This window comes from Amycolatopsis sp. NPDC034160 (genome assembly GCF_055575355.1).
Genome location: NZ_JBVISU010000012.1, coordinates 1 through 56,678, shown reverse-complemented (window position 1 = coordinate 56,678; position 56,678 = coordinate 1). Strand labels below are relative to the sequence as shown.

Here is a 56,678-nt window from a genome sequence, read left to right as displayed (position 1 = left end):
ACGTCGCGGCGAACGACGCGGTCGCCGGCATCACCACCCGCTGGCAGCTGCGGCGCGGGCTGCTCGCGACACCCGCGTTCGCCAGCGCCGCCCAGCCGGACGTGCCCGCCGCCGTCACGCGGTTGCGGCTCAACGGCGCCCGGCGGCTCGCGGTCGCGGGCTGGTTCCTCGCGCCGGGATTGCTGCCGGACCGGATCGCGCGCTTAGCCCGTGAGACCGACCCGTCGGTGATCGTCGCCGGGCCGCTGGGGCCGGATCCGCGGATCGCGGGGCTCGTCCTGGAACGCTACGGCGTCGCGGCGGCCCGGCTCGCTGCCTGATTTATCGGCACAGTAGCGCGACTTCGTCCCGTTCGGACGCTTGAGTTACTTAACTTGCCGGTAACTCTCTAAAGGCTGCGCGGCTTCCCTTTCTCCCCATCGAACCTCCAGGTAGGTGGACCATGAAGGCTGCCATTCGTGCCCTCATCTGTACCTCGGCCGTCCTCGTCCCGCTCATCGGCGCGGCCGCCCCAGCCTCGGCGGCGACCACCGTCGTCTTCGACTGCGAAGCGAAACCGCCGCTCGTCGGCAACAAGTACCTCAAGCTGAACCAGGACGCCGACGTCACCGCGCCGGCCACGGTCGCTCCCGGCTCCGGCATCGGCTCGACCCCGCCGAAGATCACCGTCTCCGGCAGTGTCGCGACGCTGAGCTTCCCCGGTCCGATCGCGGGCGGCTCGACGTTCGAACTGCCGACCGTGACCGCACACCTCACCGCGGGCACGTCCGGCACCATCGAGACGAAGCCGGCAGGCAGCAGCTACGCCGACCCGGGGTTGACCTTCACCGCGGTGGTCAGCGCGGGCTTCGACGTCTCGGCGCCGACGTCCTGTTTCCCGAACCCTAGCCCGACCTTCACCACGACGACGATCGGCTGAGTGCCGCCCGCGCCCCCACTCCCCGTGGTGGCGCAGGCCACTGCCCGGCCCGACTTCGCTCGTGCGAAGGTGAGGCCATGGCTGACGAATTGGTGCACTACGACGTGGTGGGCGGCACCGCCACGATCACCTTGGACTCCCCGCACAACCGCAACGCGCTCTCTGCCCAGCTGCGGCGCGAACTGAGCGAGTCGCTGGACAAGGCGCGGGCGGACGACGCGGTACGGGTCATCGTGCTCACCCACACCGGCCCGGTGTTCTGCGCCGGGATGGACCTCAAGGAGGCCCGCGGGGCCGGTGCCGGCGACCAGGGCGTCAACGAGTTTCCGAAGATCCTCGAGCAGCTGTGGACCAGCCCCAAGCCGGTGGTGGCGAAGCTGGCGGGCCCGGCTCGGGCGGGCGGCATCGGCATGGTGGCCGCGACCGACATCGCCGTCGCCGTGCACGAGGCGACCTTCGCCTTCTCCGAGGTGCGGATCGGCGTCGTCCCCGCCGTCATCTCGCTCACCGTGCTGCCCCGGCTCACCGCCCGTGCCGCGCACGAGCTGTTCCTGACCGGCGACACCTTCGACGCGAAGCGGGCCGTCGAGATCGGTCTGCTGAACTCGGCGGTCCCGGCCGACGAACTCGACAGCGAGGTCGCCCGCTATGTCAAGGCGCTCGCCCTCGGCGGCCCGAAGGCGCTCGCCGCGACGAAGGAGCTTCTCAGCAAGCCTCGTCCGGCCACGCCGAGCGAAGGCTTCGAGGCCATGAATAAGCTGTCCGCCGGGTTCTTCGCGAGCGAAGAAGGCCAAGAGGGCATCACGGCCTTCGCCCAGAAGCGCAAGCCGAACTGGGTTCCCGAAAGCTAGTCCGGCAGGACGACGGTGAGGCGCCGGGAGTCCGTCCGGTCTCCGGACGGCCCCAGCGCCCGCTGCGCGTCGGAAAGCACGCTGCGGACGGCCAGGTACGCCTTGGGATCGCGTTCCCTGAGTACCGAGGAACCGGACCAGATCAGCACGTGCTCACCCGGCGGGAGCCAGGACAGGTCGGTGAGGCAGTCGTAGAGCGCGTCGAGGTTCTTCCCGAAGTAGTCGGGGAATAGCAGCGCCTCCGCGATCGCGTCGAGCGTGGACTCCTTGTCGAGCGTGCGCCCGCGATCGATCAGATGCGGCCGCGCACCGCGGGCGAAAGCCTTGTCCGCCGCTTCCTGCGCCGCGCTCATCGGCTGGGGTCCACGACGACGAAGGACTTGTAGTGGTCCTCGGTGTAGTAGAGCTCCTTGCCGGAGCCGGTCACCATCCGTCGCGCTCCTCGATCCGGGCTGCCCGGCGTCTTGACCGTGTACTCCCGGTAGTAGTCGGAGGCCTTGGCAGGAAGAACCTTTTCCCGGTTCTGGAAGGTCACGTCGTCGTTGCGCGGATACGGGTACGGCCCGCCCGCCTGAATGAGCTTCCAGGTGTCGGACGCCTGCGGGGGAAGTCCCGTGAGCGGTTTGACCGGAAGACCGGAATCCGCGCCCGCGACCTTTCCCTTCGCCTGGCTGTCGGCGTCTCCCGACGGCGCGGCCGAAGCGGACGAACTCGCCGGAGCGCTCTTCGTGTCGTCACCGCTGATGCCGTCCTTGACGAACCAGCCGGCGAGTACCAGCACGATCAGCCCGATCAGGGCGGCGGTGATCCGCCTACGGTTGAACATGGTGCGCCAGCTTAGGAGGACCGGTCGGAGTCGTTCGCATCGCGGGCCGTGCCGAAGAGCCGGGCGACCCTGCCGAAGACCGTGTCGAGCAGCCAGGCCGCGACCAGGCACAGCGGCACCACGACCGCCATGACCAGCACGAATTGCACGGGGAACGGGGCCTGCGCGAGCCACAGCTCGACGCCGTCCCACCAGTCAGCAAGCCCGTTGAACACGGTGTGAGCCTACGCTCGCGCCCGGTGCCACCGACGGTCAGGCCAGGTAGGTTGCTGACATGTTCGCCGTTTACGCTTCCGAACCCAACGCCGAAAAGCCGCTGGACTCGCTCGTGATCGGCGAGCGACCCGAGCCCGAAGTGCCCGAAGGCTGGGTGCGGGTCAACGTCAAGGCCGCCAGTCTCAACATGCACGACCTGTGGACCTTGCGCGGCGTCGGCATCAAACCCGAGCAGTTCCCGATGATCCTGGGCTGCGACGGCGCCGGCACCCTCGACGACGGCACCGAGGTCGTCCTCCACTCGGTGATCAACGCCCCGGGCTGGCAGGGCGACGACACCCTCGACCCGAAGCGCACCCTGCTGACCGAGAAGTACCAGGGCACCTTCGCCGAGCAGGTCGTCGTCCCGGCGCGCAACGTCGTGCCGAAGCCGACGGGCCTCAGCTTCGCGGAAGCCGCGACCATGGGCACGGCCTGGCTGACCGCCTACCGGATGCTGTTCGTGAAGTCCGGACTGCGACCGGGACAGACGATGCTCGTCCAGGGCGCCTCCGGCGGCGTCTCGACGGCTCTAATCCAGCTCGGACGGGCGGCCGGCTTCCGGGTGTGGGTGACAGGGCGTAGCGAAGAAAAGCGTGCGCTGGCGGAGAATCTGGGCGCACATCAGACCTTTGAGTCCGGTGCGCGGTTGCCGGAGCGGGTCGACGCCGTCTTCGAAACCGTCGGCAAGGCGACCTGGTCGCACTCGGTGAAGTCGCTCAAACCGGGCGGGATCATCGTCGTCTCCGGCTCGACCAGCGGCCCGGACGCTCACGCGGAGTTGCAGCGCGTGTTCTTTCTGCAACTGCGTATCGCCGGTTCGACGATGGGGACCAGGGGCGAACTGACCGATCTCCTCGCCTACCTGGAGCTCACGGGCGTCCGTCCGCAGATCGGCGCCGAATTGCCGTTCGCGGAAGCCGAAACCGGGTTTAAGAACATGCTCGACGGGGAAACTTCAGGCAAGGTGGTTTTCACATATTGATCGGAGGGGTGAGTTCTCCCCCTCGCTGCGATCCAGCGCGCACATGAGCGCACATCCCCGCGGTCCAAGCAGGTCAAAGCGTCATTTCGCAGTCTTGTCAAGTGTCAAGAACGTTATGACTCAGCGAGCTTTTCACGACCAAAGTTCGACCAAAATCCGACCTCTCGCGGTTAGCCTTGAAGTATGACCGCATCGCAGCGGCCCGAACCGGCGGACCCCGGGGGCCGGAACACCACCGACGCCGACCCGATCCGCGTCTCCTTCCGGCGCTACGCCGGTGTCCGCACCCGGGTGCTCGAAGTCGGGCCGCAGCCGGTGGAATCCGCCGACCGCGCCCCACGGCGAGTACTCGGCAAGCGGACGCCCGCGCGCGGGCACGCCAAGCCGACGGCACCGAGACTGGTGCTGCTGCACGGTTATTGCGACAGCGCCGACACCTGGCGCCCGGTTCTGGAGCTGCTCGCGGCCGCCGGTGTTCCGGCGGTCGCGGTCGATCTGCCCGGATTCGGTGACGCTCAGCCTCTGCGGCCGGGCCCGATGCTCCCGCAGCTTGACGCCTTCGCCGCGGCCGTCGTCAAGGAGCAGGCCGTACTCGGCACGGTCGTGCTCGCCGGGAACTCGCTCGGCGGCACGATGAGCCTGCGCGCCGCGGAGAACCACCGGCTGCCGGTCGCGGGCGTGGTGTCGATCGCCGCACCCGGTTTCGTCGACAGCTGGCTGATCCGGACCGTGGCCCGCTATCCACTGCCGCTGCGGATGTACTCGGCTCTGCCTCTGCCGATCCCCGGTTTCGTCGTCCGCGCCGTCGCCGAGCAGGTCGTGCCCCGGCTGCTCTACGCCAACGCCACCGCCGCGGACGCCGAACAGGTCCGCCGGTTCACGTCGCTGTTCCCGGACTACCGCTCCACCACCACCCGGCTCGAGCAGGCGAGACAGCTCGTCGAAGAGCTGACGGACGCCTACCGGCTCGAAGAAATCCGCATCCCGCTCCTGGTGGTCGTCTGCGGCAAGGACAAGCTGGTCAGCGCCGCGTCCGGACGGCAGCTGCACGCGTTGGTCCCGCACAGCAGGCTGATGGTGCGCGAGGACTGGGGCCACTGCCCGCAGCTCGACGACCCCATCGAGATCTCGGAGTTGCTGAACTACTTCGCGACCAGCGCCGCCAGGCCCGAGAAGGTCGCCGCTCGCGCGGCCATCGAAGTGAGCGAGGACACCGTCGCCGGATAGGTGTGATCTCCCGTCTCCCAGTACCGTGCCCTTCGGACTGTGACCCAGTCCGAAGGGCACAACCTGTTGGGAGACGACGATGTCCGCACCGCGCAGCCTAGGCTCGGGAACCGGGATATTCCGACGCAAACCGATCGATCAGATCCAAGAACTCAGTGACGACGGCGGCGGGCTGCAACGCACGCTGGGGCTCCGCCAGCTGACCGCGATCGGCATCGGCGGCATCATCGGCGCGGGGATCTTCTCCCTGGCCGGTGCGGTCGCGAACGAGAAGGCCGGCCCCGCCGTGCTCATCTCGTTCCTCATCGCGGGTATCGCCAGTGCGGCGGCAGCGTTCTCCTACGCGGAGTTCGCCGGGCTGATCCCGCGCGCCGGATCCGCCTACACCTATGGCTACACCGTGCTGGGCGAGATCGTCGGCTGGTTCATCGGCTGGGACCTTCTGCTGGAGTACACCGCGATCGTGGCGGTGGTCGCGATCGGCATCTCCGGCTACTTCAACGAGCTACTGGGCTATCTCGACATCAAGCTGCCGGTCTGGATGCTGGGCGCCCCGGGCACCGAGAAGGGCGACGTCGCGTCCGGCTCGTACAAGATCAACCTGTTCGCCGTGCTGCTGTGCCTGCTGATCGCCTTCATCCTCAACCAGGGTATGAAGAACGCGGCCCGGTTCGAGACGCTGCTGGTCTACCTGAAGGTCGCGCTGGTCCTGCTGGTGATCGTCGTCGGTGTCTTCCACATCAACACCGACAACTACTCGAACTTCTTCCCGTTCGGCCTCAGCGGCGCCTTCGCAGGCGCGGCGACGGTGTTCTTCGCGGTCTTCGGCTACGACGCCATGTCCACCGCGGCCGAGGAATCGACCGACTCCCAGAAGCACATGCCGAAGGCGATCATCTACTCGCTCGCCATCTCGATGGTGCTCTACGTGCTGGCCTGTCTGGTCCTGACCGGCATGGTCAACTACAAGGACATCGACAGCGAAGCCGCCTTCTCCAGCGCCTTCGCGGGGATCGGGATGAAGTGGCTCGGCCTGATCATCGCGGTCGGCGCCATCATCGGCATCACCACGGTGTTGTTCACCTTCCTCATGGGTGCGAGCCGCGTCGGCTACTCGATGAGCCGCGACGGCCTGCTGCCGAAGTGGTTCGGCAAGACCCATCCGGTGCGCAAGGTGCCGAGCCGGATGACCTGGGTGCTCGGCATCGCGTCGGCGATCATCGCCGGGCTACTGCCCATCGGTGAGGCCGCGGAACTGACGAACATCGGCATCCTGCTCGCGTTCGTGGTCGTCTGTGTCGCGGTGATCGTGCTGCGCTACAAGCAGCCCGACCTGCCGCGGTCCTTCAAGACCCCGGGCATGCCGGTCGTGCCGATCATCGGCATCGTCTTCTCGATCTGGCTGATCACGTTCTTGAACTACCACACCTGGCTGCGGTTCGCGGCCTGGTTCGGCCTCGGCCTGATCATCTATTTCGCCTACAGCCGCCGTCACTCCGCGATGAACGCGAACAACGGCGAAGCGAAACAGATCAGCGGAGACGACTCAAACGCGTAGCGGCTTCGCGGGCTTCGGCCTGGAGGCGTTCGACGATCGACGCCGCCGGGCCGGAGCCCGCGAGTTCGTACGTCTGTCCCGCGTAGAGCGACATCACTTCCGGATCCCCCGCCTTCCCCGCCGCCGCGCGGACCGGTTTGGTCAGGTTGTTGATCTCCGGATAGGCCGATGGCGCGGTGGCCGAAAAGTCCGTGACCGCGCGGTTGACCAGCGCACGGGCGGGGCGTCCACTGAACGCCCTGGTGAACGAGGTCGGCCTGCCGCCGTCCGCCAGTGCCTGCCGATGCGCGGGCTGTGTACCGGCTTCGTCCGCGCGCAAGAACGCGGTACCCAGCTGAGCCGCGACCGCGCCCGCCGCCAACACCGCCGCGATGTCGGCGCCGTGCACGAGCCCACCGGTCGCGAGGAGCGGCAGGTCCGTCCGCGCCGAAACCAGGCGAAGCAGGCTGAGTACCCCGTACTGCGCTCCCCCGCCTTCGGCACCGGGCTCGTCGGCGAAGAGCCCTCGATGTGCTCCGGCTTCGAATCCCTGGACGACGAGCGCGTCCGCGCCGACCGCCACGGCCCGATCGGCCTCGACCGGGCTGGTCACGGTGACGGCCACCTTGCTCCCGTTGCCATGCAGGCGTGCGACGTCGTCGGGTGAGGGCGTGCCGAAGGTGAAGGAAACCACCGGCACCTTCCGCTCCAAGACGACCTCCAGCTTCGCGCTGTACGCGTCGTCGTCCCACCGAGGCTCGCCGAGCTCGACGCCGTAGCGCTCCGCCTCCGCCCGCCAGCGCTGGACGTGGCCGCCGAGATCCACTGAAGCGGCGTCACCCGGGACGAAGAGATTCACGCCGAAGGGTTCACCGGTCAACTCGGCTGTCTTCGCGATTCTGTCCGCGAGGGCTTCGGCGCTCAGGTAACCGCCTGAAAGGAAGCCGAAGCCTCCCGCCGCGGTCACCGCGGCCACCAGCTCGGGAGTGGTCGGGCCACCGGCCATCGGCGCCGCTATCACGGGAAAACGCAGCTCTTCGAACACGATTCCGACGATAGTCCCACCCTGGCGATACGGAATGTGACGTTCGGCTATCCCCATCGTTTCTTCGTGGTGGTCTAGACCTTTAAGGCCGAACATGCGACGATCGAGGCGTTCGTGACGCAGGTCACCTTCCCCTGTCGCCTGGAGGCCCCGGTGAAGAGCTTGAGAGCGCGGCTGGGCCGCGCCGTCGTCGGGGTGGCGCTGCTCGCCGGCGCCGCCACCGCAGCCGCCCCTGTCGCCGACGCGGCCACTCCGCCGTTGCAGGCGATCCTCCCCGCGCCGGTCTCGGCCGCAGCCGTCGCCGGGTCCGACCACACCCTGACCACGAACACGAAGATCTACACCCAAGCCGGTTCAGCACCCGCCAGGGCGGTCGGCGACTACCTGGCCGGTGTCCTGCGCAAGTCCACCGGTTTCGCCCTACCCGTCTCGGACGCGCCTTCGGGCACACCCGCCGACGGCATCTCGTTGCTGCTGTCCGGCGCCGATCCCCGTGTCGGTGACCAGGGCTATCAGCTGAGCTCAAGGTCCGCTTCGGTCATCCTGCGCGCGACGACGGCGCAGGGCCTCTTCGGCGGCGTCCAAACACTGCGGCAACTGCTGCCCGGCAAGGTCGAGAGCTCTACCGTGCAGGACGGTCCCTGGACGGTCCCTGGCGCCGACATCCTGGACCACCCGCGCTTCGGCTACCGCGGCGCCATGCTCGACGTCGCCCGGCACTTCCACCCGGTCGCGACCGTCAAGCGGTACATCGACCAGCTGGCGCAATACAAGATCAACAACCTGCACCTGCACCTGGCCGACGACCAGGGCTGGCGGATCCAGATCGACAGCTGGCCACGCCTGGCCACCTACGGAGGCAGCACCCAAGTCGGAGGCGGCGCCGGTGGCTACTACACGAAGGCGCAGTACACCGAGATCGTGAACTACGCGGCTTCCCGGTTCATCACGGTCATCCCGGAGATCGACATGCCTGGTCACACCAACGCCGCCCAGGCGTCCTACGCCGAGCTGAACTGCAACAACACCGCTCCCCCGCTGCGTACCGACACCGCGGTCGGCTACAGCTCGCTCTGCATCTCGAAGGAGATCACCTACACCTTCGTCAACGACGTCATCCGGGAGATCGCCGCGTTGACACCGGGGCCGTACTTCCATCTCGGTGGTGACGAGGCCCAGGCCACCAGCGACGCGGACTACCGCACCTTCATGAACCGCGTGCTGCCGATGGTGGCCGCCGCCGGCAAACAGGTCGTCGGCTGGCACGAGATCGGCAAGGCCACCCTGCCCGCCACGGCGACCCCGCAGTTCTGGGGCACGACGACGTCGAACACCGAGGTCTCGAACGCCGTCGCCCGCGGGAGCAAGGTGATCCTGTCACCGGCGAACAAGGCCTATCTGGACATGAAGTACAACTCCAACACGCCGATCGGACTCTCGTGGGCGGGTTACATCGAGGTCCAGGACGCCTACAACTGGAACCCCGGCACGTATCTCTCCGGAGTGCCCGAATCGGCCGTCCGCGGTGTCGAATCCCCGCTGTGGACCGAAACCGTGGTGACACCGGCGAACATCGACTATCTCGCCTTCCCAAGGCTCCCGGCGCACGCCGAACTCGGCTGGTCTCCGTGGTCTACGCACGACTGGAACGCCTTCCGCGTACGCCTCGGCGCGCAGGCGCCTCGCTGGCAGGCGCAGGGCATCGGCTACTACGCGTCGAGTCAGGTGCCTTGGGAGACGGGTTCCACCGACCCCGGCACCTGCGCTCTCCCGGCTTGGGACCGCGCTTCGGCCTACACCGGCGGCACGAGCGTCTCCCACAACGGGCACAAGTGGTACGCGAAATGGTGGACGCAAGGCGAGGAACCCGGCACCACCGGGCAGTGGGGTGTCTGGCGCGACGACGGCACCTGCTGACCTTCTCCGTTCGCCCGCTCGGCCCCTTCACCGCGCCGGGCGGGCTACGGTGGAACCATGGCTGCCGAGCTCGAACTCGTCCGCGCACTTTCCTTGCGTGAAAACGGACTCGCGACCGTTTCGACCGTCCGCGCGGACGGCACCGTGCACTCGTCGGTGGTGAACGCCGGGGTGGTCGAAGACCCGGTCACGCAAGCACCGGGGGTCGGTTTCGTCGCGGTGGGCGGGGCGAAGAAGCTCGATCTGTTCCGCCGGGCGGGCCACGCCACGATCACCTTCCGCCGAGGCTGGGAATGGGCGGCGGTCCAGGGCGACGTCCATCTCATCGGCCCGGACGACCCGGATCCGGAGTTCGACCCGGCCGGGCTCCCCCAGCTGCTGCGTGACGTCTTCATCGCGGCGACGGGGACACACGACGACTGGGACGAGTACGACCGCGTGATGGCCGCCGAACGCCGCGTCGCCGTCTTCGTCACAGCGAACCGCGTCAGTGGCAATCGCTGACACGAAAAAGGCCGCCCGGATCGTGACCCGGGCGGCCTTTCAGTCAGCTGTCACTGCTTCTTCTTGCCGGAGTCCTCAGTGGACAGTGCGGCGACGAAGGCCTCCTGCGGGACCTCGACGCGGCCGACGGTCTTCATCCGCTTCTTGCCTTCCTTCTGCTTTTCCAGCAGCTTGCGCTTACGCGAGATGTCACCGCCGTAGCACTTCGCGAGCACATCCTTGCGGATGGCGCGAATGGTCTCGCGAGCGATGATGCGGGCCCCGATGGCGGCCTGGATCGGCACCTCGAAGTTCTGCCGCGGAATCAGTTCGCGAAGCCGGTTCACCATGCGGTTGCCATAGTTGTAGGCATCGTCCTTGTGCACGATCGCGGAGAACGCGTCGACACCCTCACCCTGGAGCAGGATGTCCACCTTGACCAGGTCCGCCGCCTGGGCGCCTGCCTCTTCGTAGTCCAACGACGCGTAACCGCGCGTCCGCGACTTCAGTGTGTCGAAGAAGTCGAAGATGATCTCGCCCAGCGGCAGGTTGTACCGCAGTTCGACCCGGTCTTCGGACAGATAGTCCATACCGAGCAGCACGCCGCGCTTGTTCTGGCACAGCTCCATGATCGTGCCGATGAACTCCGACGGCGCCAGGATGCTCACCTTGCTGACCGGTTCGAGCACCTTGTCGATCTTGTTCCCGGTCGGCCAGTCCGAAGGGTTGGTGACGTGGATTTCCTTGCCGTCGTCGAGCACGACGTCGTAGACCACGTTCGGCGCGGTGGAGATCAGGTCGAGGCCGAACTCGCGTTCCAGGCGGTCGCGGGTGATCTCCAGGTGCAGCAGGCCGAGAAAACCGCAGCGGAAGCCGAAGCCGAGCGCCACCGACGTCTCGGGCTCGTAGTCGAGCGCGGCGTCGTTGAGCTGGAGCTTGTCCAAGGCCTCGCGCAGGTCCGGGTAGTCCGAACCGTCCACCGGGTACAGGCCGGAGTAGACCATCGGCTTCGGCTCCCGGTAGCCGGCGAGCGGTTCCTTCGCGCCGTTGCGCTCGGAGGTGACGGTGTCACCGACCTTCGACTGCCGGACGTCCTTCACCCCGGTGATGAGGTAGCCCACCTCACCGACGCCGAGGCCCTTGCTGGCCTTGGGCTCCGGCGAGATGATTCCGACCTCGAGGAGTTCGTGAGTGGCGCCGGTCGACATCATCTTGATCCGCTCACGCGGTGTGATCTTGCCGTCGACGACCCTGATGTAGGTGACGACGCCCCGGTAGGTGTCGTACACCGAGTCGAAGATCATCGCCCGTGCCGGAGCGTCGGCGTCGCCCGTCGGTGCGGGCACCTGCTTCACCACCGCGTCGAGCAGTTCGCCGACTCCGACACCGGTCTTGGCCGACACACGCAGCACGTCCGAGGGCTCGCAGCCGATGATGTGCGCGAGCTCGGCGGCGTACTTGTCCGGATCCGCCGACGGCAGGTCGATCTTGTTGAGCACCGGGATGATCTGGAGGTTGTTCTCCAGCGCGAGGTACAGGTTGGCGAGCGTCTGCGCCTCGATCCCTTGCGCGGCGTCGACCAGCAGGACGGCCCCTTCGCACGCCTCGAGCGCGCGGGAGACTTCATAGGTGAAGTCGACGTGTCCCGGCGTGTCGATCATGTGCAGGACGTGGTCCTGCCCGTCGACCTGCCAGGGCAGCCGCACGTTCTGCGCCTTGATCGTGATCCCGCGTTCGCGCTCGATGTCCATCCGGTCGAGGTACTGCGCGCGCATCGCCCGCTCCTCGACCACGCCGGTGAGCTGCAGCATCCGGTCGGCCAGGGTCGACTTGCCGTGGTCGATGTGCGCGATGATGCAGAAGTTCCGGATGAGCTCCGGTGGCGTGAAGGTGGTGTCGGCGAACGTCGTCAACGGGTTTCCTCGCGAAGGTCGGGGTGTGCCACCTCTATGCTCCCATGCCGCTCCGGGTGCGAGTGGGGGTCATCCCCGATGCGAGCCGTGGTGAGCTGTGGTGCCCTCGAAGTATGAGTACTTCACTGGCCCAAATGCTCGACCGCACCTTCGGCCGTCCCAGGGGACTGCTCGGCCGGTTCGGCGGCCTGGCGATGGAGCGCGGCAACGCCGCCACCGAACTTCGTGTCGTCGACCTGGCGTCGATCCAGGCCGGCGAAACCGTCCTGGTCGTGGGCCCCGGCCCGGGCGTCGGCCTGCAGGCCGCGGCTGAACGCGCCGCCCGCGCCATCGGCGTCGACCCGTCGTCGGAGATGATCGCCCACTCCCGCCGCCGGTGCGGTGACAAGGTGGAACTGCGCAGCGGTACCGCGGACTGCACGGGTGAGCCGGACGAGAACGTCGACGTGGTCCTGAGCGTCAACAACGTGCAACTGTGGGAGGACAGGTCGGCCGGGTTCACCGAACTGTTCCGCGTGCTCCGGCCCGGCGGCAGGCTGCTGCTGTCGTCGCACGAGAAGTGGCTGCCGGTGTCACGGCACGAACTGGCCGACGAAGCGGCCGCTGCCGGCTTCACCGACCTGCAGACCTGGACCTGGGACCCGCCGGGGCTCGGCGCGTCCCTGGCCGCTCAACTCCGCGCGGTGAAACCCTCGACCTGACGCGGATCGGTGCGCAAGGGGTGCTCACGCGGCACCTCGACCAGCACGATCCTGGTGCCGTCCGGATCGGCGATCCACGCCTCGTCCAGGCCCCACGGTTCACGCCGTGCTTCGCGGACCGGCTCCAGCCCCTTCGAGGCGAGCTCCTCCAGCGCCGCCGTCAGGTCCCGGACCTGAAGCCACAAGGCGACGTCCGGGGTCGGACCGGTCTTCCCGGTCCCCACGATCTCGATCGACCCGTTCCCGGCGAAGAACACCGTTCCGCCGGGGAACTCCTTGTCGATGGCCAGGCCCAGGGTGTCCCGATAGAACGCCGTCGACACATCGAGGTCCTTCGGGTGGATCAGCACCCTGCTGCTCAGCACGTCCATGGCTCAATCCCTACCGGATGCGTTCAGGCCATCGCAATCGCGGTGATACCCGCCAGCACCACCACCGACCCGGCCAGCCTGCGTACGGCGTTCGCCTCCCGCAGCACCAGCCAGGCAGCCAAGCCGCCAAGGACGATGCTCAGTTCCCTCGCCGGTGCGACGAGGCTCACGGGAGCGATCTGAAGGGCGTAGAGGACCAGCAGATAGGCGACGGGCGAGAGCGCGCCGACGAGAAGGACCTCACGCTTGTGCTCGCGCCAGAGCCACGAGACCTCTTCACGGTCCTTCAGTGCGTACGGCGTCATCAGCAGGCTCTGCACGATCGCGCCGGTTCCGAAGTAGACGATCGGCGGGACACCGAGACCGGCGACCGAATGCGCGTCCCACAGCGTGTATGCGGCGATCGTGAGCCCGGTCAACAGCCCGTACACCACTCCCTTGCGGCGAGCGGCGCGATCCGTGGCATCGGCCTGCGCCGGGGACCGCCCGGTCCCGATGACCAGCACCCCGGCGACCACCAGGAACGCCCCCACCAGACCGAGTGGACCCGGCCGCTCGCCGAGCAGCACGACGGCCGCGAGTACGGAGATCAGCGGCCCGGTACCGCGGGCGAGTGGATACACGACGGACAGGTCGCCGACGGCGTAACCCCGTTGGAGGACGACTCCGTAGGTGACGTGCAACACGGCGGTGACCGCCGAGGCGAGCAACCACGTCCACTGTGGACGCTGCGGCTCCACGACCAGTGAGATCAGCATGACAGGGACGAGCAGAACCGCGGAAAGGCTGTAGTAGGCCCACACGAACCGGGCTCCACCACTGCGGATCCTCTTGGCGGCCAGGTTCCAGCCGGCGTGGATGACGGCGGCGGCGAGGACAAGGGACAGGGCGGTGGCGTTCACTGGGGACCTTCCACGTTTTCCGCGCATGCGGAAAACCCGGTCCTCCAGGCTTTTGTCCCGTCAGATGAACGGCGGCGCTTCCGGCCCCGCCGATGGTGCCGCTCGGACCAGCCCCACCCGCCCTGATTGTGTGCCTCACGGAACGGGCAGGCGGCGGAACCCTAGGCACTACGATCTTCACCGTACCGCAAGCACACGTCCGGAGGCGGCGGCGATCCGCCCCGGGACGGCTGTTAAACTTGCCCTTCATCGCCGTGTGGCATTCCGTCATGGAGGAAACCCGCGCCGCTTTCGCGAGCGCGCAGGGCCGGTCACAGCGCGGCGGTGAAACCACCGAGAGATCAAGAGGAGCGCCCCCGTGGCCAACATCAAGTCGCAGATCAAGCGCATCACCACCAACGAGAAGGCGCGTCAGCGCAACCAGGCGATCCGGTCCTCGGTGAAGACCGCGATCCGCAAGTTCCGCGAGGCCGCCGACTCCGGTGACAAGGCCAAGGCCCTGGAGCTGCAGAAGGACGCGGCCAAGAAGCTGGACAAGGCCGTCACCAAGGGCGTTCTCCACGCCAACCAGGCCGCCAACAAGAAGTCCGCGCTCGCGAAGCGCGCGAACTCTCTCTGATCGGCTTTTCGAAGGGCCCCGGCGACGCGAGTCACCGGGGCCCTTCTTCATGTTCAGCGGCTGGTGCCGTGAGCGTCGACGACCTCCAGCACAGCGCGTTCCAGCGCGTACTCCGGGTCGGCAGCGACCCCTTTGACCTCGGCGTTGAGCCGGGCGACGATCCGCATCGCGGTGGCGAGACCGTCCTGTCCCCAGCCGCGAGCCTGTCCTTGGGCCTTGCGCACCTTCCACGGCGGCATCCCCAGCTCGCCAGCCATCTGGTTCGGGTTCCCACGTCCCGCGCCGGACACCCGGGCGATCGTCCGGACCGCGTCGGCGAGGGCGTCCGCGACCAGTACGTGCGGGACGCCGAGCTGCATCGCCCAGCGCAGTGACTCCAGCGCCGCCGCCTTGTCGCCGGCGACGGCCTTCTCGGCGACGGCGAACCCGTTCACATCCGCGCGACCTCGGTGGTAGCGGCGGACCGCCTGCTCGTCGACCACTCCCCCGGAGTCCGCGACGAGCTGTGTCGCGGCCGACGACAACTCGCGCAGATCCGAGCCGACCGCGTCGATCAGCGCGAGCACGGCCGCGCCGTCGATCTTTCCGCCCACCCGCCGGACTTCGTTGCGGACAAAGGACTCTCGCTCAGCGGGCTTGGTCAGTTTCGAGCACTCGACGACCTCCGCGCCTGCCTTCTTCAAGGCCGTCGGAAGCGCCTTGGCGGCCTTGCTCCGGCCGCCTCCGCTGTGCACGACGACGAGCACGATGCCGTCGGCGGGCGCCTTGAGGTAGGCCATCACCCCGTCGGCGAGCTCTTGGGAAATGTCGTGCGCGGATTCGAGGACGATGACCCGGGCCTCGGCGAACAGTGAGGGGCTGACCATCTCCGCGAGTGCCGGGACTGTGAGGTCCGACACCCGGATCCGGCTGAGGTCCGCCGTCGGGTCGACCGCTTTGGCCGCGTCGGAAGCGCCACGGATCGCGCGTTCGATCAGCAGCTCTTCCTCACCGAGGACCAGGACCAGCGGCGATGGGGCGGAAGCTTGCGTCGTCACGGTGACGATCCTGCCACTGCTCCTCTCGTGTGCTTTGTCCGGTGATGTGTTCCGGGCACGGTGGCCCCACGCGAGCCCCATGTCGTACGGTGTTAGCGAGGCGACGCGATCATGCGCGTGCCGACAAGTGAATACCGCTCATCCAGAGGGGCAGAGGGAACGGCCCGATGAAGCCCCGGCAACCGGCGTCAGCCTGTCATCCCGCGATCGTGGGATAGCTGACGAACACGGTGCCAATTCCGGCCCGCCTCGGCGGGGCAGATGAGGAAAGGACCTCGCGATGACCGCAACCCTCGGCACGACCTCCACCACCAAGACCCCGGATCTCGGACCGGCCGTCGAACTGGTGTCGAAGGAAGAGGGACACCGGCAGCCGCTCGCCCCCGAATTCGTTTCCGCCGAGGACTTCTCGCCGCTCGAGGTCGCCTACGACTTCGGCCGCGTGCGCCGCGAGGACATCGAAGCCGGGCCGAAGAACATCTGGCGCTACAAGAAGCTCCTTCCCGTTCCCTCGAACGTCGAAGAAATCCCCAACACCGAACCCGGCGCCACCCGGCTCGTCCAGGCCGACAGGCTCGCGAAAGCGCTGGGTGTCAAGAAGATCTGGGTCAAGGACGACACCGGCAACCCCACCCACTCGTTCAAGGACCGCGTGGTCGCCGTCGCGCTCGCGGCCGCGCGCGAGTTCGGTTTCGAGGTGCTCGCCTGTCCGTCGACCGGCAACCTGGCCAACGCGGTCGCCGCGGCGGCGGCCCGCGCCGGTTGGCGGTCGGTCGTGCTGATCCCGAAGACCCTCGAACGCGCCAAGATCCTCACCACCGCCGTGTACGACGGCGACCTGATCGCGGTCGACGGCAACTACGACGACGTGAACCGGCTCGCCACCCAGCTCGCCGCGGAGCAGGAGAGCTGGGCGTTCGTGAACGTGAACGTCCGGCCCTACTACTCGGAGGGCTCCAAGACACTGGCCTTCGAGGTCGCCGAGCAGCTCGGCTGGCGCGTTCCCCCGCAAATCGTGGTGCCGATCGCCTCCGGTTCCCAGCTCACCAAGGTGGACAAGGGTTTCCGCGAGTTCGGACAGCTCGGCCTCGTCGAAGAAACGCCGTACAAGGTGTTCGGCGCGCAGGCCACCGGCTGCTCGCCCGTCTCGGCCGCGTTCCGCGCGGGCCACGACGTCGTCCAGCCGGTCAAGCCGGACACGATCGCCCGGTCGCTGGCGATCGGCAACCCGGCCGACGGCCCGTACGTCCTCGATGTGGTCAACCGCACCGGTGGAGCGATCGAAGACGTCACCGACGAAGAGGTCGTCGAAGGCATCCGGCTGCTCGCCCGTACCGAGGGCATCTTCACCGAGACCGCCGGCGGGGTCACCGTGGCGACGGCCAAGAAGCTCATCGAGACCGGCAAGCTCGACCCGGACACCGAAATCGTGCTGCTGATCACCGGTGACGGCCTCAAAACCCTCGACGCCATCGAGGACAAGGTCGGCCCGAAGGCCACCGTCAGCGCCTCGGCCGACGCGGTCCGCGAGGCACTCGGCATCTGAGTTTCCCGCGGCCCGCCTCAGGAACGAGGCGGGCCGCGGGGCTCACCCCGGCGTAGCAGGGCGAGGCCTCGCGCGTCGGTGACGACCGCGGTGTCGCCATCCGTGTCCGTCCTGGCGATCAAGGCGCCGACGGCGGCCAGATTGTCCAAAGTGGACTTGTTAGGATGACCGTAGGTGTTTCCGGCACCGACACTCACCAAGGCGACCCTCGGCGCGACGGCGTTGAGGAAATCCGGTGCCGTGTAACGGCTTCCGTGGTGGGGCACCTTCAAGATCTCGGCACGCAGATCGGTCCCCTCCGCCATCAGGTCGGTCTGTGCGGCGAGTTCGACGTCGCCGGTCAGCAGCAATCGGCCTGCCGGGGTCCCGGCGCGCAGGACGACCGAACCGTTGTTGATCACCGTTCCGTCCTGTTCGAGGACCGATCGCCGGGTGACATAACGTGGCCCCAATACCTCCAGTGACAGTCCCGGCCAGTCCATTCGTTGTCCGATTCCCAGTTCCAGCAGGGGAATCCCGCGGCGCGCGGTCTCGTCGGCGACCTGCTGCCACGCCCAAGCGGGCGCCCGTCCCGGACCCACGGCGACCGCGCCGACCGACCGGCCCTCGAAGAGGGATTCCAGACCGCCGATGTGGTCGGCGTGCAGATGGCTCAACACGATCAGCGGGAGACGGTCCACACCGAGCCTGCTCAGGCACTCGTCGACCGGTCCCGGTTCCGGGCCGGTGTCCACCAGGATCGCCCTCCCCGGCTCGGCCGTGGCGAGGACCACGGCGTCGCCCTGCCCGACGTCGCAGGCGACGGCACTCCATGACGCCGGTGGCCACGCCGGGGCGAGCACCCGCACCGGCACGAACACGAGGAGTCCGCCTGCCAAGGCGATCGCCACCAGGATCCGGGCATACCGCAGCCGGATGGCGACGAGCAGAACGACGAGCAGGCCTGCCGCCAAGAGCCCGCCCCACCAGCCACCCGGCCACTCCACGACCGCTCCCGGCGCACGGGCGCCGTGGCGGGCCACGGTGATGAGCCAACTCGCCTCGGGTTCGGTCAGGCGGACCAGCAGCCTTCCCGCCGAAGGCCACCAAGGCCCGATGACGGTGGCGAGCACACCGCACACGGTGGCCGGGGCCACCACCGGAGCGGCGAGCACGTTGGTCACCACCGAGACGAGACTGACCGATCCCGCCATCCCCGCGATGACCGGCGCCGTCATCACGAACGCGGCCAGCGGGACGGCCAGTCCCTCGGCGTACCCGGACGGCACGCCACGTCCGACCAGCCACTCGGCCCACCGCGGAGCCAGCAATACCAGCCCGGCCGTGGCCAGCACCGAAAGAGCAAACCCGAAATCGGCGGCCATGGCGGGATCGGCCACGACGAGCCCCGCCACGGCGAACCCCAGCGCGGGCAGCGCCGAACCCCGGCGGCCCAGGGCCAGCGCCAGCAATCCCACCGCGCCCATCACTCCGGCACGGAGCACGCTGGGCGCGGGTCCGGCGAGGACCACGAACCCGGCGAGCCCCGCGGCGGCCGCGGCGGCGGACGTCCGCGGCCCGACCCGGAGCACCCTCAGCAGGAGAAGGATCGAGCCACAGACGATCGCCACGTTCCCACCGCTCACGGCCATCAGGTGGGACATGCCGGAGTCCGTGAACTCACGCTCGACCCGCGGGGACAGCGCGCTCGTGTCCCCCACGACCAGCCCGGGCACCAGACCGGCCTGCTCCTCCGGGAGAACGGCGCACAGCTCCCGGAGCCCGGAGCGCAGCGATTCCGCGGCTCGCTGCCACCAGGGCGCCGGTCCGAGGGCCGACGGCGGACCTCGGACCGAGAGGACCGCGACCGTCAGTTCGGCCCCCTTGGCCGGGGCCAGCCGCCCGGATGCGGTGACCTGCTGCCCGGGCAGCAGGTCCACCCACCCCTCGGCGGGAGCGAGCAGGAGGACCCGGGCCGCGGAATCCACCCCTCGCTCGTCCACCACCACGGCGTCCACCTTCGCGGCGATGACCACCAGGCGGGTGCCCGCCCGGCGATCGGCGTATCCGGCACCGCGGACCGGACGTGGCCGCTCGGTGACCACCACCCTCATGGTGGCGTCGCTCCCCCGCGCGGCGGCGGCACGGAGGTCGTCCTGCTCGGCGGCCCGGATCCGGAGCGCCACCGGACCGGCCGTGAGGGCGCCGATGACCGCGAGCGCACCCAAGCCCGCCACCCACCGGGACGCCGTCCGGCGGGCACGGACGGCGGCGAAGATCCCGAGCACCGCGGCGACGGCACCGCAGAGCATCGTGATCCACCAGCCGCCGAGCAGCCCGGAAAGAGTGCCGAGCCAGGCCGTCGCCGCGGCCGGTATCAGCCGCAGGTCCTGCCCTCGCCACGACGCGGTGTCCACTTCGGACGGATCGGCGGACGGGTTCATCCGACGGACACCAGTTCCCGGACTTTTTTGAATTTACTTTCGCCGATCCCTTCTACTTCACGGAGTTGCTCGACCGTGGTGAACCCACCGTGCCCGGACCGCCAGTCGACGATGCGTTTCGCCATCACCTCGCCGACCCCGGGCAGGGTGTCGAGTTGCTCGGCCGTAGCCGTGTTCAGGTCGAGCTTCCCCGGTGGTGTCCCCGGTCCGGCCGCGGCCGGTCCGGGGACACCGACGGCCACCTGCTCGCCGTCGGTGAGCCGTCTGGCCAGATTCAGCCCGGTCAGATCCGTTCCGGGCCGTGGCCCACCGGCCGCCGTGAGGGCATCGGCGACCCGTGCGCCCGGAGGAATCGTGACCAGGCCGGGGCTGAGCACCCGGCCGACGACGCTGACCACCAAAGGCGCCTTGGCCGCCGCGGCGGGGGCGTCTCCGGCGGCTTTGGCCGACGGCAGGGGCGGTGGGATCTCCGCCCCTGGCCGGTGTCCGAACAGAGTGACCGCGCCGGTCACGATCACGGCAACCGCGATCAGCACGGCCGCCACGGCGAACCACCGCCGTTTCACCGGAACCCCGTCCGCCGTGAACCGGGCGGGTACCCAGCGGCGCACGAGCCTGCCCGCGGGCGGGCCCTGGGTGGGTGGCGACAGCTGCGCGGCCAGCCACGCCAGCCTGGCGTTGGCGGAGGAGCCCGGTGGACGGGCGGTTCGGTCGAACACGTGAACGACGCTACGGAGCGGGGGTGGCCGGCGGCAGTGGCGAATCCGGGAGCTGTGGATAAGTGGGGTGTTGTGGACAACCCGGACCCGGGCAAGACGGACCGCCGATTTCCGTCGGGGCGGTATGAGACGCTGGCGGGTTCCCTAACCCGCCCGTTGGATCACGACACCGAGCACACCGGGGCCGGTGTGGGCGCCGATGACGGCGCCGACCTCCGATACCACGCACCCTTCCGGGCAGTCGATGGACTCTTCCAGCCGGTTGGCCAGTTCGACGGCGCGCTCCGGTGAGGCCAGATGGTGGACGGCGATGTCGGCGAGCCCGCCGTCGGCCGCCTTCACGGCCAGCTCGACCAGCCGCGCCACGGCGCGATTCATCGTCCGCACCTTCTCCAGCGGCTCGATCCTGCCTTCGGACATGTGGAGCACGGGCTTCATCGCGAGCGCCGTGCCGAGCAGGGCGGCCGCCGGTCCGATTCGCCCGCCGCGGCGCAGATATTCGAGGGTCTCGACGGCGAACAGGGTCTCCGAGCGGCTCACCGCGTCGACCGCGGCCGCTTCCACCTCGGCCGGATCGCCCCCGTCCGCCGCGGCGCTCGCCGCACGAAGGGCCGCGAAGCCGAGCCCCATCGCGGTGCTGCGTGAATCGACCACACGCACCCTGTCCGGCCCGACCTCCTGAGCCGCGAGCACCGCAGCCTCCCAGGTCCCGGACAGTTCCCGGGACAGATGGACCGACACGACGGCGTCCGCGCCTTCGGCCAATGCCGCGCGGAATTCCTTGACGAATTCCGTCGGCGTCGGCCGGGACGTCGTCACGATGCTGCGTTTGCCGAGCGTTTCGGCCAGAGCCGCAGGGCCCATTTCGACACCGTCGAGAAAGACGACGCCGTCCACGAGGACGTGCAGCGGGACCACCCGGATCCCGTTCCGTTCGGCGAAGCCTTCCGGCAGGTGGGCGGTGGAATCCGTGACTACGGCGACCGACACGGCAGTCAGCCTACGTTGCCGCGGGGCGTAGCACCGGGGCCATCAGGCGGGCCATTTCCGCGCCGACGGCGGCATGCCCTTCCCAGCCCCAGTGCATTCCGTCCGGATTACCCCTGCCGCTCAGCACGTGGTCGCCGACGACGGCTTCGAGATCCAGCAGCGGGACCTCCGCGCGCCGCCCCCAAGCGGCGATGGCGGCGGCGGCACCGGCGCGGGCGGTGTGCACCCGGCCGTAGGCGTCGGATCGGTGGACGGAGGGCAGGATGCCGAATATCGGCAGTTCCGGTCGCAGCACCCGTAAGGCTCCGACAGCGGTGTCGAGGTACTGGACGGTCAGCTTCGACGGCAAGACCACCGGACGTCCTCGAAGGGCGACGGCGAGCCGGGGCTGAGCGGCCAGATATGTCTTGCGCACCACCCGTCGCAACGGATCGGGCCGCAGGTAGCGCAGACCGGTACGCAGGTAGGTGGGCAACGGCGAGGGCAGCGTGTCCATGCTGCCGACGGCGAGCACGACGGCGTCGACGTGGTGGAGATCGGCCCAGACCCGCGGATCCCCGATCAAGGACCACCAGGCGTCACGGGCCGTCCAGCCGAACCCGGCGACGAGGTCCGCGCCGCCACCGAGCGCTTCGGCGGCTATGTTGGGCCACAGGCGCGCGTCGTCGGCGGCGAGCGGGCCATCCGGACCGTGGAAGCTGAGGGAATCGCCGAACACCAGCAGGCGCGGAGCCATGGATCAGCCGGTGATTCCCGCGTTGTAAGCGGCCAGTCGCCAATTCCCGTCACGCCGGGTCAGCTCGACCCAGTGACAGTTCGCGATCCCGCCCAGCGCCGGCCAGGACGGCACCGGCAGGCCGAGCAGCTTCGCGGTCAGCGCGATGATCAGGCCGCCGTGCGTGGCCAGCAGCACGGTGTCGCCGGCGTCGGAGTTGGGCAGGTCCAGATCGGCGACGACCTCCTGCGCGCGTTCGGCGACGTCCACTCGCGACTCGCCGCCGGGCGGTGCCCAGGTCGCGTCGACCCGCCAATGGGCGCGTTCACCGGGGTAGGCCTCGTCGACCTGCTGGCCGGTGAAACCCTGCCATTCACCCAGATGAGTTTCCCGAAGCCGCTTGTCGATCCGCAGCGGGACTCCGATGGCCTCCGTGAGCACGGTGGCGGTATCCGTCGCGCGCCGCAGATCCGAGGCGATCACCAGATCCGGGGAGAACCTGGCGAGCGCGGGGACGGCGAACCGGGCCTGGTTCCAGCCGACCGGCGTCAACGCGGAGTCCAGATGCCCCTGCATCCGGCCCGCCGCGTTGTAATCGGTCTCGCCGTGGCGCCAGAGCACCAGCCGCCGCGGACTCACGAGGCCCCTTGCGCGCCGGCGGGGTCCTCCTCGGCTGGGTCTCCGTCGGCCGGCACAGCCAGACCGGCGACCTCGATCCGCGGGCAGTCCTTCCAGAGCCGCTCGAGACCGTAGAAGGAGCGTTCCTCCTGGTGCTGGACGTGGATGACGACGTCGACGTAGTCCAGCAGGACCCAGCGGCCTTCGCGGGCGCCTTCCCGGCGGACCGGCTTGTGCCCGTTGAGGCGCAGCTGCTCCTCGACGTTGTCGACGATCGCGCCGACCTGGCGCTCGTTGGGCGCGGACGCGATGACGAAGGCGTCGGTGATCACCAGCTGGTCGGACACGTCCAGCACGACCACGTCGCTCGCCTTCTTGTCCGCCGCCGCATGGGCGGCCGCTACGGCCAGCTCTCGTGCCTCGGACGTGGCTGTCACAGTTCTCCTCAAACAGATGGCTTTACTCGCGGGTGCGCCCGACGAGGGTACCCGGTCAGGCTCCCCGGTCTTTGCGATAGAGGTCCTTTTTGGCGATGTAGCGCACAACACCGTCGGGGACGAGGTACCAGACGGGCTCCCCGTCCTCGACCCGTTCGCGGCAGGCTGTGGACGAGATCGCCATCGCGGTCACCTCGACCAGGCTCACTTTCCCGCTCGGCAGATGTTGCGAATTGAGCCGGTAGCCGGGCCTGGTGACGCCGATGAAATGCGCGAGGTCGAACAGCTCGTCGGCGTTGCGCCAGGTGAGGATCTGCTCGAGCGCGTCCGCGCCGGTGATGAAGAACAGCTGGTCGTCGGGATATTCGGCGCGCAGGTCGCGCAGGGTGTCGACGGTGTAGGTCTGCCCGACGCGGTCGATGTCGACGCGGCTCACCGAGAAGACCGGATTGGACGCCGTTGCGATCACGGTCATCAGGTATCGGTCCTCGGCGCGGGTGACCACCCGGTCGGATTTCTGCCACGGCTGACCTGTGGGCACGAAGATGACCTCGTCGAGCGCGAACCGGGACTGGACTTCGCTGGCCGCGACGAGGTGCCCGTGGTGAATGGGGTCGAAGGTGCCGCCCATGACCCCGATCCGGCGTGGTGACATGGGTCGTGAGCCTATACACCGCATGACGCTGTCCGCTCGGGTCGCCGAACCCACCAACCAGTGGTGACCTAGGTCACATTACAGTCGGTTCCATGGATGAACGGTCCGTTCACGACATGCCGACCGCGACTTCGTCGGTGGCATGGGGTAGAGGTGGGGACGTGGACACATCGACTCTCCGGAACCGCGCCGAGACCCTTCTCCGGGCACTGGCCGGCGAAGGCGCCCGGCTGCGCGACGATCAGTGGACGGCCATCGAGGCCCTGGTCGCGCACCGCCGTCGCGCCCTCGTCGTGCAGCGCACCGGATGGGGAAAGTCGGCGGTGTACTTCCTGGCCACCGCCCTGCTGCGGGAGCGCGGCGCCGGACCGACGGTGATCATCTCGCCGCTGCTCGCGTTGATGCGCAACCAGATCTCCGCGGCGGCGCGGGCGGGCATCCACGCCGCGACCATGAACTCCGCGAACCAGCAGGAGTGGGACCAGGTGCAGGCCGCGATCGCGGCAGGCGAGGTCGATGTCCTCCTGGTCAGCCCGGAACGGCTCAACAACCCCGACTTCCGTGACACCGTCCTGCCGAAACTGACCGCGAGCGCCGGCCTGCTCGTGGTCGACGAGGCGCACTGCATCTCGGACTGGGGCCACGACTTCCGGCCGGACTACCGGCGGCTGCGGACGCTGTTGAAAGATCTGCCCGAAGGGGTACCGGTACTCGCCACCACCGCCACCGCCAACGACCGGGTGGCCACCGACGTCGCCGAACAACTGGGCATCGGGAACGGCGGCGGCACTCTCGTCCTGCGCGGGAGTCTGGACCGCGAAAGCCTCCATCTGTCGGTGGCCAAGTTGCCGACATCGCAGGCCCGGCTCGCGTGGCTGGCCGAGCGTCTGGAGGAACTGCCGGGGTCCGGGATCATCTACACACTCACCGTCGCGGCCGCGCACGACGTCGCGGGACTGCTGACCGAACGCGGCTACCCGGTCGCCGCCTACACCGGCAAGACCGACCCGGCGGATCGGCAGGCCGCCGAAGACGATCTGCTCAGCAACAAGGTCAAGGCCTTGGTGGCCACTTCGGCGCTGGGCATGGGATTCGACAAGCCGGACCTGGGCTTCGTCGTCCACCTCGGCGCTCCGTCCTCACCGATCGCGTACTACCAGCAGGTCGGCCGTGCCGGGCGTGGTGTCGACCGCGCCGAAGTGATCCTGCTGCCCGGCCGCGAGGACAAGGACATCTGGGCCTACTTCGGCTCGCTGGCGTTCCCGGACGAACTGCGGGTCACGCAGGTGCTCAACGCCCTGGCGTACGCGGACCGTCCACTCTCGACACCCGCGCTCGAACCGTTCGTCGAGCTGTCCCGATCCAGGCTGGAGATGGTCCTCAAGGTGCTGGACGTCGACGGCGCCGTCCGCCGGGTGAAGGGCGGATGGGAGGGCACCGGCGAAGAGTGGAGTTACGACAAGGAACGCTACGCCCGGGTGAGCGCGGCGCGCACCAACGAACAGAACGCGATGCTCGCCTATCTCGAAACCACCGGCTGCCGGATGGAGTATCTGCGCCGTCAGCTGGACGACCCCGAAGCGACACCCTGTGGGCGGTGCGACAACTGCACCGGAAAGCATTGGGACACCACGATTTCCGACGACGTCGTCGACGCCACCCGGCAACGCCTGCGTCGCCCTGGGGTCGAAGTCGCGCCCCGGAAGATGTGGCCGACCGGGATGGCGGGACTAGACGTCCCGCTTTCCGGGCGGCTACCGGCGAGTGAGCAGGCCGAGACCGGCCAGGTCGTCGGCCGGGTGACCGACGTCGGCTGGGGCACGCGGCTGCGCGAACTCGTCGGCCCTTCCGCGGCGGACGCCGAGCTCCCCGACGCGGTCTTCCAGGCCTGTATCGAGGTGCTCAAGGGCTGGCGATGGACGGAGCGCCCGGTCGCGGTGGTCGAGGTGCCGTCCGCCACCCGGCCCCAGCTGGTCCACAGTCTGGCGACGCAGCTGGCTTCGATCGGACGGCTGGAATATCTGGGCACCATCGCTTCGGCGGGGCCGCCCCCGCGCCAGGCGAACAGCGCGCAACGGCTGGCCGATTTGTGGAAGCGACTCAGCCTCCCCGGCGAGCTCGCCGCCGGGGTCGCCGCGGCCGAGGGCCCGATCCTGCTGGTCGACGACTTGATCGACACCGGCTGGACCATGACGCTGTCGGCGCGCCTGCTGCGCAAGGCAGGGGCCCGCGCCGTGTTGCCCTTCGCCCTCGCCAGCACTTCGTGACCCAGGAGCCACGTCCCGACCTTTGACAGGTTCTTTCCCCCACGGGAACTTTCTGGCATGGTTCCGTCCACGCGCGAGTACGGAGGTGCCGATGGCGGACTCAACGACGGAACGACTCGGACATCGGCTCCCGGTGCGGAAGCTGTTCGCCGCCAGCGTCGGGAACGCCTTGGAGTGGTTCGACTGGACGATCTACGCCACGTTCAGCATCTACTTCGCGAGCGAGTTCTTCCCGAAGGGCAACGAAGCCCTCGCGTTGATCAACACCTTCGCCACGTACGCGCTGGCGTTCTTCTTCAGGCCGCTCGGCGGGATGCTGCTCGGCCGCTTCGCCGACATCAAGGGCCGCAAGCCGGCGATGATCCTGACCATCGTGTTGATGGCGGGTGGTTCGGTGGCCATCGGCCTCCTGCCGACCTTCGCCCAGGTCGGCTGGCTGGCACCGATCCTGTTGCTGCTGGCGAGGGTGGCACAAGGATTGTCGCTCGGCGGCGAGGTCTCGAACGCTTCGGCGTACTTGGGTGAGATCGCGCCGCCGTCCCGTCGCGGGCGCTACTCCGCCTTCTTCTACATCTCGACCGGCTCCGCCGTCCTGATCGCCTCGATCCTCGGTTTCGTGCTCGCGCGGACGATGTCCAAGGCGGACTTGACCGCGTACGGCTGGCGGATCCCGTTCCTGCTCGGCGGCGTACTCGGCATCATCGGCCTGTGGTTGCGGCGCAGTCTCGTCGAGACCGAACTGTTCGAGGAAAAGAAGTCGACGGCGCGCCGGGTCGAGCAGCCGCTGCGCACCACACTGCGCGAACACCCGCGCGCGGTGGTGCAGCTCGTAGGCTTCTCGATGCTTTCGACCCTTTGCTACTACACGTTCTTCAGCGCACTGACGTCCTTCGCGGTCAAGACCCGCAAGGCCGATGACGTCGACGTCTTCCTCGCGTTGTCGATCGCGACCGCGTTGTTCGTCGCGCTGCAGTATCCACTGGGCGCGCTGTCCGACCGCTTCGGCCGCAAACCTCAGCTACTCGTCTGGTCGGCGGCGACCGCGATCCTCATCGTCCCACTGTCCACTTTGGTCCGTCCGGGACTACCGGGGCTGCTGGTCGTCTTCTGTGTGGGGCTCTGCCTGTATACGGCGATGACGTCGATCGCGCCCGCGATCATGAGCGAACTGTTCCCCACCGAGCTGCGCGGACTGGGTATCGGCGCCTGGTACAACCTCACCGTCGCGCTCTTCGGCGGGACCGCTCCCCTGGTGCTGACCGCCCTGTCCGACGCCGGATTGTCGACGTTGTTCTTCTGGTACGTGGCGGCCGGAGCGGCGATCGCGTTCTTCGTCATCCGGACCCTGCCGGAGACCAAGGGCAGCGACCTGCGCTGAAAACTCCGTCGCCGACGACGTGACGAGGTGGCCACTCTCGCGCTCCTACGACGAGCGCGAAGGAGGGACACCGTGTTGTTCGGCGATGTAAGCGAGGAATTGGCGCGACGCGTGGTGGAAGCCCTTCGCCACGTCAGCGACATGGAACCGTCGGCCGCCCTGGGGCGGGCCTCTTCGCGGACCGGGGTCGACTACCAGTGCGATCTCGCGATGAGCCTGGGCAAACAGCTGGCGTCGCGGCGACGGCGCGGCCGCGGCGGATCGCGATCGACTACAGCAGCCCGAACGTGGCGAAGGAAATGCACGTCGGGCATCTCCGGCCCACCATCATCGGTGAGGCGATCGCGCGGCTGGTGCGGTTCGCGGGACACGACGTCATCCCGCACAACCATCTCGGCGATTGGGCACCCCGGTTCGGGATGCTGATCGAGCACCTGCTCGACGAGCGTCCGTCGGGACCTTGGACGATCGGTGATATCAACGGTTTCCATCGCGCCGCCCGGTCGAAGTTCGAAACCGACGAGGACTTCGCCACCCGGCCGCGGGAGCGGGTGGTGCTCCTTCAGGGTGGTGACGACGAGACCTTGTCGTTGTGGCGGCATCGGGTCAACGAGTCGACAAGGCACTTCAGTCAGGTCTACGAAATTCTCAAGATCGACCTGTCGAGTGAGGACGTCTACGGCGAGAGCTTCTACAACCCGTTCCTCGGCGCGGTCGTGGACGACCTGACAGCCGCCGGGCTCACCGCGATCAGCGATGGCGCCGTCTGCGTCTCCCCGATGGTTCCGCAACTGGGAAGGCGAGCCGCTGCCGCTCATCGTGCGGAAGCGGGACGGCGGCTACGGCTACGCGGCCACCGATCTCGCGACCGTGCGCTACTGGACGGGGCAACGCCGCGTCACCGACCTGCTTCATGTCGTCGGAGCGCCACAAGCGCAGCACTTCGCGATGGTGTTCGCCGTCTGCCGGGCATCCGGTTGGCTCAGTGAGAAGCATCGGGTCGAGCACATCGGATTCGGCTCGGTACTCGGTGAAGACGGTCGCGCCATGAAGACCCGGGCCGGCGAGTCGGTCCGCCTTTCCGACCTGCTTACCGAGGCGGTTTCCCACGCCGCCGAAGTGATCGACGGCCGGGGCGACCTCTCCCCCGAGGTCAGGGAAGAGGTCGCCGGTGCGATCGGAATCGGTGCGATCAAGTACGCCGACCTTTCCGGCGATCGCGAGAGTGATTACGCCTTTTCCTGGGAACGGATGATCTCCAAGAACGGGAACACCTCGGGTTACCTGCAGTACGCCAATGCGCGGATCACGCTCGGTCATCCCGCCGAGCGGGCATTGGCTCTCGCCTTGGTCCGGAACCGCGGTCGTGTTCTCGCGGTTCTACGAACAGTGCCCGGTGCTGGACGCGGAAGGGCCCGGCATCCGCGACTCCCGGTTGTTGCTGGCCGAACTCACCTCGAAGACGCTGACGCTGGGCTTGTCCCTGCTCGGCATCTCCACCCCTGCCAGGCTATGAAACACCGTGGTCGCTGAAGACCTTGCGCTTCAACGGGGGGACGGCTTGGAAGAAGCGGAACATCCCCCGCGCCATCATGCGGCCCGACCGGTTCTCCGACACGAACCGGCGGGCACTGCGCTCCGAGTCGCGCACCGCCGCGAACCCGTGGTCCCGCATCTGTTGCTCGTAGTCGGCGACCGCGGCGGACACGGCACCGGTCTTCTGTGCCGCGACGAGGTTGCGGCACAACAGCCGCGCGTCCTGGAGCGCGGTGTTCGCACCGATCCCGCGGAACGGGGTCATGCTGTGTATCGCGTCCCCGAGCAGGGTGATGTTGCCCGTCGGCCATGGCTCGACGGGTTTCGACGTGAAGATCGGCAGCCGGGACACCGATCCGGGCGGCGAACCGGCGACCAGGTCCTTGAACGCGGGAGCCCAGCCGTCGACCAAATCCAGCACGAGAGCCCGCAGGCCTGCACCGTCCAATGAGGACACGTCGTCCGGGTAGCGCCGGTTGTCGGCCGCGAACGCCCACATGATGTAGCTGGAAGTGTTGTCGAACAGGACGGGGTCGTACTCGGCGGTCTCGTCGTTGACCGACGAAGCACCGTTCAGTTCGTGCGGCACGCTGAACAGTCCTGCACCGGTACGGGGCATCACCATGCTCGGCCCCTCGGTAAGCCGCGTGGGCAAGCGTTTGCGGGCCTCCTGGGTCAGCGGATACTTGCCCGCGATCGCGATGATCCCGGTGTCCACCCGATCGGCGTGCGGCAGGAACTGTTTTCGCACCCGGGAGTTCGCCCCGTCCGCGCCGATCACCAGATCGGCCTCGGCGGTGCTTCCGTCTGCGAACTCACAGACGACCGTGTCCCCGTTTCTCCGGTATCCCACGAACTCCTTGCCGTACTGAAGAACTCCGTCGAGCCCGTCGGACAGGACGTGGTGCAGGCTGATCCGGCTGACCGAATGGTGGTTCGACGCGGGATCCGGGCTCCAGGTCAGTTCGCTGTCGATCACCATCAGATCTTTCAGCTGCTCGGTCACGAACGTGAACGGTCCGCTCGAGGTGCCGGTCGTGGTCAAGAACCGTGTCCACAGTTGCGGCGGCAGGCATGCGTGCAGCGCCGCCGATCCTTGCGGGTTGATGTGGACGCGATAGCCCTGAAGCCGCTCGGTCCGGGTGCGACTGCGCTCGTGGACGGACACTTCGACACCGGCCTTACGCAGCCCCTGTGCCAGGCAGAGCCCGCCCGTGCCGCCGCCGATGATCGCGATTCTCGTGGTCATGTGAACTCCTCTCTCCGGTCTCACTATCAACCATATGGATGATAACGTCAACCAAACGTTTGAAAGAGTCAGCGACTAAGATGAGCCCATGTCCGAAGCCGCCGCTCGAAGCCCCCGTCGCGCTCCCGTCGAACGCCAACGAGATCCCGAGCGCACCAAGGCGCAGCTACTGGAGGCTGCGAAGGCCGAGTTCGGCGCGAAGGGGTATGCCGCGGCACGAGTCAGCGAGATCGCCGCGAAGGCGGGCGTGAACAAGCAGCTGATCTCGTACTACTTCGGCGGAAAGGAAGGGCTGTACACCACTCTGACCGCGACGATGGCCAACGACTACGTCGCGGTCTCCGAACACGACCAGCCGTTCGCCGACGTGGTGCGGTTCTTCGCCGAGTCAGGGGTGCGAGACCGCGACCTCGCCAAACTGTTCCTGTGGGAGAACCTGACCGACGGGGCGCCCGACGCCATCGGCGTCGAAGGGCAGCGGGAGTTTCTTCAGCGGCAGGTCGAGTACGTCCGGGCCCGCCAGGCCGCCGGCGACTTTCCTCCGGACCTCGACCCGGGCTTCCTGCTGGTGATGTTCATGGCCGCGGCCAGTGCGGCGCTGGCGCTACCCCGCGTCGCGCGGTTGGTCACGGGCCAGGACCCCAACTCGGCCGAATTCGCGAAGGCCTACGGCGAACAACTGGCGCGACTCGCAGGCCACCTCGCGACAGGTCGAGATCAGGAGGCGTGACTGGTCACCTTTGGCGTCAACCTAGGTTGATTTTGGCCCCATATATAGCCCACTGTCAGCTCGCTATGTCCCACATGCTGGGTTCGGCGATAGCAAAGGTCCCCCGCTCCCCCGGTGGAAAAGGTTGACTTTCAGGGGCGCAGGGGGACGAGATCGTCGGCATGGACGACCTCGCGCCGCTGTTCGGCGGGAAGGTCGTGGCTGGAGCGGCCGATGAGGTCGGGGAGTTCGTGGGCGTCGAAGGCGACGACACCCCGCGCTACGGTGCGCTGCCGGAGGTCCACCAGGTCGACGACGTCGCCCGCTTGGAAGTCGCCGTCGATGCCGGTGATCCCGGCGGCGAGTAAGGAGCGGCGGCGCCGGACGACGGCCGCGACGGCGCCGTCGTCGAGGTGCAGTTTCCCGGACGCGCCCGCGGCGTAGCCCAGCCAGAACCGGCGCGCCGACAGGCGGGAGTCCGCGGCGACGAAGGCCGTGCCCACCTCGGCGGTGGTGAGGGCGCGGGCGGCTTCGGAAGCGGCGGCGAGCAGGACCGGGATGCCGGCACCGGCGGCCGTACGGGCCGCGGCGAGCTTCGAAACCATGCCGCCGGTGCCGAGCCCGGAGCTCGACATGCCGACGGTGATTCCATCCACATCGGACTCGTCGGCGACCTCGGCGATCTTGCGAGTGGCGCCGTCACGGGGATCCCCGTCGTAAAGACCGTCTACATCGGACAGCAGGACGAGCCCGTCGGCGCCGATCAGGTGAGCCACGAGGGCGGCGAGCCGGTCGTTGTCGCCGAAACGGATCTCTTCGGTGGCCACGGTGTCGTTCTCGTTGACCACGGGAACCGCGCCGAGGGCCAGCAGTCGGGTGAATGTGTTCTGCGCGTTGCGGTAGTGCGAACGACGTACGACGTCGTCCGAAGTCAGCAAGACCTGGCCCACGGTCAGGGAAAACCGGCCGAAAGACTCGGCGTAGGCGTGGGCCAGCGCGAGTTGCCCGACACTGGCGGCGGCCTGCTGGGTGGCGAGGTCGCGTGGCCGCTTGCCGAGCGCGAGCGGTGCGAGTCCCGCACCGATCGCCCCCGAGGAGACCAGCACGATCTGTGTGCCGCGGGAGACCCGCTCGGCGATCGCGTCGACCAGCGCGTCCAGCCTGGCCACGTCGAGACCGTCACCGGCGGTGGTCAACGCGGAGGAGCCGACCTTGACGACCACCCGTTTCGCGGCGGCGAGCGCCTGACGGGTCGAGCTCACTCGTCGTCCATTTCCTCTTCGACACCGTCCGGGCCGTCACGCCGGATGCGGCGGGCTTCCTTGCGCTCGGAGGCGCCGATCCGGCTGTTGTTCTCCAGCCGCACGTCCGTGCCGCGGCCCGACATGTGCACCGCGACCCCGGCCGGGGTCGACGGCTCCCATTCGAACTGGACGTCGCCGATGGTGACCGGGCTACCGGGTACGGCGCCCTTCTTGGCCAGCGCCTCTTCGACACCGAGGCGCTGCAGGCGGTCCGCGAGGTAGCCGACGGCCTCGTCGTTGCCGAAGCTCGTCTGACGGATCCACCGCTCCGGACGGACACCGCGCACGATGAAGGCGCCTTCCTCGTCCGGGTCGTGCTCGACGGTGAAGCCCGCGTCGTTGACGGCCATCGGCCGCAGCACTACCTTCTCCGGCTCCGGTTCCGGCTGCTCGGCGCGGTACTTCTCGACCACGGCGGCGAGCGCGTAGGTCAGTTCCTTCAGCCCCTGCCGCGTCGCCGTGGAGATCTCGAACACGCTGAGGCCGCGGGCCTCCAGCTCGGGGCGCACGAACTCGGCGAGTTCGGCGGCGTCCGGGACGTCGATCTTGTTGAGCACCACCACCCGCGGCCGGTCGGCGAGGTCACCGCCGAGACCCGGGGTGTAGCGGGCGAGTTCCTCTTCGAGGGCGTCCATATCGGACACCGGGTCACGGCCGGGTTCGAAGGTGGCGCAGTCGATGACGTGCACCAGCACCGCGCACCGCTCGATGTGACGGAGGAAGTCGAGGCCGAGGCCCTTGCCCTCGCTCGCGCCGGGGATCAGGCCGGGGACGTCGGCCATGGTGAACACGGTCGATCCGGCGGTGATCACGCCCAGGTTCGGCACCAGGGTGGTGAACGGGTAGTCGGCGATCTTCGGCTTGGCCGCGGACAGCACCGAGATCAGCGACGACTTACCCGCGGACGGGAAGCCGAGCAGGCCGACGTCGGCGACGGACCGGAGTTCCAGGACGAGGTCGCGGCTCTCCCCAGGCTCGCCCAGCAGCGCGAATCCGGGCGCCTTGCGGGCGTTGGAAGCCAGCGACGCGTTGCCGAGACCCCCACGGCCGCCCTGAGCGGCGACGAAGGTGGTGCCGGGGCCGACCAGGTCGGCCAGGATCTCGCCGTCCTCGGTCATCACGACGGTGCCGGACGGAACGCGCAGCTCCAGCGTTTCACCCGCCGCGCCGGCGCGGTTGCCGCCCTGGCCCATCTTGCCGTTGCCGGCGCGGACGTTGGGGCGGAAGTGGAAGTCGAGCAGGGTGTGGACGCCTGCGTCGACGATCAGCAGGACGTCGCCGCCGTTGCCGCCGTTGCCGCCGTCCGGGCCGCCGAGGGGCTTGAACTTCTCGCGGTGCACCGAGGCGCAGCCGTTCCCACCGTCACCGGCGGTCAGATGGATCACCGCGCGGTCCACGAAACGGGACGCCATGACTTGCCTCTATTCACTCGCAAAGGGTTTATACAAAACAAACGAGGGGTGGGTCCGGATATTCCGGCCCCACCCCTCGTCAGAGGTTCTTGCTCGAAGCCGAAACTCAGGCTTCGGACGGCACGATGTTGACCGTCTTGCGGCCACGCTTCTCGCCGAACTGGACCGCACCGGCGGCCAGCGCGAACAGCGTGTCGTCGCCGCCACGGCCGACGTTCACGCCGGGGTGGAACTTGGTGCCACGCTGGCGGATGAGGATCTCGCCGGCGTTGACTTCCTGGCCGCCGTACCGCTTGACGCCCAGCCGCTGCGCGTTCGAATCGCGACCGTTGCGGGAGCTGGACGCACCCTTCTTGTGAGCCATCGCTCAGCCTCTCCCTGAAGATCCGAATTACTTGCTGATGCCGGTGACCTCGACGCGGGTCAGCTTCTGCCGGTGACCCTGACGCTTGTGGTAGCCGGTCTTGTTCTTGAACTTGTGGATCCGGATCTTCGGACCCTTGGTCTGCTCGACGACCTTGCCGGTGACCGAGACCTTCGCCAGTGCGTCGGCGTCCGTGGTGACGTCGCCACCGTCCACAAAGAGGACTGCGGGGAAGGTGTGCTCGGTACCGGGCTCGCCTTCGAGCTTCTCGACCTCGACGACGTCGCCGACGGCCACCTTGTACTGCTTGCCGCCAGTCTTGACGATCGCGTACGCCGACACGGAAGTCTCCTGCTTACTCGACAACGGGTGGGGGCTTGCGTGACCGGCCCGCCGGATTTCTCTCGGCGGTCCAAGGTCTGCGCAAGGTGCCCGCTCTAGGTGCGGGCCGTTCTACAGGTTACGGGGGGCTCCCCGGTGCGATCACACCGGGGTGCCCCTAGGTGTTCACTGGCTGTTTTCGGACGCCTTGACCGGGGGACCCGCGGGCCGTGAGGCGGCCCGTCGCGGACGACGGCGGGTGGTGGAGCGGCCGGCCGGGGCCGGGACGTCCACCTCGGGTTCGGTCTCCTCCTGCGTCACCGGGACCTCGGGAGCCTCGGGCTCCGGGCCCGATTCCCCGACGACGGCGATCTCTTCTTCGCGCACGGCCGGAGCCTCGTCGTCCGAAGTCGTCACCGGGTTACCGGCGAGTTCGGTCGCGGGCGCGGAGGCGACCGGCTCGGAAACCGGCTCAGCCGCGGCCTCGGCCGCCTGTTCGACGGTCGCCTCGGCAACGACGTCCGCGCTCTCCTGCACCGGCTCAGCGGCCTTCTCAGCCGCCTGCGGCGCGTGCCCGTTGAGTGCGGCACCCTCGACGTTCTCGGTGACCTCGTGCGGGTGCTCGCCCTTGGCCGCCTTGGCGGCGTTGGCGACGGCCTGGACCGCCGAAACGACCGACTCGCGCTGGGCAGGGGCCTGCGGCGCCTCGGCCTTGGCGGCCGCGGGCTCGTTCTGTCCCTGCTCTTCGCTCTTGCCGCGGCCACGGGACCGGCGGGAGCCCTGCTCCTTGCCGCCCCCGCCACCGGCGTTGCCGCCGCCGTGGCTGTGGCCGTTGCCACTACCGGCGGTGCGCTGCGGCTCGGTCGAGACGACCACGCCGCGGCCCTTGCAGTGCTCACACGGCGTCGAGAACGCCTCGAGCAGCCCGGTGCCGATCTTCTTGCGGGTCATCTGCACCAGGCCGAGCGAGGTGACCTCGGCGACCTGGTGGCGGGTGCGGTCACGGCCGAGGCATTCGGTCAGGCGGCGCAGGACCAGCTCACGGTTGGATTCGAGCACCATGTCGATGAAGTCGATGACGATGATGCCGCCGATGTCCCGGAGCCGGAGCTGGCGGACGATCTCTTCCGCCGACTCCAGGTTGTTCCTGGTCACCGTCTCCTCGAGGTTTCCACCCGATCCGGTGAACTTGCCGGTGTTGACGTCGATGACCGTCATCGCTTCGGTGCGGTCGATGACCAGGTAACCACCCGAGGGCAACCAGACCTTGCGGTCCAGCGCCTTCGTGATCTGCTCGTCGATCCTGTGATCGGCGAAGGCCGACCCGGTGCCCGTGTACCGCTTGACGCGGTCGGCGAGATCCGGCGCCACGTGCTGGACGTAGTCGTGGATGGTGTTCCAGGCCTTGTCTCCTTGGATCTCCAGTTTGGCGAAGTCCTCGGTGAACAGGTCACGCACGACCTTGACCAGCAGGTCCGGCTCTTCGTAGAGCATGACGGGGGCGCTGTTCTTCTTGCCGCCGTTGCCCGCTTCGGCCTTCTCCTTGATGACGTCCCACTGCGCCTTGAGGCGGCGGACGTCACGGTCCAGCTCCTCCTCGGCGATGCCCTCGGAGGCGGTGCGGATGATCACACCGGCGTCCTCGGGGACGATGCGCTTGAGGATGTCCTTCAGCCGGCGGCGCTCGTTCTCCGGGAGCTTCCGGGAGATACCGGTGGCGCCGCCTGCGGGCACGTACACCAGGAAGCGGCCCGGCAGCGAGATCTGGGTGGTCAGCCGGGCACCCTTGTGCCCGACCGGGTCCTTGGTGACCTGGACCAGCACGGAGTCGCCGGTGGAGAGCGCCTGCTCGATCTTGCGGGCCTTGCCTTCGAGACCGGCGGAGTCCCAGTCGACCTCACCGGCGTAAAGCACGGCGTTGCGGCCACGGCCGATGTCGATGAAGGCGGCTTCCATCGAGGGCAGCACGTTCTGCACGCGGCCGAGGTAGACGTTGCCGACGATCGAGCCGGTGCCCGACGACGTCACGAAGTGCTCGCACAGGACACCGTCCTCGAGCACGCCGATCTGCGTTGAGTCGCCCTTCTCGGCGACGACCATGGTGCGCTCGACCGACTCGCGGCGAGCGAGGAACTCGGCCTCGGACAGGATCGGCGCGCGACGGCGGCCCGCCTCACGGCCGTCCCGGCGGCGCTGGCGCTTGGCCTCGAGCCGGGTCGAGCCGCGCACGCTGCGGACCTCGTCCCTGGCGGGACGCTCGGTCTCGGCGGCCTTGGCCTGGCGAACGTGGACGACCGTGTTGGGCGGGTCGTCGGGGGTGGTCTCGGCGGTGTCGTCGCCGTCCCCGCCCTTGCGACGGCGGCGGCGACGGCGGCGCTTGCTGCCGTTGTCGGAATCGCCGTCGTTGTCCGAATCGGACTCGGTCGCATCAGACGTGGCGGACGCCTCTTCGGCGGTCTCGGACTCGGCCTCTTCGGCCTCGGTGTCCTTGTCCGTCTTGTCCGTCTTGTCGGCGCGGTCCTTGCCACGCGGCTGACGGCCACGCGGGGTCTCGGGCTGCTCTTCGTCGTTCTCGGAGTCGGCCGAGTTCTCGTCGCCGCCCTTGCCGCGGCCACGCCCGCGACGCCCGCGACGGCGGCGGCGACGGCTGTTGGCGTCGTCGCCGTCCTCGTCGGCACCGTCCTGGCGATCGGACTGCTCGGTCTGCGTCTCGTCCTCGTCGGAGGAGATCTCTTCGGTCTCGGTGAAGGACGGCTCCGGCCGTCGGACGGGCTTCGTCGCGACCGGCTCCGGCGGCAGGAAGATCGGCGACGGCGCCGCGAAGACCGGGACGTGCACGGCGGCCCTCGACGGCCGGGTCGTCCGCTGCGGCGGCTCCGGCGTCACCGGGGCGGCCAGCGCGGGCGGAACCCGGCGGGAGGACGCCTCGACCTGCGGAGCGGGCTCAGCATGGATCTCGGCCTTGACCTCGGGCTTCGTCTCCACCTCGGGCTCGGGTGCGGCCGGGGTTTCGGCGAGGGGGCTCTCGACAACGGGAGCCTCGGCGACCGGGGCCGCTTCGGCGGTCTCGGGCTCGTCTCCGCCGGTGAGGGCTTCGGCGAGCTTGATGGCCACATCGCGGGTGACGCTGGACTGCGCGCTACGAACGGTCTCGCCGAGCTCACCGAGCTTGGCCATCAGTTCACGGCTGTTCGATCCCAGGAGCTTCGCCAGGGCGTGCACCCGGATCCGGGGAGGCAGTTCGGCCAGCTGGCCTGCGATGGGTGTGGCGGTATTCCCGCCGGTGACGGCGGGTGTGTCCGCGTTCGACATATATCTCCTCCGCCCCCGGGCGCGTCGGCTGGCTCACACCGGCTCGACGCGGCCGCGCAGGGGCCCCTTTCTGTTCGTTCCGCCGTGGTGGTCACCAGCAGCGGGAATCCTTGCCCGGACCGCGACGGCGCCGGGTTGTCCAGGCGCCGCATACGGCTGAAGGTCTACTCGGCGGAGCGCTGGCCACGTTCGCGACATCGGGCCGCCCGCCACGTCGTCGAGCCGCCTCGGAAGGCGGCGACGCGTGTGGAGGATGTGCAGCACACCACCGGGCCACGAGACCGCGCGCGCCACCTCTCACGTGTGCCCGTCGGCCAGCGGCCACCGCGAGTATCCCACACACCGGCCCCACTCCGGTGTACTCGGTGCCACAGGGCTGACTCCCGGGCGCGCCGCGACCACCGGCCGGGCGAACTTCGCGAGAGAGCTTGTCGACCCGGCCGAGGGTGGCTAGCGTGCCGCTCGGGAGTGCCGAAGCCCAGGCCGAGGCGATCCCCGTAGTCCCTATGTTCTCCGGTGGGAGGTCCCGTGTCCCTGCTGGGGCGGTCCCTGCGAGCGGCCGTATGCGCCTCGGTGGTGCTCTGCGGTTCGGTCGCCGCCGTCGCGACGGCGGAAGCGGGGTCATCGTGTCATCCCGTCGGCCGGGCGCTGCGCTACGTCGTCGCCTTCGACCCGGGCACCTCCGAAGCCGAGGCCAAGGCGGCCGTCACCGGTGCCTGCGGCAGCCAGACCACCTACTACCCGCAGATCGCGGTCGCCGTCGCGACCTCGGCCGACCAGGACTTCGCGGAGCTGGTCCGGCCGGCCGCGGCGTTCAGCGCGCAGGCTGAACGGCTGGCGGTCCAGCGGGCGAACGGGACACCGTCGGCCAGGTCGACGCCAGCGCGCGCCGAACTCGAACCGACCGATCCGGCGAAGGTGCCCAAGGCCGACCGCACCGGCGAGCAGTGGGACATGCGCGCCATCGGCGCCGACAAGGCCCACGCGATCGAGCGGGGCAGCGGGGACGTCGTCGTCGGCGTGCTCGACTCCGGCATCGACCCCGCCCACCCCGAACTGACGGCCTCGCTCGACCCCGGCAAGTCCGCGGGCTGCCTGACCGGCGCCCCCGACCGGAACTGGGCCGCGACGACCTCGGCGCACGGTACCCACGTCGCGGGCATCATCGCGGCGGCCGACGACGGCAAGGGCGTCACCGGGGTGGCGCCCGGGGTGCGGATCGCCTCGGTGAAGGTGATCGACGACCGCGGGTACGCCGACCCCGAGGCCGCCGTCTGCGGCCTGATGTGGGCCGCGTCACAAGGCATGACGGTGACGAACAGCAGTTACTTCGTCGATCCGTGGTCGCTCTCGTGCGCCCACGACGACGAACGGGGCGTGGTGAACGAGGTCATGGCGCGTGCGGTCGAGTACGCGACCTCGGCGGGCACCCTCAACGTCGCCGCGGCGACCAACGAGGCCGCCGAACTGGTGCCGTCACCCCGTTCGGGTGTCCAGGCGCGGACCGACGGCTGCCAGGCGCTGCCCGCCGGCCTGCGGGACGTCGTGGCGGTGTCGTCCGTGAGCGCGGAGCGGGTCAAGGCGGGCTACAGCTCGTACGGGCTGGGCGTGATCGACCTGGCCGCTCCCGGCGGCGAGGCCGGACAGTGCGTGCTTTCGACCGTTCCCGGCGGGTACGCGCCGTTGTGCGGGACGTCGATGGCGGCGCCGCATGTCGCCGGGGTCGCGGCGCTGCTCGCTTCGGAGCACCCGGGTTACAGCGCCCGCCAGCTGAAGCGGACGCTGGACGCACAGGCGACGCCGATCGCTTGCCCGGCCGACTACGACCTGACCGGTGACGGCTCGCAGGACGCGTACTGCACCGGGTACGCGGGGTTCAACGGCTTCTACGGGCACGGGATGGTCGACGCGCTGGCCGCGGTGGCGCCGAAGACGAGCGGTCCGTCCTCGGCGCGGTGAGTACCGCGTTCAGTCCTCTAAACGCGGAGTGGGGTCAGCGCAGCAACAGCTTCCCGAAGCGTCGCGACGCCCCGTAGATCCCGACCGCCGCCAGGGCCATCAGGTAGAGCACGTTACCGACCATGCTCCACGACAGCACGCCGATCGAGAGCCCGCGCATCAGCTCGATCCCGTGGTACAGCGGGAAGATCCGCACGATCCACTGGATCGCCTCCGGGTAGACCGAAAGCGGGTAAAACGTCGTGGAGAACAGGAACAACGGCATCAGCACGAGGTTGATGTAGTCGAACTGCGAAACCGACCGCAGGAAGGTCACCAGCACGATGCCGATGGCCGAGAACGCCATCGCGATCAGCAGTGCCGCCGGGATCATCAACACGGCCCACCAGGACCCGGGCAATCCCATCGCGGTCATCACGCCGAGGAAGGTGACCGAGTAGATCCCGCCGCGCAGCACCGACCAGCCGACCTCGCCGAGTGCGATGTCCAGCGGCCCGATCGGGGTGGCGAGCATGGCGTCGTACAGCTTCGCGTACTTCAGTTTGAAGAAGAGGTTGTACGTCGAGTCGAGGATCGCGCCGTTCATCGCCGACGCCGCGAGCAGACCGGGCGCGACGAAGGCGACGTAACTCATCACCTGGCCGCCTGGCCCGACGACTTCGCCGACCAGCTTGCCGAAGCCGAGCTGGAAGGCCATCAGATAGAACAGCGGCTCGAAGGCGCCGGACACGAACAGCATCCAGACGTGCGAGTAGGTCAGGAACGTGCGTTCCATCACCGCTTTCGACCGGCCGCTGTACATCGACGGCGGCAGGACGCGCAGCAGCACTCCACGCGGCGGGGCGTCGGTGAGAACAGTCATTTCAGACCACCAGCCGTCGGTAGAAGTACTTGTGCGCCAGCGCCCAGCCCACCGCGGCCAGCACGACCAGGAAGGCGAGATGGCCGACCGTGGCGAGCGGGCCGACGGTGCCGAGGCTGACCGCCCTGGCGGCCTCGTTGCCGTGCCACAGCGGGGAAAGCCAGGCGATCCACATCAGCGGGGTTGGCAGCTCGGTGATCGGGAAGAACGTGCCGGAGAACAACGTCATCGGGATCAGGACGAACCGGAACACCAGGCCGAACCGGGCGCCCTCGTCGAAGGTGGTCGCGGCCAGCGCCATCACCGGGGTGCCGCAGGCGAGACCGGTGAGCGTCCCGATCAGGATGACCGCGAGCACGCCGAAGCTCGTCCACGAACCGAACAGCGCGGCGATGACGGCGTAGATCGCCCCGGCCAGCGTCAGCCGGATCCCGACCCAGATGATCTGGCTGCCGAGGACCTGCCCCGGCGTGATCGGTGACGCGGTGACGGCCACGTAACTCTGCTGCCATTTGAACCCGGACAGCACCGGGTAGCTGGACTCCCCCACCGCCAGTTGCGCCGCGCCGGCGACGAGCAGCGCGGGCGCGACGTACTCGAGGTAGGAGAACCTGCCTGTCGCCGCACCTGCCTGCACCTGCGAACCGAAGCCGAGCCCCATCGCGGCCAAGAACATCACCGGCTGCAGGCCCGTCGAGTACAACGTGGACAGCCAGTACCGGCGGTACCACATCCAGTGCCCCTCGACCCGTAGCCAGGCGCCGAGCCAGGTCGACACCACGCGGCCCGTCGAGGCCTTCGTTCCCGCTGTGGTCATCAGTCCACCAGCGTCCGGCCGGTGAGGCGGAGAAAGACGTCCTCCAGTGAACTACGGCGGACCAGGCTCGACAGTGGCCGCAGCCCCCGCGCGTGTGCCTGTTCGAGGGTGGCCTCGCCGGTCATCGTGTACAGCAGGACGCGATCCGGGAGCACCTCGACGCGTTCGGCGAGGCCTTCGATCCGCTTCGCGGCCGCCTCCTGTTCGCCGTTCGGGAAGCGCAGTTCGACGACCTCGCGGGTGGAGTACCGGCTGATCAGGTCCGCGGGCGAGCCTTCGGCGGCGATCCGGCCATTGTCCATCACGACCAGCCTGTCGCAGAGCTGCTCCGCCTCGTCCATGTAGTGCGTGGTGATGATCAGCGTCGTCCCGCCCGCCTTGAGCCGGAACAGCCGGTCCCACAGCAGATGCCTCGCCTGCGGGTCCAGCCCCGTCGTCGGCTCGTCGAGCAGGAGCAGCTCCGGGTCGTTGACCAGGGAGCGCGCGATGGTCAGCCGCCGCTTCATCCCGCCGGAGAGCGAATCGACCTCCGCGTTCGCCCGGTCGGTGAGCTGGGCGAACTCCATCAGCTCCTCGGCCTTGCTCCGCACGTGCGCGCGGGAGAGACCGAAGTAGCGGCCGTAGATCTGCAGGTTCTGCCGGACGGTGAGCTCGGTGTCCAGGTTGTCCTGCTGCGGCACCACGCCGAGCCGGGCCCGGATCTTCGGCCCCTCGATGTCCGGATCCATCCCGAGAACGCGCAGGTCACCGTCGCTGCGGGGGGACACGCTCGCGATCATCCGCATGGTGGAGGACTTACCGGCGCCGTTGGGCCCGAGGAAGCCGAACGCCTCCCCCGGGCGGACGTCCACGTCGATCCCGCGCACGGCCTCGAAATCGCCGAAGCGCTTGACCAACGCCTTCGCCTGCACCATCGCCGGTTCGTGCTCTGAGTCACCCACGATGGGCACCCTAGAACCTGGCACCGACAAAATTCGACCGGTTTAACCGCACCCTTGTTGGACGGTCCCGGCTCGTCGATACTCACCGACCATGAGTCTGAAGCCCAGAATCGCCCTGTTGTCCGTTTTCGTCAGCGCCGGGCTCCTGCTGGCGCCGGCGGCCCAAGCGGTCGAGAACACAGCGGCCGAGACCACTGTGGACGGTCGCACCGTCGACCCCCGTCCCTCCACCGCCAAACTGGCCTTCGAACTGCACAAACTGGCCGTGCTCAGTCACGGCAAGATCCGGGTGAGCGAGATCGGCCGCAGCAACGAGGGCCGTCCGGTGTGGGCGGCCAGGGTCGGGCACGGCAAGACGCGGATCCAGTACGTCACCCAGCAGCACGGCGACGAGCCGCTCGGCACCCCCGCCGCGCTCGAGTTCCTGCGCAAGGTCGGCGTCGGGCACAGCCCGTGGGCCCAGAAGTTGCTCGCGAAGGTGACCGTCGACATCGTGGTCCGCGCCAACCCTGACGGGCACGAGCGCGACTGGCGCTACAACTACGACCCGAAGGCCACTCCCGAGTACGGGGAAAAGGGCAAGGGCTACGACATCAACCGCTACCACGACCCCGCCGTCGCGCCCCAGGACAACCCGGCCACCGAGGCGGGGCTGATCCAGCGGCGGAACGCGTCGTTCAAACCGGACATCATGGTCGACTACCACATGCAGGGCCGGTACCGGGACACGGGAGGCAAGGAGATCACCGCCTCGACGATGTGGCCGACACATCCGGGCGTGAAACCGTCCGATGTGGACTTCGCGAAGCAGATCGCGGTCGTGGTGCAGCGGTCGATCGACGGCAACGGCGGCTACGTCTCGCAGTACCCGGGCGGTGACTACCAGGGCATCGCGCGCAACGGATACGGCTTGCTCGGCAGCGGCAGCGTGCTGATCGAACTGAGCCTCATCCCGGAGCGTGAGCAGGCGCAGATCCAGGACGCGCTGGCGTCGATGCTCGCGATCGCGCAGGCCGCGGCCGACGGTTCGGTGCGGAAGGTGGACCCGGCCGACGCCGAGGCGATCCCGCCTCGGGGACCGGCGTTGCCGGGTACGGTCGAAGAAGGGGACGAAGCCGCTTGACGCGTGAGATGAAGGGGACTTTCATTGCAAATTCTGCAATGAGCCTTTTCCATCCTGAGGTTCAGAGGGTGTGGGGGCGTGAGTGGCGCCATTCACGAGCAGGTCTTACCTCGCAGGTAGTCGACTGCGAGGTAAGGCTTGGCCGGGGTGTCCTTTGCCCTTCCGTAAGGCGGCTGGAGGGTTTGACCCGGTCGGGTCGGGGTGGCGATGTGGGGATCGGGACAGGGAGTGTCCCGATTCCCACATCGTCGTGAGGTTGCCCCGGTCCCGATGTTGATCAACGGAAGATCGGGGACGTTGAGTGTCCCCGATCTTCCGTTGATCGACGTCGTGCCGCTCGGCCCCGCGGCTGACACAGCCGAGTGGGGACGTAGCGGCACCAAGGCGAGGTCAGGTTCCAGCAGGTCAGCAAGTATCGGTCCGCCAGAACCGTCATCACCACTCACGACCCCCACACCCTCGGAACCTCAGGATGGAAAGGCTCAATGAAGGGGCCTTTCATCGCACTAGCGGACGGTGACCGGCAAGCTCCGCGTCACCCCGTTGACGGTGACCGAAAGATGCGCCACCCCCGGCCGCAGCGCGGTCAGGACCCCGGTCGCCGGGTCGAAGGACGCGACGTCCCACGGCATCGCGGGCCGGAACCCGTCGGTGACGTGGGTGCCCCAGCCGCCCTTCCAGTCCGCGCTGACCGGGTACGACACCGGAACCTGACGCGTTCCCTGTGTCACCACCGCCCGGATATCGGCCGTGGCACCACGAGCCAGCGACGACGGCCCGGAAAGCGTGAGCGTGTCGACGTTCGGCCGCGTCTCGAACCGCACCGGCTGCGCCTGGTCCCCCGGTTCGAACCGGACCAGCGTCCAGCCGACGAACCCGCCGTCACCGGGCGCGGCCGCGGGCGACTTCCCGGAGTTGCCGTTCACCAGATACGGCACGCCGTCCACCCTCGACAGGCTGAACACGCCCGCGTGCGAAGCGATCGCGGCCGCCTGCTTGCCCGACTCGCGCTCGAACGCGGTCAGCCAGCCAGTCAGCATCGCGGCCTCCTTGCGGTCGGCCAGTTGCGAATTCCCGCTCGCGCTCGGGTCCTTGACCGGATGGTGCATCGCGACGGCCACACCGCGAATCCTCCTGTCGGTCTTCGCGCCGTCCAGCGCCTCGCGCAGCATGCGGATCTGATCGAACCCTCCCGCGCGCAGGGAACCACGTGAAGAGTCCAGCAGTACCAGGCGGATCCCGGCGACGTCGACGACGCGGTGGGTCGGCCCGAACGCCGCCTGGAACTCGGCGAGCCCGTGTCCGCCGTCGGCCTCGTGGTTGCCGGGGACGTAGTACCACGGCGCCTTGCCGACCAGTTCTTCGTCGATGATCGAGCGCGCCAGCGCGAAATCGGCGGCGGTGCCACGGTCGACGAAGTCGCCATTGATGAGCACGAGATCCGGTTTCGCCGCCACCGCCTCGCGCAGGGCGCGCCGCGCCTGGGCGACCAGCGGGCCGTCCGGGGCGTCGGCGGTGAACTGGGCGTCGCTGACCACGGCGATCCGCAGGCCGCCGGTCGCGGTGCCGTCGGTGATCAGCGCCGGGTCACGCGGCGCTGGATCGGCCGGGACGCTCGCCGCGGGCGCGACCTCGAAGGTGAGGTCGTCGAAGACCAGCCGTCCTTCGTACTGCTGGTCCGGAACGTTCTCGACGGCATAGAACTTCGTCAGCCGCTGCCCGTCGGGAAGACCCGCCGGGATCGCCGCCTTGACGTAACGCCAGCCCGCCCAGTCGACGCTCAGCGACAGGTCCACAATGGACGGAACGTGGGCGGCGTCGCGGAGTTCCGCCCGCAGCCAGGCGCCCTTCGCGTCGCCGTTGACCCACAGCCCGACCCGCTGGGTGCCGGGCGGCAGCGTGATCGGCGCCGCCGCATTGACGTAGGCCGCGCGCGTGGCGTTGGTTCCGTTCAGCCGGTAGTCCAGCGCCAGTCCGCGCCCGCCCTCACGGCCGGGAGAGTCGGACAGTGCGGCACCGACGACGGCGGGGAAGACGCTGGCCGTCCAGCCCGCCGGACCGTCCAAAGCCGCCACCACGCGGGATTCCGTGCCGACGGACGCCGCCAGATGCGTCGACTTCCCACCGGCGGTGGCCGTGATCGCCGAAGCGCCGGAAGTTTTCAGCGCGGTGACCGCGAATCCGTCACCCGACGGTTCGATCCGCACCACCGCGGGGTCGTAGTCGAGTTTGACGTCGTCGGGCTCGATCCAGGTGCCGTAGCCGTCGGCGTCGTAGCCGAAGACCTTGAACGTGCTCTTCGCGCCTTCACCGGACAACGCGACCTGCTCGGTGCTGGTGCCCAGCCGGACGGGTGAGCCGAGCACGTTCAGCGTCGTCTTGCCCAGGACGCCGCCGCGCTTGGCGTAGACCTCGACGTTCGCGGGGGCGTCCGGCCGGAGCCGGTCGGCGTGCGCGGTGAAGACGCCGTCGGTCACGGTGCCGCGGAAGGGATTCGTGCTGACCCACCGGGCTTCGCCGTCGACGGCGGCACCGGTCTCGTCATGGCCTCCGGCGACGAGTTTCCGCGTCAGCCCGGAAAGCACGCGCGTCGCGTCGGCGGTGTCCTGCGCGGGACGGGGCGAAAACCCGGTCAGCCGTCCGCTGCCGGGCACCGTGGTGACGCCGATGCCGTTGGGCACCAGGCGTTCCCCGCCGTCCGACGGCGAGTTGCGCACCAACGGCGCCTTCTCGCCTTCCTCTCGGGCGAGCAAGGTCGAAGAGCCGCCGCCGTCGAGGTTGAGGGCGTCGTCCGCGCCGAGCGACTTCAGATGGCGGGCGAGTTCCAGTTCCGTCATGCCCCGGCTGTCGGCCTGGCGGCCGTCAACCGTCGCCAGCCACATCTTCGTGCCGTCGGCGGAGAATCCGACCGCGGTCCGGGGGTGCATGGCGACGTTGTCGACCGGCTGGACCGCGCCATCGCGCAGCAGAACCTTGTTGCCGCCGATCGAGACGGACAGCTTGCCCGCGTCGCTCTTCGGCGCGTAGGCGACGCCCACCCGGTCGCCGGTCTTCAAGCCGGACAACATGTCCACGCCGCCGTCACGGGCGAGCAGGACGGTGGTACCCGCGGCGATCGGACCGTCAGCGGGCTGCGGACGCACCTGGGTCACGACGCCGTCGGAGACTTCGACCTCGATGGCGCGCTGAGCCCCGGCGACCGAGGTCCGCCGCGAAGACGCGCCCCACAGCGGCGTGTAGACGGCGATCGCGTCTCCGCTCAGCACCGGGCTGTTGAAGTTCGACGCGGGGACGACGTGGCCATCGGGCAAGGTGACGGACGCGTCGAGGAAGACCTCCGCGAGCCGCGCCTTGCCTTCCTCGGTGATCGACGCGGTCAGGTTGTGCCCGCGCGCGGGTGCCGTCTGGAGTTTCCCGGCGTCGATGCCGACACCGATCGGCGCGCCACTGGCGTTGATGTCGAAGAAGTCGCCGTTCACCCCGGCGACCGCGCCGCTCCTGGCGACCTGCTGCGAAAGCGGTGTCCGCGCGGAAACCGTGCCAGGGCTGAGATAAGTCGGCTTGAGTGTCTTGCTGGTGAGGTCGACGGCGAGGGTGTCGCCGCGGATCCAGCCCGCCGGGTCGTACCGGTCGAATTCGGTGAGGCTCAGCCCCGGTGCCACGCGCGAAGTCGCGCTGGTGGTGACGAGACCGTCGTCGGGGGCGGCCACGGCGTAGGCGGACGGGCCCTCCTTCGCCGAGGATGCCGCCGGGGCGGCTTCGACGGGTGCCGGACCGAGCGGAGCGGCCAGCGGATCGGCGGACACCGGCGCGGCGATCAGCGATCCGGGTAGCAGCAGGGCAGCGAGCAACAACAGGCGTGATCTTCTCACGAATTACCCCAAGATCGAGTGAAAGTCGGCTCAGTTCAGCACAGCGGACGCGAGCCGCCAGGAGAAGACCCGGGGGTGAACGTGAACCGAACGGCGTAGGGCGCCGAAGGTCAGGGCGTGAACGGGCCGGCGAGGAAAGTCTCGGCCGCCGCGACGTCGCCGGTGATCTTCAACCCGGATTCGGCGAGGCCGATCCGTTGCCACAGCAGCAGGTCCAGTCCTTCGGCGGAGCCTTCGACGACGGCTTCGGCGGTCTCGGCGGGATCGGCCGCGCGAGAACCGGGGACGTCACTTTCACCCGGCGGTGTGATCAACCAGGCGTGTCCGGTGTCGGCGGTCTTCAGCAGCACCGGAACGGTGACCGCGGGCGGGGTGTGCCAGCGCTTCACCTTCGGCAGCATGCCGAGGAGGACCTCGTCCGCGCCGTCGGCGGCGAGGGACGGGTCGAGGGGGTACTCGGTTCCGGCCGCACGGTGCGCGTCGAGCAGGTGCACCGCGGTCTCGTGGACCTGGCGGCGGAACCAGAAGGCCTTGTTCTTGGCGGCGGCGGTGAAGTTCCAGGCACCGTCCTGCGGGGTAGCCCCGCGCAGCGCCTCGATGAGGTGCTCCGCGCTTTCGGCGTACCAGGCGGCGAGATCCGCGCCGGGTTCGGTTTCGAAGATCTGTGGCGTGGGGTCACCGGTGCGCACGATTCCGGCCGCCCAGCGGTGCACGTTGCCGAGGTGGACGACGAGGTCACGCAGGTTCCAGTCACCGCAGCACGGCACAGGCGCCGCGTGATCCCCGGTGCGCGCGATTTCCGCGAAACCGGCGGTGAGGTCCCGAAGCCGCGCCAGGTACTCGTCCGGTGTCATCGGCCACCCCCAGTTCCGTGGGTGGCGCGGTCTTCCCGCGCCACCCACGAGTGTGTCAGACCTCGGGGAACCAGAGCTTGAGCTCGCGCTCGGCCGACTCCGGGGAGTCCGAGCCGTGCACCAGGTTGTACTGGGTCTCCAGCGCGAAGTCGCCGCGCAGGGTGCCCGGAGTGGCCTTCTCGACCGGGTCGGTGCCGCCGGCGAGCTGACGGAAGGCGGCGATGGCGCGCGGCCCCTCGACGGCGATCGCGACCAGCGGGCCGGAGGTGATGAACTCGAGGAGATCGCCGAAGAACGGGCGCTCCTTGTGCTCGGCGTAGTGCTCCTCGGCGACCGAGCGCTCCACGGTGCGCAGTTCGAGGGCGGCGAGCTTCAGGCCCTTGCGCTCGATGCGCGAGATGACCTCGCCGACGAGGCCGCGCGCGACGCCATCGGGCTTGACGAGGACCAGCGTGCGTTCAGTCACGACGGTATTTCTCCTTGGGTGGGTTCCGTGCTATTCGCCCGGAGCCTACTGGGTGCTTCGCCGCTCACTTCAGGTCGGACCAGGGAATGCCTTCGATGCGCTCGAGGTGCTCCTCGCCCCACTCGCCGAGCGCGGCCATCGCGGTGTCGAGCGAGTGGCCGAACGCGGTCAGCGAGTACTCCACCTTCGGCGGAACCTGGTGATAGACCTCGCGATGCAGCAGACCAGTGGTCTCCATCTCGCGCAATTGCAGGATCAGCACCCGTTCGCTGATGCCGGGCACCGCACGCCGCAGCTCCCCGAAACGCAGCGGTCCGTCCTGGAGCGCGAACAGGATGAGGCCTTTCCATTTGCCGCCCATGACGGCGATCGCGGCGTCGAGCCCGCAGGTGAAGGTGCGATTCTTGGTCATCGTTTCACTTACCTTTTTGTCAGTACCCGGCAAAATAGTAGGTACTTGATCGAATGTACGCGACCGTCCAGCATGGCGTCATCCCGAAGATTTCCTTTGACTGGAGCGAAAAATGCCGAAGACGCCGGTGACCGTCCTGGGCCTCGGTTCGATGGGCTCGGCCCTCGCGGGCGCGTTCCTCGCCGCCGGGCATCCGACCACGGTGTGGAACAGGACGGCCGCGAAGGCCGATCCCCTTGTCGCGTCGGGAGCCCGGCGGGCCGCGACGGCCGAAGAGGCGGTGCGGGCGAGCCCGTTGACCATCGCCTGCCTGACCACCTACGAGGCCACCCTCGCGACCTTGGTACCGGTTTCCTTGACCGGACGCGCTTTAATCACCTTGAACAGCGGTTCACCGGCGGGAGCACGCCGGATGGCCGAGTGGGCGACGAGCCGGGGCGCGCGGTTCCTCGACGGCGCGATCAAGAATGTGCCGTCGGCCGTGGGCGCGCCGGACACGCTGCTGTACTACAGCGGCGACAAGACCGTCTTCGACGAGTACCTCGAAACGTTGCGGGTGCTGGGCGGCGACACCGTCCATCTCGGCGAGGACACCGACCTCGCCGCGCTGTACGAAACGGCCGTCGGCGGCACCCTGTTGCCCGCGCTGATCGGGTTCTTCCAGGGTGCCGCCGCTCTGCGGTCACGCGGACTCGAAGCCGAGACTCTCCTGCCGTACGCCACCAAATGGTTCGAGATGATCATCTCGGTGCTTCCGATGTACGCCAAGGAAATCGACAGCGGCGACTACTCGGATCCCGCCGCCTCGGTGGACATCTTCCACGCCGGCGCCGCCGCCGACCTCGGACTGGCCGAGGAAGGCGTCGACGTCGGCTGGCAGCTCCCGATGCACGACCTCGTGCGGCGCGCCACCGAGGCCGGGCACGGGGACCACAGCATCGCCATCCTGACGGAACTGCTCAGCGTTGGGGCTGCAGGGTCTTCGACCACAGCGAAGCGCCCGTAGCGTCCCTCAGGTCGACAGTGAGCGCACCGCTCCGTCCGTCGATGTTCACCTCGCCGAAGTGCTGGAACCCGTCGGCGGGCGACGTGTTCGCGGCGGGCGGGGCGTGCACGAACACCGCTTCCGGACCGAAGGTCGGGTCGAGCGTGTTGGGGCCGAACGCGCCGGCGTTCAACGGGCCGGAGACGAACTCCCAGAACGGGTCGAAATCGCTGAACGACGCGCGATCCGGTGAGTAGTGGTGCGCCGCGGTGTAGTGCACGTCGGCGGTCAGCCAGACGACGTTGCGCACCTTGCGTCGCGAGATCTCCCGCAGCACCCAGGCGAGTTCGGTCTCGCGGCCGCCGGGCGCGCCGGGCAGGCCGTTCGCGACGCCCTCGATGGCCTTGCCGTCCGGCACGGTGAGGCCGATCGGAAGGTCGGCCTGGACGATCTTCCACGTGGCGGTGCTGCGGTCGAGCGCGTCGACGAGCCAGCGCGCCTGGCGGTCGCCGAGGATCCGGCCCGGTTTGGTCTGGTCGGCGGTGTTGGCGTCCTTGTAGGTCCGCATGTCCAGCACGAAGACCTCAGCGCGCGAACCGTGCCGGAAGTTGCGGTAGACGCGGCCGTCGACGGCCTGGCGCCGGTCGATCGGATGCCATTCGTGGAACGCCTGGAACGCGCGGGCGGCGAGCACGTCGACGCGTTTTTCGGTGTATTCGGGACGGTCGTCGAGGATCTCACCCGGATACCAGTTGTTGACGACTTCGTGGTCGTCCCACTGCACATAGGCGGGCACGTTCGCGGTGAACCGCTTGAGGTTGTCGTCGAGGAGGTTGTAGGCGAACTGGCCGCGGTACTCGTCGAGCGTCTCGGCGACCTTCGCCTTCTCCGGCGTGACGATGTTGCGCCATACGCGGCCACCGGGCAGCGCGACGGTCTCGGTGAGCGGCGCGTCGGCGTACACCGTGTCTCCACAGTGGAGGAACAGATCGGGACGGCGGTCGGCCATCGCGCGGTAGATCGTCATCCCGCCGCGTTCGGGGTTGATCCCCCAGTTCTGCCCGGCGACGTCACCGGACCACACCAGGCGGACGTCCGAGCGGCCGACCGGCGCGGTGGCGAACCGGCCGGTGACGGCTTCGCTGCGCGTCCGTCCGTCGAGGGCCTCGGCGGTCACGCGGTAGTGGACCTCGGTCCCCGGCGCGAGACCGGCGACGCGGACCTTGCCGGTGCCGCCGGTCTCCGGACTCATCACCGGCCCGCGCACGCGGCGCGCGTGGCGGAACGAGGGATCCCTGGAAACCTCGACGATCAGCCGCGAAGGCCGGTCGGCGCGAGACCAGACGATGCCGGAACCGGTGGTGATGTCGCCGGACTGGACGCCGTGGGTGAGCACCGGGCGATCCCCGCGAATCAGCGGGACGGCGTTCGCGGACGCGGTCGCGGGGAGAAGCAGTCCGCCCGCGACGGCCCCGGCGCCGGTGAGACCGGCTTTGAGCAGCGCGCGACGGTTGTGGTGGGTTGCGGTCATGGCGCGGTTCTATCCCGCGGCGACGGCCGACGGGCCAACGGCGGTTTGCGCGGCGATGAACGAGTGGGCGATCAGAGGCCGTCCCGCAGCGGCACGGTGATCTGCTTGAGCCAGGTTCCCGTGGTGAAGTCGCGTGCCTTGATCACCACGGCGCGGTGGTACACCTCGATCTGGAGCCCCTGGTTGAAGCTGCCGCCCAGTGATTTCTCGCCGCCCTTGCCGTCGTCCACCCAGCCGGTCTGCACGGCGCCGGTGTTGACCACGGTGAAGCCTTCGAGGTTGCCGCTGCCCGGAACGACCCGGCGGGTCACCCAGTCGGACAGGGTGAGATCCCAATGGGTATGCCCGGAGAACAGGAACACGTCGCGGTATCTGCCGAGTACCGCCAGCAGTCTGTCGGCCTGGAGGTAGTCGTTGAGGTAAAGCTTGTTGCGGGTGCCGGACACCGTGTTCGGCAGCGGATGGTGGGTCAGCACCATCACCGGCTTGCGCCACCGGTCCCAGTAGGCCAGCCGCTGTTCCAGCCACGCGAATTGCCGATCGCTGAGCCAGACTTCGTCCCACAGCTTCGGGTCGTGGTACTTGGCGTAGCGCTCGGTGCCCAGGCACAACACCGGCACCCCGCCGAACGAGGTCTCCGAATAGACCGTGTTGCGCCCGGCGAAGTTGTAGAAACCGCGGAACAGCGAGTCCTCGGTGGTGCCGTTGGGCCAGGTCTCCTGCGCGAGGGTGTCCGGGTCCCGCCACTTCGGCACGTAGAACTCGTGATTGCCGATGGCCCACGCCACGTTCCTCGGATGCGGATGCTTGTCCAGCACCGACCGCACCTGCGCGTACTCGAAGTCGTAGCCGCGCGGCGTGATGTCCCCCGCCACGCCGAGACCGGCGCCGTGCGGGTTGGTGGTCTCGATGTCGTCCAAGGCCTTGCCGAAATCGGTCAGATCGCCCTGGATGTCGCTGATGATGTTGAACCGCACGGCCGGGCCGAGTGGGCCACGGCCGGGAGTGGCCTCCGCCGGGAGGCTCAGCGCGGCTGTCGCGGCCGTGGCGGTCACCGCGCCACCCGTGGCCAGCATGAACGACCTGCGATCCATCGAACACCCACATTCAGTTACGCCGATATCTACGGGTCAAAGGTAGGATGTTTGGGGTGATCGTCGGTGACGCCGTGCGGGCCGGGGCGTGTACGCGTGAGGAATTTCGGGTTCCGGCCTTGGTGAGGTGTTCGGGGCTTTTTGAGTCCACTGTGGGCGATTGAGCCGGTGCCTGCGGCGCGAAGGCCCCTTCACAGTTCCTCAGTACATGATGGCCTCCTTCCTTGCGCTAGGCGCAAGGAAGGAGGCCATCATGTACTTTACGCTTGTGAAGGTAGGGAAGGAGGCCTTCACGGCACGGCCGCTTCAACGAGCCGAAACCCTCACGGCCGCTAGCTGCTCGTCCTGACGAAGGTGTCCGCCGCTACCCGGCTTGCTGTTGCTGGCTGGGCAGCGTCCCGGCCGCCATCCGCCGCGCCACGTCTCGCCGCAGCCACAGCAGCCACAGCCAGATACCGAGGAAGATCACCCCGAGGATCGCCACGGCGGGCAGCGCGACGAAGAACGCGATCAGCGCGACCTGCAGCACCAGCACCGCGGGTACCGCCCAGGGCTTCTTCAGGAAACCGCACAGCACGATCAGCGCGACCGCGATCGCGATCACCGACCAACCGGTGAGCGAACCGACGCCACTGCCGAGCTTCGCCACCACGGGCAGCGCGAGCGCGACGGTGATTCCCTCCATGATCAGGGATCCGGCCATCACGCCGCGGAAGGACTTCATGGGGTCTTTGGCCGGCGGCTTGGGGGTTTCGTCGGTCACGCCGGCTCCTTACCGAACATGGTCCTGGCTTCGCCCGCGGTGACGACCGAGCCGGTGACCAGCACGCCTCCGCCTGCGAGCGGTTCCTCGGGGTCGTCGCTCTGCTCGACGAGGCCGATGGCGGTTTCGATCGCGGAGTCGAGGCTCGCTTCGGCGACGACACGGTCTTCGCCGAAGATCGAGATCGCGATGTCGTTGAGTTCGTCGAGCGGCATCGCGCGTGGGGACGAGTTCTTGGTGACGACGATCTCGGAGACGACCGGTTCGAGGGCGTCGAGGATGCCGCGGGCATCCTTCTCGGCCATCACGCCGACCACGGCGACGAGCCGGCGGAAGGCGAACTCCTCGGCGACGGTGGTGGCGAGCGCCTTGGCGCCGTGCGGGTTGTGGGCGGCGTCGAGCAGGACGGTCGGTGCGGCGCGGACCCGCTCCAGCCTGCCGGGGGTCTCGACTTCCGCGAAGGCCTCGCGGACGGCTTCGACGACCAGTTGCCTGTCCTTGCCCGCGCCGAAGAACGCTTCGACGGCGGCCAGCGCGAGTGCGGCGTTGGCGGCCTGGTGGGCGCCGTGCAGCGGCAGGAAGATCTCGTCGTACACCCCGCCGAGGCCCTGCAGCTTCAGCATCTGCCCGCCGACGGCGATCTCGCGCTCCAGCACGCCGAATTCGCTGCCCGCGCGGGCGACGCTCGCGTCGACCTCGACGGCGCGTTCCAGCAGGATCTTCTGGACTTCGGGGTCCTGCTCGGCGATGACCGCGACGCTGCCGGGTTTGATGATCCCGGACTTCTCCACCGCCGCCTTGGCCGGATCGCCGCCGAAGTACTCGACGTGGTCGACGCCGATCGGGGTGATGACGGCGACGTCGCCGTCCACGACGTTGGTGGCGTCCCAGGAGCCGCCGAGGCCGGTTTCGATGACGGCTGCCTCGACGGGCGCGTCGGCGAAGGCCGCGAACGCCATCCCGGTGAGCACCTCGAACTTGCTCATCGGTACCGCGTCGGGTCCGCCCGCGTTGTCCACCATGGTCACGTACGGCGCGACGTCGCGGTACAGATCGACGTACGCGGCGGCGGAGATGGGGGCACCGTCGAGCGCGATCCGCTCCGTGACCAGCTGCAGATGCGGGCTCGTGTACCGGCCGACGCGCAGGCCCATGCGGGTCAGGAGCGCGTCGATCATCCTGGTCGTCGAGCCCTTGCCGTTGGTCCCGGCGACGTGCAGCACCGGGTAACCGCGGTGCGGCTCACCCATCAGGTTGACCAGCGCCGCGATCCGGGCGAGGGATGGCTCGATCTTGGTCTCTGGCCAGCGCAGGTTCAGTTCGGCCTCGACCGCGAGCAGTTCGCGTCGCGCCTGCTCGCCGTTCGGATCGGACGGGGCGGGTTCGTCACCCGGATCGTCCAGTTCGTGCAGTTCCATCTCCTCGGGCGCGACCAGGTCGGGCACCGGGCCGAGCGCGAGGTTGTCCCCCAGCTGCCCGACGCCGCCGATACCGCCGCCGGCACCGCCGCCCGCCTGGTACGCGGCGTCGGGGGCGTCCAGATCCGGGTCGGTGTCGTCGGACGGATCGTGGGCACGTGCCCCCAATTCGTCGACGCCGGCGAAACTGTCCAGATCTGCCAGGTCCGGGGATTCTGTGAATTCTTCGGAATCCCGGCCGTCACCTCGCGGCACGAACTCTCCTTTTGGCCTTACTCTCTGTCGAGCCGAGTCTACGTGCGGCTTTACTGGCACTCTCGACGCATGGGGTTCAACCACAACGATCACTACCATCCGCTGCTGCTCGACCAATTGCCTCCGGGCCCGGGGATGGCGCTGGACGTCGGCTGCGGCGGCGGCCGGTTCGCCCGGCGGCTCGCCGCGACCGGGATGCACGTCGAGGCGATCGACCGGTCCGGCCCGATGATCGACCTCGCCCGCGCGGCCGGTTCGCCGGGCCCCGGCACGATCTCCTACCGGCAGGCCGACGTCGTCACCGAGAAGCTGCCGGAGGGGGCGTACGACTTCATCTCCTGCCTCGCCTCGCTGCACCATGTCCCGTTCGACACGGTCACGAAGCTGCGGGACGCCCTGGTCCCCGGCGGGGTGCTGGCCGTGCTCGGTCTCGGCAGACCCAGCACCCCGGCCGACTACGCCCGCGCCGTCGTCGCGTCGCCGCTCAACGCGCTGGCCACGGTGCTCGTGTACGCGGGTGAGCGGCTGAACGGCGGGATCGATCCGTTGCCGACGGCGCCGATCGTGGAGACGTACCCGCCGATGCACCGGATCCGGCGCGACGCGGCCCGGCTGCTGCCGGGGAGCAAGATCCGGAACCTGCTCTTCTATCGCTACCTTCTCGTGTACCGCAGGCGAGAAGATGATCACGCGATGTGACACCCCAAGCGGGTGAAGCCGAGCACCGACCACCCGATCGGCGGCGCCGGACCGACCGGATCCGGTTCATTTTTGAGAGGCCATCCAGTACGGAGATCGGGGTCCTCATGCGCTTAAGACGCGTCCTGTTCGCGGCTGTTTCGACCGTCGCCCTGCTGATCGCCTCCGCCACGGCGGCCACCGCCGCCGAGCGGTCCTACCGGAATTACGTCGCGCTGGGTGATTCCTACACCTCCGGACCGCTCATCCCGCTCCCCCGGCTCGACCCGCTCTTCTGCGGCAAATCGACGCAGAACTACCCGTCGCTCCTCGCCGCGGCGCTGCGGGTCCGCTACTTCACCGACATCAGCTGCGGCGGCGCCGACACCACGAACATGACGCAGCGGCAGAGCGTCACCCTCGGCGGCAACCCGCCCCAGTTCACCGCCCTGCGCGCGAACACCGACCTGGTCACCGTCGGCATCGGCGGCAACGACTACGGCGTTTTCGGCACGCTGGTCGGCACCTGCCCGTCACTGCGCGCGAGCGACCCCACCGGGAACCCTTGCCAGGACAGGTTCACCGTCGACGGCGTCGACACCGTCAAGGCCAAGATCGCTGACACCGGCAAGAACGTCGAGAAGGTGCTGGCCGGGATCCACGCCCGCTCACCGCGCGCCGACGTGCTCGTCATCGGCTACCCGCGGATCGCGCCCGAATCCGGCTACTGCCCGGACATCCTGCCCTTCGCCGAGGGCGACTACGCCTGGCTCAACGACGTCGAGAAGGCGTTGAACTCGGCGATCGAGAAGGCCGTCGCCGCCGATGGCAAGGCGGTCTTTGTGGACACCTTCGGTCCGTCCGCCGGCCATGACGCCTGCGCGCCCCGCGGTGCCGCGTGGATCAACGGGCAGCACACGAAACTGCTCGCCGCGGCGGCGTACCACCCCTACCGGACCGGGATGGTGGGGGTGACCGGAGTGATCCTGCGTCACCTCCGCTGAATGCAATGAGCCTTTTCCAACCTGTTTTGGGTTGGTAGGGGTGTGTTGGTGAGCTGGGTATGGCGAAGCTCCTGGTAGATGCGTGGAACGACCAAGAACCA

General features: G+C 68.8%; 51 protein-coding genes, 1 pseudogene and 1 riboswitch (1 of these 53 running past the window's edge). Of the genes and pseudogenes, 20 read left to right on the top strand and 32 right to left on the bottom strand.

The genetic code is table 11. The annotated features are described in order from the left end of the window. From ACZ54P_RS23435 to ACZ54P_RS23425, 3 genes are all read left to right on the top strand, one after another. On the top strand, positions 1–320 hold the 3' end of the coding sequence (locus ACZ54P_RS23435) for a sirohydrochlorin chelatase (protein WP_465463694.1). 430 nt of this gene lie to the left of the window's left edge; only the last 320 of its 750 coding nucleotides appear in the window; its start codon lies beyond the left edge, outside the window; it ends in the stop codon at positions 318–320. Between the two features lie 122 nt (positions 321–442). Beyond that, positions 443–919, top strand: coding sequence for a cyclase (locus tag ACZ54P_RS23430; protein ID WP_465463693.1), 477 nt, complete (start codon positions 443–445; stop codon positions 917–919). Between the two features lie 77 nt (positions 920–996). Next, positions 997–1,770: an enoyl-CoA hydratase family protein gene (locus ACZ54P_RS23425; protein WP_465463692.1), complete on the top strand. Its 774-nt coding sequence runs from the start codon at positions 997–999 to the stop codon at positions 1,768–1,770. Here ACZ54P_RS23425 and ACZ54P_RS23420 read toward each other — a convergent pair. From ACZ54P_RS23420 to ACZ54P_RS23410, 3 genes are read right to left on the bottom strand one after another with little or no spacing between them, the layout of a single operon-like run. Next, positions 1,767–2,123 carry a barstar family protein gene (locus tag ACZ54P_RS23420; protein ID WP_465463691.1) on the bottom strand — a complete coding sequence of 119 codons (357 nt, stop codon included), beginning with the start codon at positions 2,121–2,123 and terminating at the stop codon, positions 1,767–1,769. The two genes, ACZ54P_RS23425 and ACZ54P_RS23420, sit on opposite strands and share 4 nt — an antisense overlap. Next, positions 2,120–2,596: a guanyl-specific ribonuclease gene (locus tag ACZ54P_RS23415; RefSeq protein ID WP_465463690.1), complete on the bottom strand. Its 477-nt coding sequence runs from the start codon at positions 2,594–2,596 to the stop codon at positions 2,120–2,122. Before ACZ54P_RS23415 ends, ACZ54P_RS23420 begins: the two co-directional genes overlap by 4 nt. Before the next feature lie 11 nt (positions 2,597–2,607). After that, positions 2,608–2,811: a hypothetical protein gene (locus tag ACZ54P_RS23410; protein ID WP_465463689.1), complete on the bottom strand. Its 204-nt coding sequence runs from the start codon at positions 2,809–2,811 to the stop codon at positions 2,608–2,610. Positions 2,812–2,870: 59 nt separating this feature from the next. Between ACZ54P_RS23410 and ACZ54P_RS23405 the strand changes: the two genes are divergently transcribed. From ACZ54P_RS23405 to ACZ54P_RS23395, 3 genes are all read left to right on the top strand, one after another. Continuing rightward, entirely contained in the window at positions 2,871–3,836 is a 966-nt protein-coding gene (locus ACZ54P_RS23405; RefSeq protein ID WP_465463688.1) for a zinc-binding dehydrogenase, read from the top strand. A gap of 183 nt (positions 3,837–4,019) precedes the next feature. After that, a complete protein-coding gene (locus ACZ54P_RS23400; RefSeq protein ID WP_465463687.1) occupies positions 4,020–5,063 on the top strand; it encodes an alpha/beta hydrolase in 1,044 nt (347 codons plus the stop codon). 79 nt (positions 5,064–5,142) lie between these two features. Continuing rightward, complete coding sequence (locus ACZ54P_RS23395; protein WP_465463686.1) at positions 5,143–6,621, top strand: amino acid permease; 1,479 nt, start codon at positions 5,143–5,145, stop codon at positions 6,619–6,621. On the opposite strand, the gene ACZ54P_RS23390 is transcribed toward ACZ54P_RS23395, so the two are convergent. Then, positions 6,596–7,645, bottom strand: a complete 1,050-nt coding sequence (locus tag ACZ54P_RS23390) for an NAD(P)H-dependent flavin oxidoreductase (protein ID WP_465463685.1) — start codon at positions 7,643–7,645, stop codon at positions 6,596–6,598. The two genes, ACZ54P_RS23395 and ACZ54P_RS23390, sit on opposite strands and share 26 nt — an antisense overlap. A gap of 153 nt (positions 7,646–7,798) precedes the next feature. Between ACZ54P_RS23390 and ACZ54P_RS23385 the strand changes: the two genes are divergently transcribed. After that, the gene (locus ACZ54P_RS23385) at positions 7,799–9,562 is read left to right on the top strand and encodes a family 20 glycosylhydrolase (protein ID WP_465463684.1); all 1,764 of its coding nucleotides are present in this window, start codon (positions 7,799–7,801) and stop codon (positions 9,560–9,562) included. A gap of 57 nt (positions 9,563–9,619) precedes the next feature. Further along, a complete protein-coding gene (locus tag ACZ54P_RS23380; RefSeq protein WP_465463683.1) occupies positions 9,620–10,066 on the top strand; it encodes a pyridoxamine 5'-phosphate oxidase family protein in 447 nt (148 codons plus the stop codon). Positions 10,067–10,116: 50 nt separating this feature from the next. On the opposite strand, the gene lepA is transcribed toward ACZ54P_RS23380, so the two are convergent. Beyond that, positions 10,117–11,958, bottom strand: coding sequence for a translation elongation factor 4 (gene lepA / locus ACZ54P_RS23375; RefSeq protein WP_465463682.1), 1,842 nt, complete (start codon positions 11,956–11,958; stop codon positions 10,117–10,119). Positions 11,959–12,071: 113 nt separating this feature from the next. Between lepA and ACZ54P_RS23370 the strand changes: the two genes are divergently transcribed. Beyond that, complete coding sequence (locus ACZ54P_RS23370) at positions 12,072–12,659, top strand: class I SAM-dependent methyltransferase (protein WP_465463681.1); 588 nt, start codon at positions 12,072–12,074, stop codon at positions 12,657–12,659. On the opposite strand, the gene ACZ54P_RS23365 is transcribed toward ACZ54P_RS23370, so the two are convergent. Together ACZ54P_RS23365 and ACZ54P_RS23360 are read right to left on the bottom strand one after the other, a co-directional pair. Beyond that, positions 12,629–13,030 carry a VOC family protein gene (locus ACZ54P_RS23365; protein ID WP_465463680.1) on the bottom strand — a complete coding sequence of 134 codons (402 nt, stop codon included), beginning with the start codon at positions 13,028–13,030 and terminating at the stop codon, positions 12,629–12,631. The two genes, ACZ54P_RS23370 and ACZ54P_RS23365, sit on opposite strands and share 31 nt — an antisense overlap. A 23-nt stretch (positions 13,031–13,053) precedes the next feature. Further along, on the bottom strand, positions 13,054–13,959 hold the full coding sequence (locus ACZ54P_RS23360; RefSeq protein ID WP_465463679.1) for an EamA family transporter: 906 nt from the start codon (positions 13,957–13,959) through the stop codon (positions 13,054–13,056). Between the two features lie 331 nt (positions 13,960–14,290). Between ACZ54P_RS23360 and rpsT the strand changes: the two genes are divergently transcribed. Further along, complete coding sequence (gene rpsT, locus ACZ54P_RS23355; RefSeq protein ID WP_037310642.1) at positions 14,291–14,551, top strand: 30S ribosomal protein S20; 261 nt, start codon at positions 14,291–14,293, stop codon at positions 14,549–14,551. Between the two features lie 53 nt (positions 14,552–14,604). On the opposite strand, the gene holA is transcribed toward rpsT, so the two are convergent. Then, positions 14,605–15,588: a DNA polymerase III subunit delta gene (gene holA / locus ACZ54P_RS23350; RefSeq protein WP_465463678.1), complete on the bottom strand. Its 984-nt coding sequence runs from the start codon at positions 15,586–15,588 to the stop codon at positions 14,605–14,607. A gap of 135 nt (positions 15,589–15,723) precedes the next feature. Further along, positions 15,724–15,856: riboswitch (SAM riboswitch) on the top strand. A gap of 12 nt (positions 15,857–15,868) precedes the next feature. Between holA and thrC the strand changes: the two genes are divergently transcribed. Beyond that, positions 15,869–17,134, top strand: a complete 1,266-nt coding sequence (gene thrC / locus ACZ54P_RS23345) for a threonine synthase (protein ID WP_465463677.1) — start codon at positions 15,869–15,871, stop codon at positions 17,132–17,134. 17 nt (positions 17,135–17,151) lie between these two features. Here thrC and ACZ54P_RS23340 read toward each other — a convergent pair whose 3' ends face one another. From ACZ54P_RS23340 to nadD, 7 genes are all read right to left on the bottom strand, one after another. Next, entirely contained in the window at positions 17,152–19,557 is a 2,406-nt protein-coding gene (locus ACZ54P_RS23340; protein WP_465463676.1) for a ComEC/Rec2 family competence protein, read from the bottom strand. Beyond that, positions 19,554–20,276, bottom strand: coding sequence for a ComEA family DNA-binding protein (locus ACZ54P_RS23335; protein WP_465463675.1), 723 nt, complete (start codon positions 20,274–20,276; stop codon positions 19,554–19,556). Before ACZ54P_RS23335 ends, ACZ54P_RS23340 begins: the two co-directional genes overlap by 4 nt. Before the next feature lie 144 nt (positions 20,277–20,420). Beyond that, entirely contained in the window at positions 20,421–21,266 is an 846-nt protein-coding gene (locus ACZ54P_RS23330) for a DegV family protein (protein ID WP_465463674.1), read from the bottom strand. Between the two features lie 10 nt (positions 21,267–21,276). After that, positions 21,277–22,002, bottom strand: coding sequence for a diglucosylglycerate octanoyltransferase (octT, locus tag ACZ54P_RS23325; RefSeq protein ID WP_465463673.1), 726 nt, complete (start codon positions 22,000–22,002; stop codon positions 21,277–21,279). Between the two features lie 3 nt (positions 22,003–22,005). Further along, positions 22,006–22,620: a histidine phosphatase family protein gene (locus ACZ54P_RS23320; protein WP_061982694.1), complete on the bottom strand. Its 615-nt coding sequence runs from the start codon at positions 22,618–22,620 to the stop codon at positions 22,006–22,008. Next, the gene (rsfS, locus tag ACZ54P_RS23315; protein ID WP_465463672.1) at positions 22,617–23,036 is read right to left on the bottom strand and encodes a ribosome silencing factor; all 420 of its coding nucleotides are present in this window, start codon (positions 23,034–23,036) and stop codon (positions 22,617–22,619) included. Before rsfS ends, ACZ54P_RS23320 begins: the two co-directional genes overlap by 4 nt. A 55-nt stretch (positions 23,037–23,091) precedes the next feature. After that, a complete protein-coding gene (gene nadD, locus ACZ54P_RS23310; protein WP_465463671.1) occupies positions 23,092–23,691 on the bottom strand; it encodes a nicotinate-nucleotide adenylyltransferase in 600 nt (199 codons plus the stop codon). Positions 23,692–23,852: 161 nt separating this feature from the next. On the opposite strand from nadD, the gene ACZ54P_RS23305 reads away from it, so the two are divergent. The 3 genes and pseudogenes from ACZ54P_RS23305 to argS all read left to right on the top strand — a co-directional run bounded on the left by ACZ54P_RS23305 (position 23,853) and on the right by argS (position 28,852). Next, positions 23,853–25,958: a RecQ family ATP-dependent DNA helicase gene (locus ACZ54P_RS23305; protein WP_465463670.1), complete on the top strand. Its 2,106-nt coding sequence runs from the start codon at positions 23,853–23,855 to the stop codon at positions 25,956–25,958. A 91-nt stretch (positions 25,959–26,049) separates the two neighbouring features. Beyond that, complete coding sequence (locus tag ACZ54P_RS23300; protein WP_465463669.1) at positions 26,050–27,336, top strand: MFS transporter; 1,287 nt, start codon at positions 26,050–26,052, stop codon at positions 27,334–27,336. A gap of 72 nt (positions 27,337–27,408) precedes the next feature. Next, positions 27,409–28,852: pseudogene (argS, locus tag ACZ54P_RS23295) on the top strand (arginine--tRNA ligase). On the opposite strand, the gene ACZ54P_RS23290 reads toward argS, so the two are convergent. Continuing rightward, on the bottom strand, positions 28,847–30,121 hold the full coding sequence (locus ACZ54P_RS23290; protein ID WP_465463668.1) for an FAD-dependent oxidoreductase: 1,275 nt from the start codon (positions 30,119–30,121) through the stop codon (positions 28,847–28,849). The pseudogene argS and the gene ACZ54P_RS23290 sit on opposite strands and share 6 nt — an antisense overlap. A gap of 88 nt (positions 30,122–30,209) precedes the next feature. On the opposite strand from ACZ54P_RS23290, the gene ACZ54P_RS23285 reads away from it, so the two are divergent. Continuing rightward, entirely contained in the window at positions 30,210–30,851 is a 642-nt protein-coding gene (locus ACZ54P_RS23285) for a TetR/AcrR family transcriptional regulator (protein WP_465463667.1), read from the top strand. Positions 30,852–30,982: 131 nt separating this feature from the next. On the opposite strand, the gene proB is transcribed toward ACZ54P_RS23285, so the two are convergent. From proB to ACZ54P_RS23260, 5 genes are all read right to left on the bottom strand, one after another. After that, positions 30,983–32,092, bottom strand: coding sequence for a glutamate 5-kinase (gene proB / locus ACZ54P_RS23280; RefSeq protein ID WP_465463666.1), 1,110 nt, complete (start codon positions 32,090–32,092; stop codon positions 30,983–30,985). Beyond that, positions 32,089–33,546 carry a GTPase ObgE gene (gene obgE / locus ACZ54P_RS23275; RefSeq protein ID WP_465463665.1) on the bottom strand — a complete coding sequence of 486 codons (1,458 nt, stop codon included), beginning with the start codon at positions 33,544–33,546 and terminating at the stop codon, positions 32,089–32,091. Before obgE ends, proB begins: the two co-directional genes overlap by 4 nt. 106 nt (positions 33,547–33,652) lie before the next feature. Beyond that, a complete protein-coding gene (gene rpmA, locus ACZ54P_RS23270) occupies positions 33,653–33,910 on the bottom strand; it encodes a 50S ribosomal protein L27 (RefSeq protein WP_003067129.1) in 258 nt (85 codons plus the stop codon). Positions 33,911–33,937: 27 nt separating this feature from the next. Then, positions 33,938–34,252, bottom strand: coding sequence for a 50S ribosomal protein L21 (rplU, locus tag ACZ54P_RS23265; RefSeq protein WP_005158538.1), 315 nt, complete (start codon positions 34,250–34,252; stop codon positions 33,938–33,940). A 165-nt stretch (positions 34,253–34,417) separates the two neighbouring features. Then, entirely contained in the window at positions 34,418–37,543 is a 3,126-nt protein-coding gene (locus tag ACZ54P_RS23260; protein ID WP_465463664.1) for a translation initiation factor IF-2 N-terminal domain-containing protein, read from the bottom strand. Positions 37,544–38,071: 528 nt separating this feature from the next. On the opposite strand from ACZ54P_RS23260, the gene ACZ54P_RS23255 reads away from it, so the two are divergent. Then, complete coding sequence (locus ACZ54P_RS23255) at positions 38,072–39,502, top strand: S8 family peptidase (RefSeq protein WP_465463663.1); 1,431 nt, start codon at positions 38,072–38,074, stop codon at positions 39,500–39,502. Positions 39,503–39,536: 34 nt separating this feature from the next. Here the strand turns inward: ACZ54P_RS23255 and ACZ54P_RS23250 are convergent, their stop codons facing one another. From ACZ54P_RS23250 to ACZ54P_RS23240, 3 genes are read right to left on the bottom strand one after another with little or no spacing between them, the layout of a single operon-like run. Then, a complete protein-coding gene (locus ACZ54P_RS23250) occupies positions 39,537–40,364 on the bottom strand; it encodes an ABC transporter permease (protein WP_465463662.1) in 828 nt (275 codons plus the stop codon). Between the two features lies 1 nt (position 40,365). Beyond that, complete coding sequence (locus ACZ54P_RS23245) at positions 40,366–41,181, bottom strand: ABC transporter permease (RefSeq protein ID WP_465463661.1); 816 nt, start codon at positions 41,179–41,181, stop codon at positions 40,366–40,368. Then, complete coding sequence (locus tag ACZ54P_RS23240; RefSeq protein WP_465463851.1) at positions 41,181–42,095, bottom strand: ABC transporter ATP-binding protein; 915 nt, start codon at positions 42,093–42,095, stop codon at positions 41,181–41,183. The genes ACZ54P_RS23245 and ACZ54P_RS23240 overlap by 1 nt, the downstream gene beginning before the upstream one ends. 118 nt (positions 42,096–42,213) lie before the next feature. Between ACZ54P_RS23240 and ACZ54P_RS23235 the strand changes: the two genes are divergently transcribed. Further along, the gene (locus ACZ54P_RS23235; protein ID WP_465463660.1) at positions 42,214–43,245 is read left to right on the top strand and encodes a M14 family zinc carboxypeptidase; all 1,032 of its coding nucleotides are present in this window, start codon (positions 42,214–42,216) and stop codon (positions 43,243–43,245) included. A gap of 506 nt (positions 43,246–43,751) precedes the next feature. Here the strand turns inward: ACZ54P_RS23235 and ACZ54P_RS23230 are convergent. The 4 genes from ACZ54P_RS23230 to ACZ54P_RS23215 all read right to left on the bottom strand — a co-directional run bounded on the left by ACZ54P_RS23230 (position 43,752) and on the right by ACZ54P_RS23215 (position 48,849). Next, the gene (locus tag ACZ54P_RS23230) at positions 43,752–47,096 is read right to left on the bottom strand and encodes a phosphodiester glycosidase family protein (protein ID WP_465463850.1); all 3,345 of its coding nucleotides are present in this window, start codon (positions 47,094–47,096) and stop codon (positions 43,752–43,754) included. A gap of 131 nt (positions 47,097–47,227) precedes the next feature. Then, positions 47,228–47,971, bottom strand: coding sequence for a maleylpyruvate isomerase family mycothiol-dependent enzyme (locus tag ACZ54P_RS23225; RefSeq protein ID WP_465463659.1), 744 nt, complete (start codon positions 47,969–47,971; stop codon positions 47,228–47,230). A gap of 55 nt (positions 47,972–48,026) precedes the next feature. Further along, entirely contained in the window at positions 48,027–48,437 is a 411-nt protein-coding gene (gene ndk, locus ACZ54P_RS23220) for a nucleoside-diphosphate kinase (RefSeq protein WP_037310703.1), read from the bottom strand. A gap of 64 nt (positions 48,438–48,501) precedes the next feature. After that, complete coding sequence (locus ACZ54P_RS23215) at positions 48,502–48,849, bottom strand: winged helix-turn-helix transcriptional regulator (protein ID WP_465463658.1); 348 nt, start codon at positions 48,847–48,849, stop codon at positions 48,502–48,504. A 112-nt stretch (positions 48,850–48,961) separates the two neighbouring features. On the opposite strand from ACZ54P_RS23215, the gene ACZ54P_RS23210 reads away from it, so the two are divergent. Continuing rightward, positions 48,962–49,855, top strand: a complete 894-nt coding sequence (locus ACZ54P_RS23210; RefSeq protein WP_465463657.1) for an NAD(P)-dependent oxidoreductase — start codon at positions 48,962–48,964, stop codon at positions 49,853–49,855. On the opposite strand, the gene ACZ54P_RS23205 is transcribed toward ACZ54P_RS23210, so the two are convergent. The 4 genes from ACZ54P_RS23205 to folC form a co-directional block, all read right to left on the bottom strand. Then, entirely contained in the window at positions 49,809–51,365 is a 1,557-nt protein-coding gene (locus ACZ54P_RS23205) for an alkaline phosphatase D family protein (protein WP_465463656.1), read from the bottom strand. The two genes, ACZ54P_RS23210 and ACZ54P_RS23205, sit on opposite strands and share 47 nt — an antisense overlap. A 71-nt stretch (positions 51,366–51,436) precedes the next feature. Beyond that, entirely contained in the window at positions 51,437–52,459 is a 1,023-nt protein-coding gene (locus ACZ54P_RS23200; RefSeq protein WP_465463655.1) for a metallophosphoesterase family protein, read from the bottom strand. A 364-nt stretch (positions 52,460–52,823) separates the two neighbouring features. Further along, a complete protein-coding gene (locus tag ACZ54P_RS23195) occupies positions 52,824–53,222 on the bottom strand; it encodes a DUF4233 domain-containing protein (protein ID WP_465463654.1) in 399 nt (132 codons plus the stop codon). After that, complete coding sequence (gene folC / locus ACZ54P_RS23190) at positions 53,219–54,895, bottom strand: bifunctional tetrahydrofolate synthase/dihydrofolate synthase (RefSeq protein WP_465463653.1); 1,677 nt, start codon at positions 54,893–54,895, stop codon at positions 53,219–53,221. The genes ACZ54P_RS23195 and folC overlap by 4 nt, the downstream gene beginning before the upstream one ends. Positions 54,896–54,964: 69 nt before the next feature. Here folC and ACZ54P_RS23185 point away from each other — a divergent pair, with 69 nt between their 5' ends. Together ACZ54P_RS23185 and ACZ54P_RS23180 are read left to right on the top strand one after the other, a co-directional pair. Further along, positions 54,965–55,594 (top strand): class I SAM-dependent methyltransferase, encoded by a 630-nt coding sequence (locus ACZ54P_RS23185; RefSeq protein WP_465463652.1) that lies wholly within the window; start codon positions 54,965–54,967, stop codon positions 55,592–55,594. Between the two features lie 107 nt (positions 55,595–55,701). After that, complete coding sequence (locus ACZ54P_RS23180; RefSeq protein ID WP_465463651.1) at positions 55,702–56,577, top strand: SGNH/GDSL hydrolase family protein; 876 nt, start codon at positions 55,702–55,704, stop codon at positions 56,575–56,577. Positions 56,578–56,678 lie beyond the last annotated feature (101 nt).

Bases quoted from the DNA above. Each gene is read 5' to 3' on its own strand.
- ACZ54P_RS23430 (WP_465463693.1), top strand. From the start codon at position 443: ATGAAGGCTGCCATTCGTGCCCTCATCTGTACCTCGGCCGTCCTCGTC.
- ACZ54P_RS23425 (WP_465463692.1), top strand. From the start codon at position 997: ATGGCTGACGAATTGGTGCACTACGACGTGGTGGGCGGCACCGCCACG.
- ACZ54P_RS23420 (WP_465463691.1), bottom strand. From the start codon at position 2,123: ATGAGCGCGGCGCAGGAAGCGGCGGACAAGGCTTTCGCCCGCGGTGCG.
- ACZ54P_RS23415 (WP_465463690.1), bottom strand. From the start codon at position 2,596: ATGTTCAACCGTAGGCGGATCACCGCCGCCCTGATCGGGCTGATCGTG.
- ACZ54P_RS23405 (WP_465463688.1), top strand. From the start codon at position 2,871: ATGTTCGCCGTTTACGCTTCCGAACCCAACGCCGAAAAGCCGCTGGAC.
- ACZ54P_RS23400 (WP_465463687.1), top strand. From the start codon at position 4,020: ATGACCGCATCGCAGCGGCCCGAACCGGCGGACCCCGGGGGCCGGAAC.
- ACZ54P_RS23395 (WP_465463686.1), top strand. From the start codon at position 5,143: ATGTCCGCACCGCGCAGCCTAGGCTCGGGAACCGGGATATTCCGACGC.
- ACZ54P_RS23380 (WP_465463683.1), top strand. From the start codon at position 9,620: ATGGCTGCCGAGCTCGAACTCGTCCGCGCACTTTCCTTGCGTGAAAAC.
- ACZ54P_RS23370 (WP_465463681.1), top strand. From the start codon at position 12,072: ATGAGTACTTCACTGGCCCAAATGCTCGACCGCACCTTCGGCCGTCCC.
- ACZ54P_RS23365 (WP_465463680.1), bottom strand. From the start codon at position 13,030: ATGGACGTGCTGAGCAGCAGGGTGCTGATCCACCCGAAGGACCTCGAT.
- ACZ54P_RS23360 (WP_465463679.1), bottom strand. From the start codon at position 13,959: ATGCGCGGAAAACGTGGAAGGTCCCCAGTGAACGCCACCGCCCTGTCC.
- thrC (WP_465463677.1), top strand. From the start codon at position 15,869: ATGACCGCAACCCTCGGCACGACCTCCACCACCAAGACCCCGGATCTC.
- ACZ54P_RS23340 (WP_465463676.1), bottom strand. From the start codon at position 19,557: ATGAACCCGTCCGCCGATCCGTCCGAAGTGGACACCGCGTCGTGGCGA.
- octT (WP_465463673.1), bottom strand. From the start codon at position 22,002: ATGGCTCCGCGCCTGCTGGTGTTCGGCGATTCCCTCAGCTTCCACGGT.
- nadD (WP_465463671.1), bottom strand. From the start codon at position 23,691: ATGTCACCACGCCGGATCGGGGTCATGGGCGGCACCTTCGACCCCATT.
- ACZ54P_RS23300 (WP_465463669.1), top strand. From the start codon at position 26,050: ATGGCGGACTCAACGACGGAACGACTCGGACATCGGCTCCCGGTGCGG.
- ACZ54P_RS23290 (WP_465463668.1), bottom strand. From the start codon at position 30,121: ATGACCACGAGAATCGCGATCATCGGCGGCGGCACGGGCGGGCTCTGC.
- ACZ54P_RS23285 (WP_465463667.1), top strand. From the start codon at position 30,210: ATGTCCGAAGCCGCCGCTCGAAGCCCCCGTCGCGCTCCCGTCGAACGC.
- obgE (WP_465463665.1), bottom strand. From the start codon at position 33,546: ATGGCGTCCCGTTTCGTGGACCGCGCGGTGATCCATCTGACCGCCGGT.
- rpmA (WP_003067129.1), bottom strand. From the start codon at position 33,910: ATGGCTCACAAGAAGGGTGCGTCCAGCTCCCGCAACGGTCGCGATTCG.
- ACZ54P_RS23260 (WP_465463664.1), bottom strand. From the start codon at position 37,543: ATGTCGAACGCGGACACACCCGCCGTCACCGGCGGGAATACCGCCACA.
- ACZ54P_RS23250 (WP_465463662.1), bottom strand. From the start codon at position 40,364: ATGACTGTTCTCACCGACGCCCCGCCGCGTGGAGTGCTGCTGCGCGTC.
- ACZ54P_RS23245 (WP_465463661.1), bottom strand. From the start codon at position 41,181: ATGACCACAGCGGGAACGAAGGCCTCGACGGGCCGCGTGGTGTCGACC.
- ACZ54P_RS23240 (WP_465463851.1), bottom strand. From the start codon at position 42,095: ATGGTGCAGGCGAAGGCGTTGGTCAAGCGCTTCGGCGATTTCGAGGCC.
- ACZ54P_RS23235 (WP_465463660.1), top strand. From the start codon at position 42,214: ATGAGTCTGAAGCCCAGAATCGCCCTGTTGTCCGTTTTCGTCAGCGCC.
- ACZ54P_RS23225 (WP_465463659.1), bottom strand. From the start codon at position 47,971: ATGACACCGGACGAGTACCTGGCGCGGCTTCGGGACCTCACCGCCGGT.
- ACZ54P_RS23215 (WP_465463658.1), bottom strand. From the start codon at position 48,849: ATGACCAAGAATCGCACCTTCACCTGCGGGCTCGACGCCGCGATCGCC.
- ACZ54P_RS23210 (WP_465463657.1), top strand. From the start codon at position 48,962: ATGCCGAAGACGCCGGTGACCGTCCTGGGCCTCGGTTCGATGGGCTCG.
- ACZ54P_RS23205 (WP_465463656.1), bottom strand. From the start codon at position 51,365: ATGACCGCAACCCACCACAACCGTCGCGCGCTGCTCAAAGCCGGTCTC.
- ACZ54P_RS23200 (WP_465463655.1), bottom strand. From the start codon at position 52,459: ATGGATCGCAGGTCGTTCATGCTGGCCACGGGTGGCGCGGTGACCGCC.
- ACZ54P_RS23185 (WP_465463652.1), top strand. From the start codon at position 54,965: ATGGGGTTCAACCACAACGATCACTACCATCCGCTGCTGCTCGACCAA.
- ACZ54P_RS23180 (WP_465463651.1), top strand. From the start codon at position 55,702: ATGCGCTTAAGACGCGTCCTGTTCGCGGCTGTTTCGACCGTCGCCCTG.